Raw genomic sequence first — 41280 nt, 5'->3', positions numbered from 1 at the left:
GGGGCGCGATCAGCCCCCACACCCCGAGCGCCCCCGCGGCGATCGCGACCGTGAGCCCTCCGACAAGCCAGGGCGCCGGGTGGCGTCCGCTCGGGTGTGCGCGCGGGGACGCCTCGGGCGCGTCACCGCCGTCCGCCAGCCAGTCGGTGCGCGGCAGCCCCAGGTCGCTCTGCAGGGCGCGCAGTTCGGCGCCGAAGGCCCGGGCGGACGCCGGCCGCCGGGACGGATCGGCGTCCAGCGCCCGGCGCAGCAGCCGGGCGAGGCCGTCGGGGACGTCCCCGGGGAGGGCGCCGAGGCGTCCCGCCCGCACCCGGCGCAGCAGCGCGGCGGGCGTGTCGTCGCCGGACGGGTCGGCGTAGGGCGCGCGCCCGGCGAGCAAGGTCCAGAGGGTGGCGGCCAGCGCGTACACCTCGGACGCCTCGGTGGCCGGCTCACCGCCCAGCAGCAGTTCGGGGGCCGTCCAGGGCAGGGACGCCCCGGCCTCGTCGGCGTCCGGGCCGGCGGCGAGCGCGAAGTCGGCGAGAATGGGCGTCCCGTAGGCGCTGACGAGCACGTTCGCCGGCTTGATGTCGCGGTGCAGCAGTCCGGCCGCGTGCAGCGTCGCGACCGCGCCGGACAGCTGGACGCCGAGGCGCAGGGCCTCCTCGACGCCGACCGCGCCCGCCCGGTCGGCGAGCGTCGCCCCGGGGTCGTGGCGCATCACCAGGTAGGGACGCCCGTCGGGCGCGACGCCGACCGCGTACACCTCCGCGATGTGGGGGTGCTCGACGGCGGCCAGCGCGTTCGCCTCGGCCACCAGGGACGCCGCGGCGGCGGGGTCGCGCTCCCGCAGGACCTTCACGGCGACCAGCCGGTGCGGGAGGCGCTGACGGTAGAGGTGGACGTCCGCCTGGCCGCCCGACCCCAGCGGCCGGACGTACTCGAATCCCTCCAGCGCGGGCGCTGGGGAGGTCGCCGGGGTGACGGGCGTCCACCGGGGCCGAGGGGCGCCGGCAGGAGGGGTCGTCATGCTGCCTCCGGTCGTCGCGCGGGCTGGAGCCCGCACGCTAACAACCCTCGTCAGGGCCGGAGCGCGTATCGCCCAACCGGCATTCGACCCCCCACGCCGCGGGCGTCCGTTCCCCGGGCACAGGAGCCGGCTCAGCCCCCCAGTGCGCGGTCGACGCCGATGTCCTTCACGGCGACACCCGAGCGCCCCAACTCGCGCGAGGCCCCGAGCAGCCGGACGGCCGTCGCGGCGGCCTGCCGGTACCCGAGTCCCTCGGGCGGATGGATGTTCGAGATGCAGTTTCTCTCCGAGTCGGCACGCCCAGGCCGGGGGCGATGCGTCAGGTAGAGGCCGAGGCTGTCGGCCACCGACAACCCCGGACGCTCGCCGATCAGCACCAGCAGCGTGCCGAGCCCCAACGCCTCCCCCACGTGGTCGCCGAGCGCGACCCGCGCGTTCGTCGCGATCACGAGCGGCGCGCGGGTCAGGTCGCCCGGGAGGGCGTCCAGCAGGGCGGCGACCATCGCGGGGCCGTGGTCCATGACCGCCCGGGGCGACAGTCCGTCGGCCAGCACGATCCCGACGTCGAACCCGGCGCCGGCCTCCGCCAGGCCGCCCAGGTCGGCGGGGAGGCGTCCGAGATCGGGCCGCCGGACGTATTCGTCGCGGTCCGCCGCCCGGCTGGTCACCTGGTAGGCCTCGGGGACGCCGGCGTCCGCGAGGCCCTCGACGAGCGACGGGACGTCCAGCGGGGTCGTCACCGCGTCCCGCGCCAGCGCGTGCGCCTCGCGCAGGGCGAGGCGGTGCGCCGTCGGGAGCCCGTCGCCCGTGTGCCCCAGGCCGATCCGCGCCTGGGTGGTGCGGCGCAGCGGCGCCCAGAACTCGCTGATCTGCACGTCGTCGCCCACGCCGCTCACCTCCGCACCAGCTCGGCCAGCGGCGACCCGATCGGGTCGCGGGGCACCACATGCCCCGCCCGGTCGGCCATGTCCATGCGCTCGAGCCAGGCCTCGAACTCGGGCGCCGGGCGCAGCCCCAGCGACCGGCGCACGGCCAGCGCGTTGTGGAACGACAGGCTCTGATAGCCCAGCATGACGTCGTCGGTCCCCGGGACGCAGATCACGTAGTTCGTCCCGGCCGCCGCCAGCAGGGTGAGCAGCGCGTCCATGTCGTCGTCGTCGGCCTCGGCGTGGTTCGTGTAGCAGACGTCCACCCCCATCGGGACGCCGAGCAGCTTGCCGCAGAAGTTGTCCTCCAGCCCGGCCCGGATGATCTGCTTGCCGTCGTGGAGGTACTCGGGCCCGATGAACCCGACCACGGTGTTCAGCAGCAGCGGCGAGAAGGCCCGCGCGACGCCGTAGGCGCGGGCCTCCAGCGTCTGCTCGTCGACCGGACGCCCGCCGACGCCGCGATGCGCGTCCGCCGAGAGCGCCGAGCCCTGACCGGTCTCGAAGTACATGACGTTGTCGCCGACGACCCCGCGCCGGAGCGAGCGAGCCGCCTCGTCGGCCTCCCGCAGGATCGCCAGCGTCACGCCGAAGCCGGTGTTCGCCTTCTCGGTGCCCGCGATCGACTGGAACGGCAGATCCACCGGGACGCCGGCCTCGATCAGCCCGATCGTCGTCGTCACGTGCGTCAGGACGCACGACTGGGTGGGGATGTCGAGCCGCTGCCGGACGTCGTCGATCAGGTAGAGCAGGTCGGCGGACGCCTGCGGCGAGTCGGACGCGGGGTTGATGCCGACCACGGCGTCCCCCGACCCCAGCAGGAGGCCGTCGAGGATGGCCGCCGAGACGCCCGCCGGGTCGTCCGTCGGGTGGTTCGGCTGCAGCCGCGTGGCGAGGGTGCCCTTGAGGCCGAGGGTCGTCCGGAAGCCGGACGTCACCTGCACCGCCCCGGAGACCGAGATCAGGTCCTGCAGCGACATGAGCTTGCTCACCGCCGCCGCCATCTCGGGGGTGAGCCCGGGCGCCAGGGCCGTGAGGATCGCCGAGGAGTCGGGCCGCGTCGCGACGTCGAGCAGCCAGTTCCGGAACTCGCCCACCGTCAGGGAGGACACCGGCGCGAAGGCGTCCGGGTCGTGGGAATCCATGATGAGTCGGGTGACCTCATCGGTCTCGTACGGCACGACCTCCTCGTTGAGGAAGGTCGCCAGAGGCTCGTCGGCCAGTGCCCACTGGGCCGCGATCCGCTCGGCGGCCGAGGACGCCGCGCAGCCGGCCAGCTCGTCGCCCGAGCGCTTCGGGGTCGCCTTCGCCAGGAGGTCGACCAGGCCGTCGAAGCGGTAGGTCGTCCCGTTCAGCGCGTGCGTCCGGACGGTCACGCGACCTCCCCCTCCGCCGACGTGAGGGCCGCGAACTCCTCGTCCGGGGAGTTGGCGACGAGGTGGTGGCGGCTGTAGAGGCCGAAGTAGGCCATCATCGCGGCGAAGGCCGCGAACGTCAGGCCGGCCGCCCGCACGTCCACGAGGAAGGTCGCGATGACGGACGCCGCCGCGATGACCAGGGCGACCGCGGTCGTCGCGATGCCGCCCGGGGTCTTGTAGGGCCGCACGAGCGCGGGCTGCTTCACGCGCAGGACGATGTGGCTCACCATGATGAGAACGTAGCTGACGGCCGCGCCGAACACCGCCATGTTGAGCAGCATCGCCCCTTGTCCGGTGAGGGAGAGCACGAACCCGATCACACCCGGCACGACGATCGCCAACACGGGGGCCTTGCGCGAGTTCGTCACCGACAGGCGCGTCGGCAGGTAGCCCGCCCGCGAGAGGGCGAACGTCTGCCGCGAGTAGGCGTACATGATCGAGAAGAAGCTCGCGACCAGGCCCGCGAGGCCGATGTAGTTCACGACCCGAGCCCAGACGGAATCGCCGAGCGCGAGCACCAGCGGGTTGCCGGACTCGGCGATCTGCTGCGCGCCGCCGGCCCCGGGGGCCAGCACGAGCACGAGCGCGCCCGTGACGACGAGGGCGCACATGGCGAGGATGATGCCGCGCGGCACGTCCTTGGCCGGGTCGTCCGCCTCCTCGGCCGCCAGCGGGACGCCCTCGACCGCGAGGAAGAACCAGATCGCGAACGGCAGGGCCGCCCAGATGCCGAGCGTCCCGAACGGCAGGAACGGGGACGCCCCGGCCGCCGCCTGGTCCACCGGAATGTTCGTCAGGTTCGCGGGGTGGAACATCCCCAGCGCCGCGACGACGAACACGACCAGGCCCACCAAGGCGATCGCCGTGATGACGAACATGGTCTTGAGCGCCTCGCCCGCCCCGGTCAGGTGGATCGCCATGAAGATCGCGTACACCGCGAGGTACACCCACCAGCCGTCGGTGATGCCGAACAGGTGCAGCGACTCGACGTAGGCCCCGATGAACGTCGCGATGGCGGCCGGGGCGATCGTGTACTCGATCAGCACGGCGGCGCCGGTCGCGAAGCCACCCCAGGGCCCCAGGGCGGCTCGCGCGAACGTGTAGCCGCCGCCGGCCGCCGGGAGCGCCGAGGAGAGCTCGGCCATGCCCAGCACCATGCAGAAGTACATGACGGCGATGATCCCGAAGGCGATCAGCAGGCCGCCGAAGCCGCCCTCGGCCAGGCCGCCGTTCCACCCCGAGAAGTCGCCCGAGATCACGTAGCTGACGCCGAGCCCGGCGAGCAGGATCCACCCAGCGGAGCCGGATTTCAACGACCGCTTCTCCAGGTAGTCGGCGGACTCCGTGCGGGCGTCGGGGGCCCCGCCGCCCGACGGTTGACGCGTATCGATGGACATGGTGCCTCTGCTTCCCGGTGGGTCGAATCGCCAGGCCGACCCCGTCCGAGCAGCCGGCACCAGAGTCGTCGCCGGCGACAGGTCTCGTTCGATTATTCGCCGGGAATGGGCGTCCGCCTCTCGAAAAAGGGGCCTGTCATCGACGCGTAACGAGACCGTTCGCTCCGGCCCCGACGGCGCCACGAGTGCGTAACACGTCCGTCGCTTCGCTGCACGATGGTGCGTTCGATAGTTCAGGACGCGGGCGTCCGTTCTGCTGGCGCCGCGGACCCACAACCGAGCTCAGCCGGTGACGCACGCGATGAGCCGCCGCAGCAGCAGCTCGCGGCCCGGCCACGGGAACAGGGGCTTGGACTCGGGCAGGGTGACGATCCCGTGGAGCCCGCACCACAGCACGGTGCCGACCTCCAGCGGGTCCCCGGTGGCGCCGCAGCGGATCGCCAGCCGCCCGAGCCGCCGCACCATCTCGGCCCCCGGCGCCGCCTCGTCGGGCCGGTCGCCGGACGGGACCGCCGCGAACATCACCCGGTAGTTGCCCGGGTGCTGCTCGGCGTAACCGACGTACGCGGCGCAGCGCTCCCACAACTCCGCCTCCGGCGAGGCGGCTCGGTCGGCGGCGGCCGCCATCGCCCGGTCCAACTCGGCGAACCGGGTCGCGAGCACCGCGCCGACCAATTCGCCCTTGTCGGCGAAGTGCAGGTACACGCTCGGCGCCGAGACCCCGGCCTGTCTGGCCACGGCGCGCAACGACAACGACTCCTCACCCGGCAGCGATTCGAGCAACTGGCTGGCCGCGCGGATCAGTTCCTGCCTCAGGCGCTCGCCCTCGCCGCGGGCGTTGCGCCGCCGTGTCGTCTGCGTCACCTGGCACTCTCCCTTCCCTTGACGAACACCCTAACGCATGTAACCTTACATACGTAAACATACGAGAAAGGTGATCCCCCATGCCCAGTCCGGCGAAGCTCCGCGCGATCGTGCGCTCCGTTCACGTGGCGATCGCGGCGATCGCGGCCCTCGCGATCTACCTCCCCCTGGCGCCCGCCGAGACCGCCCGTCTGGTCCTGGCCGCCGGAGCCCTCCCGCTGATGGCGCTCTCCGGGCTCTTCATGGCCAAGCAGGCCGCCCTGCGCCGGCTGGTCGGACGCCGGACGCGCGCGACCGGAGCGGCCCGATGAGCGCCGCCTACGCCGTCGCGGCCGGTCTGCACCTGTTCAGCGTCGGCTTGGTGGTGGGCTTCATGGCGATCACGCTGTGGGCCCTGATCCCGGCCCAGCACCTGCTCGACGGAGCGGGCTACGCGACGATGGAGGCGGGCATGAACCGGGTCCTGCAACCGCTCATGCCCGTGCTGCTGGTGCTGGCGTTGCTCAGCGGGCTGGCTGCCACCGTGCTCGCCTTCGCCGCCGGACTGCCGGGCGCCTGGTGGCAGCTGGCCGCGGCGGTGGGCGTCGCGGCGATGGCGTCCTCCACGCTGGTCATCAATCACCCCGTGAACAACGCGATCAACGGGTGGGATCCGGCCGATCTTCCGCCCGACTGGCGGCGGAGCCGAGCCCGCTGGGAGCTGGGCCACCGGATCCGGGTCACCGTCGGGCTGCCCGCTTTCGCCTGCGCGATCGTGGCGGTGCTGCTCGTGGCGTCGTGAATCGGCGCGGGCAGCACGCGCGCCGCACGAGTCTCGGGCCGTTTCCCCAGGGCCGCGGCCGTGGCGATCTAGGCTGGTGCGGCCATGAGTACCGCTGACGACGTCCGGGGCTGGCTTGCCGCGCGCTCCGGCACCGATGCGGACGACTGGTTCCTCGTCTCGAAGGCGCGGCACGGCCTGGAGGTGCTCCTCTCCGCCGTCGCCGCGTGCCGGGGACCGGGCACCGTGGTCACGCAGCCGTTCACGTGCATCACCGCGGTGAACCCGATCCTCGCGGCGGGCCTGACCCCGGCGTGGGCGGAAACGTCGCCCGCCACGCTCTCCCTGGACGTCCGTTCCCTTCCACGGGCGCTCTCCCCCGCCACCCGCGCCGTGGTCGTGCAGCACACGTTCGGCCCGGTGGCCGACGTCTCCTCGGCCCGCGCAGCCGTCCCCGCCGGCGTGGTCATCGTGGAGGATTCCGCCCACGCGCTCGGGACCGTGAGCCCGGCCGCCGACGTCTCCGTCCACAGCTTCGGCCTCGACAAGATGCTGCCGACCCGCGCCGGCGGCGCCGTCTGGGTCAACCCCGCGATCGAGCCCGCGCTCGGAGGCGAGTTGATCGCGCGCCTGTCGACGCTGCCCGCCCCGACGGCTCTCGCGAGGGTCGCCTTTCGCGCCACCCCGCCGATTCGCCGCGCCGCGGGACGCCTCGGCGTCGCGGGGCACGCGGCGTTCGATCTGCTCGCGCGCGCCGGCCTCGTGGACCCGTCGATCCACCCGGCCGAGGAGCGCGGCGTCAACGTCGGCCCCGCCACCGCGCTGGGCGGGCCGGCCCTCGCGGCCGTCGCCGCGTCCCTCCCCCGCTACGACAGCATCCGCGCGCACCGGCGCACCATCGCCGCCTCCTACCGGGAGGCGTTGGCCCGCGCGGCACGCGTCGAGATTCCTGCCGCGTTCGCCCGCGACGTGCCCCTCGTGCGGTTCCCCGTGCTGCTCCGCGACGCGGAGTCCGCCTCGGCGGCCTTCACGCTGCTCGATGCAGCCGGGGTCGAGCCGGGCGACTGGTACCGGCCCACGCTGTGCCCGGGACCCAAGGACCCCGGCAGGTACGGGTACGACCCCGCGGCGACGCCGGTGGCCACCGATCTCTCGCAGCGCGTGCTCAACCTGCCCACGGCTCCGTTCGTCACCCAGGAACTCGCGCGCTCGGCGGTCGCCGCCCTCCAGGCGGCCGCCTGACCTCAGTCCCCGATCTGCAGGACGACCACCGTCACGTTGTCGTGCCCGCCGGCATCGAGAGCGGCGGCCACGAGGGCGTCCGCCGTGGACTGGGGGTCGGCGTCCTGCGCCATGATCGCGGCGATCTGGACGTCGGTGAGCTCGGAGTTCAGCCCGTCGGAGCAGACGACGAACCGCTCGCCGGGCACCTGCGGCCGCTCGACGTAGTCGGGCTCGGGCACCAGCCGCGAACCAAGGCTGCGGGTGATCACGTTGCGCAGCGGGTGGACGCGGCCCTCGTCGGGCGTGAGGGCACCGGCCGCGATGAGTTCCTCCACCTCGGAATGGTCGACGGTGACGCGCGTCAGCTCGCCGCCGAGCCACGAGTAGACGCGCGAGTCGCCGACGTTGAAGACGAGCCACCGCTCGCCGGCGTCCGTCGAGATGCCGGCCAGCCCGGTGACCGTGCTGCCGAGCCCCTGCGCCACCGGGTGCGAGATGCCGTAGCCGACCACCGCGGTGTTGGCCTCGCGCAGCGCCGTCTCGATGTCGCCCCGCCGAAGCGCCGGAGCGTCGCGGAGGCGGTCGAACCGCTCGGCGATGAGATGGCTCGCGACGTCGCCGGCCGCGTGGCCCCCCATGCCGTCCGCCACCATCCAGAGGCGCCGACCGATGACGTAGGAGTCCTCGTTCAGGCGGCGCACTCGCCCCACGTCGGTGCGCGCGCCGGTGGAAACGGTCAGCATGGTCCCTCTTCTTCCCCGTTGTCCGCTGGGCTTCGCACCCTGAACACTAGCAACGTCGACCCAGGCCAGACGAGGTTTTCTCGTCGGGGGCGGGGAAATCTCCCCTCCCCCGTCGGGCGGGCATTCGGGACGCGCTGTCGCGGGCGTCCGCGTCTCGCGCGAGGAGAACCGACGCGGGTGCGCTGGCGGCCTTACCGCCTCTTCCTTGGCCCTGCCCGGCGCGCTGCGGCCACCCCGCGCGCGACCAGGGCGCGCAGGCTCTCGTCGGACGCCGTGGCCGCGGCGTCCGCCAGCATCCAGCCGCGGATCGGGCCGCCGCGCATCTCCATGGGGGCCAGGCCCCGGACTCCGGCGAGTTCGGCGGCGTCGGAGGGGGTCACGCGCAGCATCAGGCTGCCGCCGCTGCCGGCGGCGACGGCCATCGCGCCGTCGATCATGAAGCCGAGCCCGCCGAACATCGCACGCTCGCTCACCGCGGACTCCTCCGCCAGCGCGACGCGGATGCGGTCGGCCAGTTCCGGGTCGTATGCCATGCCCGACGATCTCACGGCCGGGACGCCGCCGTCGACCGGGGCGGCCCGGTTCAGCGAGCCGTGCGGGCGTGAAAGCGACCGAGGAACTCGTCGCGGAAGGCGTCCAGCTCACCGCGCTCCATCGCGGCCCTGATGTCGTCGACCAGCCGGACGGTGAACCGCTCGTTGTGGATCGTCGCCAACGTCGACGACAGCATCTCCTTCGCCTTGAACAGGTGGAACACGTACGCGCGGCTGTAGTGCGCGCACGTGTAGCAGTCGCAGCCGTCCTCCAACGGGCCGAAGGCCCAGCGATTCCGGGCGGTGTTGACGTTGTAGCGCCCGTCGGCGGTGTAGATCGCGCCGTTGCGGGCCACGCGCGAGGGGTTCACGCAGTCGAACGTGTCGGCGCCCGCGGCGACGGCCGCGAAGAAGTCCTCCGGTTCGGAGATGCCCAGCAGGTGCCGCGGCTTGTCAAAGGGCAGTTCCTCCGAGCACCAGCCGACGATCGTGCCGAGGTTCTCCTTCTCGAGGGCGCCGCCGATGCCGTAGCCGTCGAACCCGCGACCGTCGGCGTCCAGGCCGGCGAGCCCGGCCGCGGCCTTCCGGCGCAGGTCCTCGTACTGCGCGCCCTGCACCACCCCGAACAGCGCCTGGTAGGGCTTCCCCACCCGGGACGCCGTCAGCTCGGCGTGGGCGCGCAGGCAGCGCTCGGCCCAGCGGTGCGTCCGGTCGACGGACGCCTCCTGATAGCCTCGCGTGTTCATCAGGGTGGTCAGCTCGTCGAACGCGAACATGACGTCGGCGCCCAACTCGTGCTGGACGCGCATGCTGACCTCGGGCGTGAACCGGTGCCGGTCGCCGTTGAGGTGCGACTTGAACGTCACCCCGTCCTCGTCGACCTGCGCGAGGCGCTCCTTGCCGGCGGCGATCACGTCGTCGTTCGCGACGCCCGCCGTGTCCATCGCGAGCACCTTCTTGAAGCCGGCGCCCAGGCTCATCACCTGGAAGCCGCCCGAGTCGGTGAACGTCGGCCCCTGCCAGTTCATGAACCGCCCGAGCCCGCCCGCGGCGTCGACCAGGTCGGAGCCGGGCTGCAGGTACAGGTGGTACGCGTTGGCGAGGACGGCCTGCGCGCCGAGGCGCGCGACGTCCTCGGGGAGGACGGCCTTCACGGTCGCCTTCGTGCCGACGACGACGAACGCAGGCGTCCGGATCGTGCCGTGCGGCGTGGTGATGACGCCCGTGCGCCCCAGCCCGTTGTCGAGGACGACCCCCGGGGAGAACGAGAAGGACGCCGGGTCGCCCGGCCGGTCGCTCACCGCTCGGCCAGCACCTGCACCTGGGCGAGCGCGACGACGCCGGCGGTGGAGGTGCGCAGGACGCCGTCCGACAGCCGCACCGGACGCCCGCCGGCCGCGACGAAGGCGTCCAACTCCTCGGGGGCGATGCCGCCCTCGGGGCCGACGATCATCATGATCTCGCCCGAGCCGGGCAGCTCGATGTCGCCCAGGGACGCCTCGGCGTCCTCGTGCAGCACGAGCGTCAGCGCGGTCTGGCCGATGCGCTCGGCAAGTTCGCCCGTGCCCATCGGGAACCCGACCACCGGCACCCGGAAGCGCCGCGACTGCTTGGTGGCCTCGCGGGCGGTCGACCGCCAGCGGGTGAGGCCGCGTTGCGCGCGTTCCGGATCCCACTTCACGACCGACCGGGACGCCGGCCACGGCACGATCTCGTCGACGCCCAGCTCCGTCATGGTCTCGACCGCCAGCTCCTGCCGGTCGCCCTTCGCCAGCCCCTGCGCGACGACGTAGCGCCGCGGCTTGTCGGCGGTGTGCAGCACCTCGCTCACGCGCATGCGCAGGTCGGCGCGGCCGACCTCCGTCACCTCTCCCCGGACGGCGGTACCCGCACCGTCGGCGACCAGGATCGTCTCCCCGACGCGGATGCGCCGCACCGAGACGGCGTGCCGCCCCTCGTCGCCCATCACCTGGATGTCGGCGCCCACGGACGGGTCGTGGAGGTCGCCTAGGAAGAGTGCCTCGGTCATCAGCTCAGCGCGTCCTTCAAACGGTCGAACATGCCCTTGCGGGCCTTGTCCACCGAAGCCTCGGGACGGGTCTCGTTGCGCAACGTCGCGAACTGCCGCAGCAGCTCCCGCTGAGAGTCGTCGAGGTTCTTCGGCGTCTGCACCAACAGCGTAACGCCGAGGTCGCCGCGCCCGGGCCCGCGGAGACGCGGCACGCCGCGCCCCTCGACGGTCAGCCGGGTGCCCGATTGGGTGCCAGCCGGGACGCTCACCTTCACCTCGCGGTCTTCGGGCTTGCAATCCTCCCGCTCGGACTCGAGCGTCTTCAGGGTGAACTCCGTACCGAGCGCCGCGGCGACCATCGGGATCTTCGCCACGATCTCCAGGTTGTCGCCGTCGCGCTTGAACTCGTTGTGGGGGGCGACCGAGATCTCCACGTACAGGTCGCCCGCCGGGCCGCCGCCGGGGCCGACCTCGCCCTGGCTGTCGAGGTGGACGCGGTTGCCGGTGGTGACGCCCGCCGGGATCTTCACGTTGATGGTGCGCTGGCTACGCACCCGGCCCTCGCCGCTGCACTCGCCGCAGGCGTGCTCGATGACCGTGCCGTAGCCGCGGCAGGTCGGGCACGGCTGCACGGTGCGAATGTCACCCAGGAACGACCGCTGCACGGTCGTCACGTCGCCCTGCCCGTGGCAGGTGCCGCACTGGGTGGGCTCGGACCCGTCGGCGGACCCCTTGCCGTGACAGTTCGGGCACACGACGGCCGTGTCGACCTTGAGCGGCTTGGTCGTCCCGAAGGACGCCTCGGCGAGCGTCAGCGACAGGCGCACCAAGGCGTCCTGGCCGCGCCGCACGCGCGAGCGCGGCCCGCGGGACGCCTGCTGGCCGAACATCGCGCCGAGCAGGTCGCCCATGTCGAAGCCCGCCGCGCCGGCCCCGCCCGGGAAGCCGAAACCGCCCATGCCCGGCCCGCCCGGGCCACCGGCGCCGTGACCGAGCGGATCGCCGCCGCGGTCGTAGATCGCCTTCTTCTGCGGGTCGCGCAACACCTCGTATGCCTCGCCGATCGCCTTGAACTTCTCGGCGGCGTCGGGGGCGTCGTTGACGTCCGGATGGTACTTCATGGCCCACTTGCGGTAGGCCTTCCTGATGTCTTCTGCCGAGGCGTCCCGGGACACCCCGAGCAGCTCGTAGTAGTCAGCGCTCACGCATCATCCTTCTGCCAAGATCCGACCCACGTACCGGGCGACGGCGCGCACCGATGCGATGGTCGACGGATAGTCCATTCGGGTGGGGCCCACGATGCCCATCGTGGCCCACACATCGCGGTCGTGACCGTACGCGCTCGCGACCACCGAGGTGGCCTGCAGCGGCTCGTACGGGTTCTCCTGGCCGATACGCACGGTGACGCCGTCGGCCGTACCCGCCTCCCCCAGGAGGCGCAGCAGGATCACCTGCTCCTCCAGCGCCTCGAGCACCGGCTTCACGGTGGTCTCGAAGTCGTCGCCGAAGCGGGTCAAGTTCTGGACGCCGCCCACGACCACCCGGGTCGACGGGTCGACGGCCGCCATCTCCAGCAGCGTGGCGATCACCGTGGACGCCAGCGGCCGCTGGTCGGGCGGGAACTCCTCCAACACCGTGCCGAGCCGGTCGATCGAGGCGCTGGGCTGCAGCCCCACGAGGGCCCCCGCGAGGCGCGCGCGAACCTCGGCGAGGTCGTCGTCGCTCGCCACGCCGAGCTCGACCATGCGCTGCTCGACGCGGCCCAGGCTGTTCACGACGATGACGAGCGCCCGCTCGTCGCTCAGTCGGACGACCTCGACGTGCCGGATCGTCGCGCTGGAGAGCACCGGGTACTGCACGATCGCGACCTGATGGGTCAACTGGGCGAGCAGCCGGACGGTGCGCAGCACCACGTCCTCCACGTCCAACGCCCCGGCCATGAACGCCGAGATCGCGCGCCTCTCGGCCAGGCTCAGGGGCTTGACGGCGGCGAGGCGATCGACGAAGAGCCGATACCCCTTGTCGGTCGGGATACGCCCCGCGGAGGTGTGGGGCTGCATGATGTACCCCTCGTCCTCCAGCACCGCCATGTCGTTGCGCACGGTCGCCGGGGAGACCTTGAGGTTGTGCCGCTCGACGAGGGCGCGCGAACCCACGGGCTCCTGACTGGAGACGTAGTCGGTGACGATCGCCCTGAGGATCTCGAGCTTCCGGTCGTCCATGTCTCACCTCTTCCCGCGCGTGCTGGCACTCTTGGGCTCAGAGTGCCAGCCTACCGCGCGAACCCGCGCGCCGCGATCCGGCGCGTCGGCGTCCTACTGCGGGTAACGGTCCACCTCGGGCCGGTTGGCCCCCAGAACGCCGCTCACCAGCCAGCTCACCAGGCTGATGATGATCGACCCGATGAGTGCCGCCACGAAGCCGTTGACGTGGAAGCCGAGCCCGAGCACGCCGCAGAGCCACGACGTCAGCATGAGCATCAGCGCGTTGATGACGAACAGGAACAGGCCGAACGTCAGGACGATCAGGCACCCCGACAGCACTTGGGCGAACGGCTTGACGAGCGCGTTCACGAGCCCCAGGACGACGGCGACGCCCAGCAGCGTCAGCACCTGGGTCGTCGTGTTGTGCCCGGTGACCGTGATGCCCGGCACCAGCCAGGCGGCCACGCCCGTGGCGACGGCCGTGGCGATCAGACGAAGAAGCATCCTCATGCCACCGATGCTGCCAGGCCCGCGCAAGCGCGGGGGAGGCGTCCGGGTTCCGGCGTTCGGCGCCGGACCGCGGGACCGGGGGTCAGGCGCCGCGCACCGCCTGGACCTCCGCCAAGGCCGCCGACACGTGCTCGTAGCTCGGCTCGATCTCGAACGCGGACGCCAGCCGCTCCAGCGGGAAGTTCCCGATCAGGGTCATCAGGTCGGCGTCAGCGAAGAGTCCCGGCTCCACGTCGTCGGGGACGCCGCAGTGGCGGCGAAGGATCGCCATCGCCTCGGCGTCCGCGGCCCACTCCTGCGCCGTGGAGTTGAAGTCGATCGGGGCGGCGACGCGGGGGGCGTCCACGGCGATGGTCTCGGTGAGCTGCAGGTCGCGGCTGTGCGGACCCACCTCGATGACGAAGTCGCCCCCTTCGACGACCCAGGTGCGCGTCAACGCGGACCAGAACGAGAACGCGCGCTGGTCGAGCGTCACCTCGACACGGCGGGTCTCCCCCGGCTCGAGGAACACCTTCGCGAAACCCCTCAGCTCGCGCTTGGGCCGCAGCACGGACGCCTCCGGATCGGCCACGTACACCTGGACGACCTCGGCGCCCGCACGTTCGCCGACGTTCGTGACGTCGACGCCGACGCTCACCGCCAGATCCCCGGACGCCGCCGACCCCGACGGTTCCACGCTCAGGCCCCCCAGCTCGAACGTCGTGTAGGACAGGCCGTAGCCGAACGGGTAGGCCACCTCCTTGCTCGCGTAGTCGAAGCCGCGATAGCCGACCAACAGCCCCTCGCCGTAGCGCACCGAGCCCGAATCGCCCGGGAAGTTGCCGTACGCCGGGGAGTCCTCGAGGCGCAGCGGCAAGGTCTCGCAGAGGCGTCCGGCGGGGTTGACCTTGCCGGTCAGGACGTCCACCACGGCCCCGCCCACCGCCTGCCCGCCCAGCCACGCCTCGACGACGGCGGCCGGGTCGGCGTCCCAGGGGCGCATCGTCACCGCGGACCCGTTCGAGAGCACGACCACGGTGGCCGGGTTCGCCCGGACGACGGCGTACAGCAGCGCGAGCTGGTGCGCGGGCAACTCCATGTGGGACCGGTCGAAGCCCTCGGACTCCTCGGCGTCCGTCAGCCCCAGGAACACGACCGCGACGTCGGCGTTCCGGGCGGCCGCGACGGCCTCGTCGAGCAGTCCGTCATCGGGGCCGTCCAGCAGGAAGCCGGGCGCGAAATCGACGTCGGGGTACGCGTCGGCGAAGGCGTCCAGGGCGCTCTCGACGCGCGTCGCGTTGACCTGCGACGAGCCGCCGCCCTGGAAGCGGGTCGTGCGGGCGAACTCGCCGATGACGGCCACGCGGGCGTCCGGACGCAGGGGCAGCACCGGCTCGCCGCCGACCTGGGCGTTCTTCAGCAGCACGATGCCCTGCGCCGCCGCCTCGCGGGCGAGGGCGTGGTGGGCGTCCAGGTCGATCGAGTCCGGCTGGCGCCGGACGTGGCCGCCCCGCTCGACGAGTTCGAGGACGCGGCGGACGCAGGCGTCCACAGCCTCGATCGGGAGGTCGCCGGACTCCACCGCCGCGACCACCGCGGCGTCCGAGAGGCCCTTGGCGGGCGGCATCTCGAGGTCCAGGCCCGCGGCGACGGCCGCGGGCCGGTCGCCCACCGCGCCCCAGTCGCTGACGACCAGCCCCTCGAAGCCCCACTCGTCGCGCAGGACCTCGGTGAGCAGCCAATGGTTCTCGGACACGCGGACGCCGTTCAGCGTGTTGTAGGAGCACATGACGGTCCACGGCTGCGCGGTCTTGACGACGCGCTCGAAGGCCGGCAGGTAGATCTCGCGCAGCGTGCGCTCGTCGACGATCGCGTTGACACGCAGCCGGTCGGTCTCCTGGTTGTTCGCCGCGAAGTGCTTCACCGACGTCCCGATGCCGCCGCTCTGGACGCCCTCCACCATCGCCGCGCCGAGGACGCCGGCGAGGTACGGATCCTCGGAGATGTACTCGAAATTGCGCCCGCACAAGGGCGACCGCTTGATATTGACGCCCGGACCGAGCACGACCGCGACGCCGAGGGCGTCCGCCTCGGCCGCCAACGCGGCCCCGACCCGCCGGTTCAACTCGGGATCCCACGCCGCGTGCAGGTTGCTCGCCGTCGGGAAGCACGTCGCCGGCTCGGAGCCGCCGGTGCCGACGTGATCGCCCTGGCTCAGTTGCGTCCGCATGCCGTGCGGGCCGTCGGACATCATGATCGCCGGGACGCCGAGACGTTCGATCGCCGCGGTGTGCCAGAAATCACCCCCGATCAGCAAGCTCGCCTTCTCCGGAAGGGTGAGTTCGGAGACGATCTTATCGATGTCCATGAAGGGCCTCCTCGCCTGGGGTGTCCGCCCCAGTATGGTCCGCGTGGCGCTCCCTGCGAACACCCCGAGGCCGGTGTCCGCCCTCTCGCCTAAGGTGTCGGGCATGGAGTTCAGCCTGACGCCCTTCACCGAGATCGCCCCCGGCATCCACCGCGCCGTCGCGGAGCCTGCCTCGGTGAACATCGGCCTCGTCGTCGGCGACACCGGTGCGCTCGTCGTCGATACCGGCTCGTCGCCCGCGCAGGGCCGAGCGATCAGAGAGGCGGTGGCGCACGTCACCGACCGGCCGATCGTCGGGGCCGTCGCGACCCATCATCACTACGATCACCTCTTCGGCCTGGGCGCGTTCGCCGACGTCGTGACCTACGGGCACACGTCGCTGCAGGCGTCCGTCGAGGCGAACGCCGACCTGGACGCCGAGCTCGCCCGGCTCGGAGTGCGGCGCGACGAACTGGCGTTCCCCACGCGCACGTTCAACCTCGCCGCGACCGCCGACGTCGGCGGCCGCCACATCGAGATCGTCCACTTCGGCACGGCCCACACACCCGGGGACGCCGCGGTGCTCGTGCCTGACGCGAACGTCATCTTCACCGGCGACCTCTTCGAGGAGTCCGGCCCGCCTTCCGCCGGCCCGGACTCCGACCTCAAGGGCTGGCCCCGCGCGCTCGACGGCATCCTCGGCACCCTGCGCGCGGAGTCGCTGCTGGTCCCCGGCCACGGGGAGCCGTTCGACCGCGACTTCGCGTTCACCCAGCGCGGGGAGCTGGCCGGCACCTGGGCGCAGGCCGACTACCTCGTGCAGCGCGGCGTCAAAGAAGAGGACGCCTACGAGGCCGGCGAATGGAACTTCCCTGAAGAAACCATCCGCGCCTGGCTGCCGATGATCTACGCTGCCCTCGCGGCCGAGGGCAAACGGCCTCGCACGCGCCTGCCGCTGGCGTAGCCGCCCGACAGGAACGGAGCCCGGTGACCACCCCCACCCCCGCCCCACCACGGGCCCTTGCGCCCGACCTCGCCCGCGGCACGATGCTGCTCTTCATCGCGTTGGCGAACACGCCCTACCACCTGTGGGGCGGCGGGCACGACACCCTGAGCGCCCACCCCACGGGAGGCACGCACGCCGACCAGATCACCCGCGCCGCCATCGCCATCGCCGTCGACCTGCGGGTCTACCCCATGTTCGCGTTTCTGTTCGGCTACGGCATGATGCAATTCGCGCGGAGCCGCGCTGCCCGCGGGTTCGACGAGCGCGGCGTGCGGACCATGCTGCGGCGCCGCCACTGGGCGATGATCGGATTCGGCTTCGTCCACGCCGCGCTGCTGTTCGCCGGCGACGTCTTGGGGGCCTACGGGCTGGCGGGCCTCGTGCTCGTCGCCCTGTTCTTCCGACGGCGGGACAAGACCGTGGCCATCTGGGCCGGGGTCTTCGCGCTGGTGCTCGCCGGGTTCGCCGCCTCCATGGTGGCGGGCGGCCTCTTCCTCGCCGGCAGCGGCGACGCGACGGCGAGCGCGGATTGGGGCGCGGCCGCGGTCGGGGGCTCCCCCGACTACCTCGCGACGATCCCCGCCCGGCTGGCGTTCTGGGCGTTCATCACGCCAGGTCAGGGCCTGGTCGGCATGGCCGTCCCGGTCGCGATCCTGCTCGGATGGCTGGCCGCGCGGCACCGCGTCCTCGAGGAGCCGCGCCGACACCGACGCCTGCTGTGGCCCACCGCCGTCCTCGGCATCGCCGTCGCGTGGCTCGGCGCCTTGCCCGACGGGCTGCATCAGGTGGGCGTCCGGGTGGCCCCGCCAGAAGCACCCTGGATGTTCGTGGGCGTCGCCATGCTCACCGGCGTCGCCGGCGGGCTGGGCTACGCCGCAGCGATCGGGCTCATCGCCGCGCACGTCGGCGAGGTGCTCGGCTGGTTCGGCCGGGCCGTCGAGGCCGTCGGACGCCGCTCGCTCACCTTCTACCTGCTGCAGTCGATCGTGCTCGCTCCGCTGATGTCGGCCTGGGGCCTCGGCGTCGGAGCCCACGTGAACTCGCTCGCAGCCGCGCTCATCGCCACCGCTGTCTGGTGCGGGTCGCTGCCGCTCGCGCTCGCCTTGGCTCGGCGCGGCGCGCGCGGGCCGTTCGAGGCGGTCTTGAGGCGCCTCACCTACGGGCGCGTCACACCCGTCGCGGGTGCCCGTTCAGCCAGTCCGGCGTAACCAGGGCGTCGTCGGCCGCCTGCCAGGCATCCGGGCTGCCCGCCACCAGCAGCAGGACGCCGTGCCGACCGGCGCGATAGGCGTCCCCGCCGTGCAGGGCGGCGCGCCCACCGAGCTCGGAGACCAGGAGCGCGCCGGGCAGATGATCCCACGGGTTCTGGCTGCGGTAGCAGAGCACATCCAGCTCGCCGAGCGCGACGTGTGGGTAGTCGATCGCACACGAGCGAGCCGTGGGGCGCAGGAGAAATCCCGACAGATCGTTGTGCCGCAGGCTCTTGGGCGCGGCCGCACGAAGCGGACGCCCCGGCTCCGGCAAGGGAGCCAACGCCTCCCCGTTGAGCGTGACGCCCCCGCCGGCCTCCGCAATGAACATGCGATCGTGGATGGGCTGCCAGATCCACGAGCGGACCGGATCGCCTCGCCGGCACTCCACCACCATCACCCCGAAGTCGGCCGACCCTCGGGCGAAGTTGTTCGTGCCGTCGACGGGGTCGATCACCCAGGCGTGCTCAGCCGTCGGCAATCCGTCGAGCAGCGACGGGTCGGCGAACACCGCCTCCTCGCCGAGGACGAGGGCGTCGGGATCGCCCGCACGGAAGATCTCCGTGAGCTCGGCTTCGGCCTCCTTGTCGGCGACGGTGACCAGGTCGCCCGGGTGCTTCTGTTCGATCTGGTCGACCTTGAGCGTGCGGAACCGCGGGACAACGAGGCGGGCAGAAACGTCGACGATCGCATCAGTGACGCTGGCGGTGAGCATCAGCCCTCCCGGTCGAGGTGGTCTTCGGTCACGAAGTCAATCAGTTTCTCGACCTCGGTCAACAGCCCCGGCTCCAGATCCTTCCACGACGTGACCCTCCCCAAAATCTGGCGCCAGGCCCGCGCGATGTCGGACTGGTTCGCGTGCGGCCAGCCCAGCGCGGCGCAGATGCCCGACTTCCAATCTTGCCCGCGAGGGACGACTGGCCAGGAGCGAAGCCCCAGTCGCTCGGGCTTCACGGCCGACCAGATGTCGATGAACTCGTGGCCCGTGACGAAGACATAGTCGCCGGTCACCTTCTGCGCGATGCGCGACTCTTTGGACCCAGGCACGAGGTGGTCGACCAGGACCCCGAGGCGTCGCCCACGCTCGGGCGCGAACTCGTCGACGATGGCGGGCAGGTCGTCGATACCGCCCAGGTACTCCACGACGACGCCCACGTGCCGCAGGTCGGAACCCCAGACCTTCTCGACGAGCTCCGCGTCGTGGCGGCCCTCGACGTAGATCCGACTGGGCAACGCGACCTTCGCCTGCTCGGCCGGCCCGGCCAGCGATCCGGACGCCGTGTGCGTGCGGTTGTACCGCTGGGCTTCGTCGCGCTCGGTGGCTGCGCGCCGCGCGGGCGGGGTGAGGTCGATCGGCTGACCGTCGAGCCAGAAGTTCGGCCCGAAGGGAAAGCTGCGGCGCTTCCCGCGCCGGTCTTCCAACACCACGAGCCCGTTCTCCCACGCCACGACCGCACCGACGAACCCCGAGGTGGGCTCTTCCAGCACCATGTCGCGCCCCACCGGCGTGGGCGTCGCAGCCCGCCGATTGGCTCGCTGCCAGCCCTTGGCCAGCACGTCTCCCGAATAGCGATTCACGGTCACCCACCCTAGGACGCCCGTCCGACAGCTTTCCGACGCCGTTCCGGGGAGCGCGGAGGGAAAGCCCGCCCAGAAATATGCGGATGTATCGATGGGTGACAGAAATGGGGGCTGGATGCCCATGGTGGTGGGCGTGGAGGGGTACGGGCAGCTTCCTGACGACCAGGTGGTCGAGGTCATCGAGGCGGCGTTGGGGGCCCTCGCGGAGCGGTCACCGAGCGGCTCCGACGAGGAGCTCTTGGCGCTGCTCGACGTCTCGCTGCGCGCGCAGGCGCGGTTGCATGCCTGGGTCGCGCGGTTGGCCGAACGAGTCGATGCCAGTGATGCGGCCTGGCGGGCGCACGGCACCTCGCTGTCGACGTGGCTGGCGGAGGTCGTCCGGCTCACACATCGTGAGGCGTCGCGCCTCGTCTCGACAGGGCGTCAGCTCCAGCGCTTCGATGTCGTGGGCGCGGCGGCGGCGTCCGGGGAGGTGATCCCGGCGCAGGCGGACGCGATCACCGGCGTCCTCGCCAAGCTGCCGGAGACCCTGTCGGCAGAGCGCGTCCGGCAGGCCGAGAGCCTGATGGTGGAGTTCGCCGCCGACCACAACTCCACCGAGCTGCGCCGGTTGAACGGCCGGCTCCTGGAACTGGTGGCGCCCGAGGTGGCGGAAGAGTCGGAAGCCGTTCGGCTCGAACGCGAACGGCAACTCGCGCTGCGCACGCGGTACTTGGCCTTCGTGCCCGATCACCAAGGCTCGATCTTGATCCGAGGAAGCCTCCCGGTCGCGGAGGCGGCCCCCTTCATGAAGATCGTGGACGCCTACGCCGCGGCCGAGCCACGCGGCGAGGTTCGAGCCCCCGATGCACCTCGGGTCACCCCGGGCATGCGCCGGGCCGACGGCCTGATGGCCATGGTGGACGCCCACCAGCAGGACCAACGCGCCCCCAGGCACGGCGGCGACCGGCCGCGGGCGGTGGTGATGGTGCAACACGAGGCGATGCTGGCCTCCGCCCGCGACGTGGCGCCATTGCGGGGCATGTTGGACACCGGTGACGAGATCGCCCCCTCCGCGCTTCGGCAGGTGCTGTGCGACTGTGAGGTGCTGCCCGTCGTGATGCGTGGCGAGTCTGAGGTGCTCGACCAGGGGCGCGCCGAGCGGCTGGTCTCGCCCGAGATCCGGGTGGCACTCGCCGCCCGCGACCGAGGCTGCGTGTTTCCCGGCTGCGAGAAGGCGCCGGCCGCCTGCCAGGCCCACCACATCGTTCCGTGGTGGGCCCACGGGCCGACGTCGCTCGACAACCTCGTGCTGCTGTGCCCCCACCACCACGGCATCGTCGAGCCGAGCCACGACCCGTGGGCCGATCGATGGCGCGTCCGGCTGCCGCGCGGGCGGCCGGCCGAGATCCTGCCGCCGCGCTCGGTGGACGCCGCGCAGCGTCCGCGCGTGCACGTGCGGTTCCGGAGGGCTCGCTGACGACGGTTCCGCCCGACGGCTCAGCAGCAGCGCGTCGAGGGCGCTGCTCAATCCAGGAGATCGCGAATGACGGCGTCCGCGAGGAGGCGCCCACGCTGAGTCAGCCGGAGGCGTCCGGCTGACTCGACGGCGAGACCGCTCGTGACGACGTCCGGGATGCGTGCCCGCTCGGTCGGCCGAAGCACGTCGACGGGCAGCCCGTCGGCGAGGCGTAGCTCCAGCAACACGCGCTCCTCACGTCGCTCGGCGTCGGTCAGGACTTCGCGCGCCGCAGCAGGCGAGCCGGGAGCAGACGCATCCGTGAGGAGACGAGCGGCGTAGGCGCGAGGACGCTTCACGTTCCACCAGCGGACGCCGCCGACATGGCTGTGCGCCCCGGGGCCGAACCCCCACCAGTTCTCGCTGGTCCAGTAGGCCATGTTGTGCCGGCACTCCCGGCCGGGACGCGCCCAGTTGCTGACCTCGTACCAATCCAGGCCCGCCGCGGAGAGTTTCTGGTCGGCGATGACGTACTTGTCGGCGAGGTCGTCCTCGTCGGGCATGGGGAGGACGCCACGGCGAACCTGGGCTGCCAGCCGCGTCCCGTCCTCCACGATGAGCGAATACGCGCTCACATGGTCAGGGTTGACGGACAGCGCGTCATCAAGCGATCGGCGCCAGTCATCGAGCGATTCGCCGGGCGTCCCGTAGATGAGATCCAGCGAAACGGAGTCGAAGCCCGCCGCGCGCGCCCATCGGACGGCCTGCAACGCCCGCCCCGGGGTGTGGGTGCGTTCAAGCGTCGCCAGCACATGCGGCGCCGAGCTCTGCATCCCGAAAGAAATGCGGTTCACGCCCGCCTCGCGCAGGCCGACGAGTGACTGTTCGGTCACGGAGTCGGGATTCGCCTCGGTCGTGACCTCGGCGTCATCGGCCATCCCCAGCCTCGCTCGGAGCCGACCCAGGACGGACGCGAAGTCGTCCACGGCCAACGTCGTGGGCGTCCCGCCACCGAAGAAGACGGTGCTGAGCGGAGGAGCGCCGGTCAGCGTCCGAGCCGCCACGTCGATCTCCGTAGCGAGTGCGCGGAGATACGAGGTCCGGGCGTCGCCCGGTTCGGCGCCCAACTCGGCCGCCGTGTACGTGTTGAAGTCGCAGTAGCCACACCGCGTGGCGCAGAACGGCACATGCACGTAGGCCCCGAGCGCGCGGCGGTGCAGCTCCGCGGCTGCGGACGCCGGCAACGCACCGTCCTCGGGGGCGGCCTCGCCGTCGGGCAGGGCCGACGGGCTCACGGCAGCGGGAAGGGCAACTTCATGCCGTCCAGCACGTGCTGACACGCGCAGTCGCCGGTCGGCATGGCGGCAATCGTCCGAAGAAGCATCGCCTTCAGGCGCTCGATGTTGTTCTCGAACACGGCGAGGACGTCGGCGTGAGTGACGCCCTCTTCGCCTTCGAGGCCGGCATCCGCATCAGTGACCATGCACACCGTCGCGAAGCACAGGGCCAACTCGCGCGCGACGGACGCCTCCGGCATGCCGGTCATGCCCACGACCGACCACCCCGCTGCGGCATGCCACTGCGACTCCGCCCGGCTGCTGAACCGCGGGCCGTTGATGACGACCAGGGTCCCGCCATCGACCAGGGGCGTCTCCTCGGATGCGGACCCCAACAGCGCCTCGCGTCCGCGCGGGCAATAGGGGTCGGCGAAGGGCACATGCACGACCGGCCCCTCCGCCTCCCAGACGGTGTGGCCCGCGCGATAGGTGCGGTCAACGACCTGGTCCGGCACGACGAACGTGCCCGGCTCCAACTCCCGGCGCAGGCCACCCACCGCGCACGGTGCGAGCACCTGCCGCACCCCCACCGAGCGGAGGGCCCACAGGTTCGCCCGGTAGTTCACCTTGTGCGGCGCGAACTGGTGCCGTTCGCCGTGGCGCGGCAGAAACGCGACGCGGCGACCCGCGACCTCCCCCACCGACAGCGGAGCGGACGGGGCGCCGAACGGCGTGTCGACCTCCACCTTCTCCGCCTGATCGAAGAACGAATAGAAGCCTGAGCCGCCGATGATGCCGATGTCTGCCTGCATAGGTTTCACCCTAGCGGCGGCCTCGGGCCCCATTCAGGTCCGACCCGTCGCCGGCCCACCCACCGAGAGCGAGGCGTCCGGGGCGACAGACCCGTCATGCTGGCACGGGACACACGCCCAGTCCTTCCCCGCCGGTTGCCTCCGCCAGGCAGACTGGACGTCATGAGCTCGCTGTACCCAGCCCGCCCCGTCCCGCCGTCGCCACCGGCTCGCCGTCTTCGCACCGTGAAGGGGGCGTCCCAGTTCATGGGCTTGGGGCTCGCGCTGCTGTGGGTGATCGAGATCCTCGACCTCTTCACCGGCGGCGCGCTCGACCGGCTGGGCGTCAGCCCGCGCGATGTCTCCGACCTTCCGAACATCCTCACCGCTCCGCTGATCCATTTCGGCTTCGGCCATCTGATCGCCAACACGGTTCCGTTCTTCGTCCTGGGCGTCGTCGTGCTGCTCGGCGGCCTTCGCCGCTGGCTCATCTCGACCGGCAGTTCGGTGGTGGGCTCGGGCCTGCTCGCGTGGCTCATCAGCCCGCCTGGAAGCGTGACCGCGGGGGCGTCCGGCCTGATCTTCGGCTGGCTGGTCTACCTGCTCGCCCGCGGCATCTTCTCCAAGGACGCCCGCCAGATCCTGCTCTCCTTGGTGATCTTCGCGCTGTGGGGCGGCGTCCTGTGGGGTCTGCTGCCCGGCGTGCCGGGCGTCTCCTGGCAAGCGCATCTCGGCGGCGCGCTCGGCGGTCTGGCCGCCGCCTGGTGGCTCGATTCCACGTCGGAGCGTCGCACACGTCTCTCCGTGCAGTCGTGGCGTCGCATGTGAACGGATGTCCACCTGATTTGGGGGTCGTCCCCCTGCCCCCCACACCGGGTGATAACTAGAGTCACGCCTTTAGAGGGCACTGGTTCGTGGTGTCCGCAATCCTCAAGGAAGAGGGAGAAGGACGTGACCGAACTCGCGTTGGTGGGCATCGACATGGGCACCGGCGGCGCCCGCGTCGGCATTTTCGATCCGCACGGCAAGCTCCTCGGCACCCATGCGGTCCTGTGGGACACCCAGTACCCTCGTGCGGGCCGCGCCGAGCAGGATCCCGACGAATGGTGGCGGTGTATCAAAGAATCTGTGTCAAAGGCGATGCAGGCGTCCGGACTGCCGCCTGAGGCGATCGCCGGCATCTCCCTCGACTCCACGAGCGCGACCGTCGTCGCGATGGACGCCGACGGCCAGCACCTGCGCCCCGCGATCCTCTGGATGGACGTCCGGGCGTCCGCGCAGGCCACCAAGTTGGCCCGCACGATGGATCCGGCGCTGAAGTACTCCGGCATGGGCGCTGTCTCCGCCGAGTGGGGGCTGCCGAAGGTCATGTGGCTGAAGGACAACGAGCCCGACGTCTGGGAGAAGGCCGCGTACGTCGCCGACTGCACCGACTGGCTCACCAAGAAGCTCACCGGCGAGTGGACGATGTCGATCAATCACGCCGCTGGCAAGTACTTCTACGACCGCGGCTGGCCCACCAGCTTGTACGAGAAGGCGGACGCCTCCGACGTGCTCGAGAAGTTCCCCTCACGCTTGCTGCCGGTCGGCGACGTCGTCGGTGGACTGTCGAAGCAGGCCGCCGAAGAGTTGGGCCTCAAGGAGGGCACTCCGGTCGCCGAGGGCATCATCGACGCCTACGCGGGCCAGGTCGGCCTCGGCGTCGTCGCACCGGGCAAGCTGGCGCTCATCACCGGCTCGTCCCACGTGATGCTGGCCCAGTCGGCCACGCCCGTGTACGCGCCGGGCCTGTGGGGCTCCTACACCGACGCCGTGATCGAGGGCGAGTACACGCTGGAGGCCGGGCAGGCGTCCACCGGTTCGGTCGTCTCGTGGTTCAAGAACACCCTCGCGCTCAAGGCGACGCAGGCCGCCCAGGCCAACGGCACCGACGTGTACGACGAGCTCAACAAGCTCGCCGAGGAGGTGCCGATCGGCAGCGACGGGCTGATCCTGCTCGACCATTTCCAAGGCAACCGCTCCCCCTACGTTGATCCCCACAGCCGTGGCGTCTTCGCCGGCCTCACGCTCGGCAAGACCGAAGGCCACTTGTACCGGTCCATCATCGAAGGCATCTGCTTCGGCACCGAGAACATCTTCCGGCTCATGCGCCAGTACGGGTTCGCGCCCGAGGAGATCGTGGTCTCGGGCGGCCCGGTCAAGAGCTCCCTGTGGATGCAGATGCATGCCGACGTGTGCAACCTGCCGTTGACGATCACCGACGTCACCGAGGGGCCGATTCTCGGGTCCGCCATGATCGCGGCCGTCGGCGCCGGCATCTACGACAGCCTGCCGCAGGCCGCCGACGAGATGGTGCGTGTCGTCAGGACCATCGAGCCGAGCCAGTCCGCCCACGACGAGTACCGCTTCTACCTGCAGAAGTACATCGACAGCTACCCGGTGATGAAGGGCCTCCTGCACGACATCGCCCTGCACGAGGAGCAGAAAGCCTGATGACGGCCGCCACGATGAAGGCGGCCGTGCTGCACGCGGTGGGGGACGTCCGCTTCGAGGACGTCCCCCGTCCCGTCCCCGCCGCCGGCGAGGTGCTGCTTCGGGTGGCGGCCTGCGGCGTGTGCGGCTCTGATCTCGACCGCATGTTCGTCAAGGGCACCTACGCTTTCCCGACGATCTGCGGCCACGAGTTCTCCGCGTGGGTCGCCGAGATCCCCGAGGGCACCGCCACCGACCTCCGGGTGGGCGACCTCGTCACCGTGCCGCCGATGCTGCCGTGCTTCCGCTGCGACCCCTGCCACCAGGGTGAGTTCTCCCTGTGCGAGGACTACGACTATTACGGTTCGCGGCGGGACGGCGCCTACGCCGACTACGTGGCGGGCCCGGCCAACCTGCTGTTGAGGGTTCCCCAGCAGCTCGATCCGCGAGCCGCCGCCATGGTCGACCCGGCCGCGATCGCCCTGCACGCCCTTTGGCGCACCAAGCTCCGCACCGGCCACCGCGTCGCGGTGCTGGGCGGGGGCGGCCCGATCGGGCTGTTCGCCGTTCAGTGGGCGCGCATCGCGGGGGCGTCGGAGATCCTCGCGGTCGACGTCAACGACGAGAAGTGTGCGCTGGCGGCGTCCGTGGGCGCGACGAGCACCGCCACCTCCGTCGAGCGGGCGCTCGAGGTGGCCGGGCGGGGCTTCGACGTGGTCGTGGACACGACGGGCGTCCCGACGATCGAGGACGCCGGCGTGGCGCTGACCGCTCGCCATGGCGATTACGTGTTCATCGGCATCCCTAATCGGCCGGTCGAGTTCGGGAAGGACAACTTCGCGCGCTTCATGCGCCTCGAGATCAACCTGATCGGGGCGTGGAACTCGTTCTCCGCCCCCTTCCCAGGCGCAGAATGGACCACGACGGTCGAGAAGCTGGCGTCCGGGGAGCTTCAGTGGGAGTTCATGATCACGCACGAGTTGCCCATCGAGCAGGTGGGTCCGTTCGTGAAGCAGATGAAGGAGCGCACGGTCGTGAGCTCCAAGGTGCTGTTCCTGCCCCAGTGGCCGGCCGGCGCCGGAAAGGAGAGTTGAATGCCCAGCCGTACTGACGTTGCCCGCATGGTCGACCACACCCTGCTCAAGCCGGAGTCGACGCCCGCGCAGGTCGCCGCCCTCCTCGACGAGGCGGTCACCCTGGGCACCTATTCGATCTGTATCTCCCCGAGCCTGCTGCCAGTGCAGCCGCGGGGCGGGGTGAAGATCGCGACCGTGTGCGGGTTCCCGTCGGGTGCGGTCTCCAGCGAGGCCAAGGCCGTGGACGCCGAGCAGTCGGTCGCCCGCGGGGCGGACGAGGTCGACATGGTCATCAACCTGGGGCTGGCGAAGGCGGGCGACTGGGCGGGCGTCGCGCACGACATCGCGGCCGTCCGGCTGGCGGCGCCGAAACCGACCATCCTGAAGGTGATCATCGAATCCGCTGCCCTCACCGACGACGAGATCGTCGCCGCCTGTGAGGCCGCCGAGAGCGCCGGCGCCGACTTCGTGAAGACCTCCACGGGTTTCCACCCGTCGGGCGGGGCCAGCTTCCATGCGGTGAAGCTCATGGCCGACACCGTGGGCGGGCGGCTGGGCGTGAAGGCGTCCGGCGGCATCAGGGACGCCGAAACCGCCCTGGCCATGATCGACGCGGGCGCCACCCGGCTGGGGCTGTCAGGCACGAAGGCCGTCCTCGACGGCCTGCCGGGCTAGGGACGCCGCCGGCCGCGGCGTCCTACTTCTTCTCCCGCGACTCCCCCGTGGAGAGCGCGGCGACGAACGCCTCCTGGGGGACTTCGACGCGCCCGACCATCTTCATGCGCTTCTTGCCCTCCTTCTGCTTCTCCAGCAGCTTCCGCTTGCGGGTGATGTCACCGCCGTAGCACTTGGCCAGCACGTCTTTGCGCATGGCCCGGACGGTCTCGCGCGCGATGACGCGCGCTCCGATCGCGGCCTGGATGGGCACCTCGAACTGCTGACGCGGGATCAGTTCCTTGAGCTTCTTCGCCATGGCCAGGCCGTAGCTGTAGGCGGCGTCGGTGTGGACGATCGCGCTGAAGGCGTCCACGGGGTCGCCGTGCAGCAGGATGTCGACCTTCACCAGGTTCGCCGACTGCTCCCCCGACTCTTCGTAGTCGAGCGACGCGTAGCCCTTGGTGCGCGATTTCAGGGCGTCGAAGAAGTCGAACACGATCTCGGCGAGCGGCAACGTGTACCGGATCTCGACGCGGTCCTCCGACAGGTAGTCCATGCCCGTCTGGACGCCTCGCCGCGCCTGACAGAGTTCGAGCACGGTGCCGATGTAGTCCGACGGCGTCAGGACGGTCGCCTTCACGACCGGCTCGTACACCTCGGCGACCTTGCCCTCGGGGTACTCGGACGGATTGGTCACGACGTGCTCCGTCCCGTCCTCCATGACGACGCGGTACACGACGTTCGGCGCCGTGGAGATGAGGTCGAGGTTGAACTCGCGCTCCAGCCGCTCCCGGACGATCTCCATGTGCAGCAGCCCGAGGAAGCCCACGCGGAACCCGAACCCCAGCGCCCCGGACGTCTCCGGCTCGTACGTCAGCGCCGCGTCGTTCAACTGCAGCTTCTCCAGCGCCTCCCGCAGCTCGGGGAAGTCGGCCCCGTCGATCGGGTAGATGCCGGCGTACACCATCGGCTTGGGGTGCTGATAGCCGCTGAGGGCCTCGTCGGCCGGCTTGGACGCCGACGTCACGGTGTCGCCGACCCGCGACTGCCGGACGTCTTTCACCCCGGTGATCAGGTAGCCGACCTCGCCGACGCCGAGGGCGTCCGTGCGCGTCGGCTCGGGGCTGATGACGCCGACCTCGAGCACCTCATGGGTCACCTTGGTCGACATCATGAGGATGCGCTCGCGGTGCGACAGTTCCCCGTCGACGACGCGCACGTACGTCACGACGCCGCGGTAGACGTCGTAGACGGAGTCGAAGATGAGAGCGCGGGCGGCGGCGTCCTTCACCCCGGTGGGCGGCTGGACGGCCCGCACGATCTCGTCCAGCAGTTCCCGGACGCCCTCGCCTGTCTTGGCCGACACGCGAAACACGTCCTCGGGTTCGCAACCCACGAGGCCGGCGAGTTCGGCGGCGTACTTCTCGGGCTGGGCGCTCGGCAGGTCGATCTTGTTGAGCACCGGGATGATCTGCAGGTCGGCGGCCATCGCCAGGTAGAGGTTCGCCAGCGTCTGGGCCTCGATGCCCTGCGCGGCGTCCACGAGCAAGATCGCGCCCTCGCACGCCTCGAGAGACCGCGACACCTCGTACGTGAAGTCGACGTGCCCGGGCGTATCGATCATGTTGAGCACATAGTCGGAGCTGTTCACCTGCCACGGCATGCGCACCGCCTGGCTCTTGATCGTGATGCCGCGCTCGCGCTCGATGTCCATCCGGTCGAGGTATTGGGCGCGCATCATGCGCTCGTCGACGACCCCGGTGAGCTGCAGCATGCGATCGGCCAACGTCGACTTGCCATGGTCGATATGGGCGATGATGCAGAAGTTCCGGATGCTCTGCGGGGGCGTGCTGCCGGGCCTGGGTGCGCTCATTCACTCTCTTCCGCCGCTGCGGGGACGTGCCCTCGGTGAGGGACGCCCATCGTCTCACGCCCGGGTCCGGGCACAACTAAACGTCGCCTCGACCCGGGCGGGCGAGACGACGTTGCGGTCGGTCAGAGAGCGGCAGCCCGGGTCGCGATCGCAGACTTGCGGTTCGCGGCCTGGTTCTTGTGGATGACGCCCTTGCTGGCCGCCTTGTCGAGGGCACGGCATGCGACGCGGGACAGCTCCTGAGCCTTGTCGACGTCGCCGGCCGCAGCCGCCTCCCGGAACTTACGCACGTGGGTGCGCAGAGCGGACTTCACGGCCTTGTTGCGCTGCCGCGCCTTCTCGTTGGTGAGAATCCGCTTCTTCTGGGACTTGATGTTCGCCACGGGCAAGCCTTCGTGTTTGAGGTGGAAACGGGTACGCGCCCACTGCGGGCGCGATTGCTCACTCTAGCATCCGCCCGGGGGCCGCCCAAATCCGCGGGGCCCCGGCGCAGGCGCACGCCAGGACCCCGCGGGAGCGATGCTCCCGCGGGGGCGGCGTCCGGACGGCTACTTCGTGCGCGTCGGCGAGGGGCTCGCGGACGCCTGCAGCTGCCCGGCCTGCGCGTTCAGGACGCAGCGGTCTGCCTGGTCGACGACCTTCGCCTTGACGCTCCAGTCGACGGTCTTGCCGGCGGGGACGCCCTTCAGCACCGCGATGCCCGACCCCAGCGGGTCGCCGGAGTTGTTCTTCAGCCAGATCACGATGACGGAGAGGTCACGGGCCTCCTTGGCGCTGTTCTTCGCCTTGCCCTTGGCGGTGACCTCACCCTTGGTGGTCGGGCACTCGGTGATCTGGACGTCCTTCACGACGCCCTGGACCGTCTTCCCCAGGTTCGGGACCGTCGGCAGCGGCGTCGATTTCACCGTGGACGCCGCCGTCGGTGTGGCCGTCGGCTGGGTCGGGGCGGGTGAGCCCGAACAGGCTCCCAGGCTCAGCGCGAGCCCGGTGACGCCGAGGGATGCGATCAGCCGTTTCGTGTTCATCAATCTCCTTCATCTTCATCGTTCCGCCTGCGGCGGGCGAACAGGACGACCAGGCCCGCGAGGAGCGCGATCGCCGCGATCGTGAGCGGGATCGTGGGATCCCCCGCTCCGGTATGGGGCAGGATGGGCGGCCGCGGTCGGCGGGTCGGCCCGGGGGTCGGGGTGGGGGTCGGCTGCGCCGGGGCCGCGGCGATCGCGGTGATGGCGCTGGCCGTCCGGGCGTCCAGTTGGTCGGACTGCATCGTCGCCAGGTTCGTGACGAGCCCGTTCTGCTGGTCGGCGGTCGTCACCCGGTAGGACGCCGTGCAGGTCAGGACGTCCCCTGGCGCGATGCGCGCCGGCTGCCCGCCGGGGCAGTTGACGGCGGTGAGGCCCGGCAGCGAGTCGGTCACCCGGACGCCCGTGAGCGTCCGGGAGCCTGTGTTCTCGACCGTGAGCGTGTACTGGATCGTCTCCCCCGGGTCTGCCAGGCCGTTGCCGTTGCTGTCCGCCACGGCGGCGCGCTTGCCGAAGGTGGCGTCGGCGGGCGCGATCGCGCTGATCGCGCCCGAGTCGGTGTCGGCGGTGACGGGCATGCCGTCCGGGCCCCCGGCCCGCGCGGTCGCGGTGTTCACGAGCGATCCGGCGTCGAGGTCGTCCTGGGTCACGGTGTACGTCGCGGTGCACGTCCGGACGCCGCCCACCGCGAGGTCGCCCTCCCCGTCGCACGTGGGTTCCGGCAGGCCCGGGAGCGCGTCGGCCAGCGTGACGTCGCTCAGGGTCACGTTGCCGGTGTTCGTGATGACGAACGCGTACGGGACCTCCTGGCCGACCTCCGTGATCTGGCTCGTGGGGCTCGTCTTGTCCAGCGTCAGGGCGGCCTGTCGTTCGGCCGTGACGGTGGCGCTCCGGCTCAACGTGATCGTGTCGCCGTCGGGGCCGCCCTCCGGATCGGCCGTCACGGTGGCGGTGTTGAGGACCGAGCCCGCGTCGATGTCGTCCTGCGTGACCTGGTAGGTCGCGGTGCACGTCGCCGTGTCCCCCGGCCGCAGCGTCGCCGCGGGCGCCGTCGCGGCGTCCCCGCAGTCAAGAGCGGAGAGCCCCGGGAGCCGGTCAGTGAGGGTCACCGCGTTCAACGTCGTGTTGCCGCTGTTGCGCAGGACGAACGTGTACCTCGCCTCGCCGGGCGCGGAGACCGAGGTGGGATCGACGGCCTTGTCGAACGTGAGCCCGGGCGTCCTGGTCACGCCCAGCGTGGCCTCGGCGTTCACCGCGGCCATGGCCACCTGCCCCGGGTTCGTCGGGTCCACCGGGTTCTGCTCGGTGTAGGTGGCGCTCAGCGTCGCCCGGTTCACCAGGGGGACGCCACGGTCGATGTCGCCCTGCGTGACCTCGTACGCCGCCCAGCACGTCGCGGACGCCTCCGGAGCCAGCGTCGCCGGCAGCGCCGCTGCCGTCGGAACGGACGCCGGCCGCCCGGCCTGGCAGACGATCGGGCTCGTCATCCCGTCCGTGATCGTGGGTGCGTGGGCGGTCACGTTGCCGGTGTTCGTCATCGTGAAGCGGTACCAGACCGTCCCCGGGCCCGAGACCGTCGTCGGCCCATCGATCTCCTTGGTGAGCGTCACCGACGGGTCGACCGGCATCACCACGGTCGCCGTGGCGTCGTCGGCGGCCGCGCGTTCGGTCGTCCCGGGCGGCAACCCGGACGCCGACGCGGTGTTGGTCACGAAGCCGGCGTCCACGTTCGCCTGGGTGGCCTGGTAGTCGAACTGGCACACCATCGCCTGGCCGGGCTCCAGCCGGGCGCCGTTCGTCGGCGTGCAATTCAGTGCGGCCCCCGCCCCCTCGGCCAGTGGATCGGAGATCCTCACGTCGGTGAGATTCTGGTTGCCGCGGTTGGTGGCCTTCAGCACGTAGTGGATCGGGTCGCCGGCCTTCGCGACGGTCGTCGTGTCGGCGTTCTTCTCCAAGACGAGCTGGTTGTTCGCCGACACCGACACGACCTCGCTCGCGGACGCCGGCGCAATCGGGTTCCCGGCCGGGTCCTGACCGGTGATCGTCGCGGTGTTGGCGATCGAACCGGCGTCCAGATCGGACTGCTGGAAGGTGTACGTCGCGGAGCAGATGATGTTCGCCCCCGGCGCCAGCACGGCGGGCAGGCTGGGTGAGCAGTCGAGCGGGCTGAGGCCGGGCTTCGGGTCGGTGACCGTCACGACGTTCGCGGTGACGTTGCCCAGGTTCGTCCCGATGAAGGTGTACTTGACCTGCTCGCCGAGTTGGGTCACGCCCTGGTGGTCGGCGGTCTTCTTGAGGTCGAGCTTGGGGCTCCACGGGGCGGTGACGGTGGCGCTGGCGGTGGCCGGAGCCGTCCGGACGCCTGCCGGCGTCGTCGCCACGACCGTCGCCGTGTTCGTGAACGAGCCGCGGTCGATGTCGGCCTGCAGGGCCGCGTACGTCGAGGTGCACGTCGTGGACGCCCCCGGCGCGATCGTGTCGGCGTCGCACTGGTAGGGCGACAGGCCGGCCAACCGGTCCTCGAGCGTGATGTCGTGCAGCGTCACGTTGCCGGTGTTCGCCACGACGAACGTGTACGTGACGGGGTCGCCGGCCTTCTGGACCACCGTCGGGCTGACCGTCTTGCTGAGCGTCTGGGACCCGCGCGGCGTGGTGTCGAGCGTCACGGTGGCGCGGGCGGTCACGTCGTCGGCGGGGGACGCCGGGTCCCCGCCCGGCGCCTCAGCGCTCACCGTGGCCGCGTTCGCGATGGTCCCGGTGTCGAACTCCGCCTGCGGAACCGTGTACCGCGCCGTGCACGTCAGGGACGCCCCCGGCGCCAGGACCGCCGGCTGCGCGCAGTCGAGCGCGGACAGGCCCGCCTTCGGGTCGACGACGGTCACGCCGCTGAGAGTCACGTTGCCGGTGTTGCGCGCGACGAAGGTGTAGGTCACCTCGTCGCCCGGGTTCGCCACGGTCGCGGTGCTCGCGGTCTTGTCGAGCGTGATCGCCGGGTTGGCCTCGACGCCCACGCTGCTGGACGCCTCCGGCGACGTCACCGGCCCGGCCGGAGACCCCGCGGACGCCGTCGCCGCGTTGCGGATCGTCCCGGCGTCCATGTCGGCCTGCGTGACCGTGTACGTGCCGGTGCACGAGAACGTCTCGTTCGGCGCGATGGACGCCGCCGTGCAGCCGGTCAGCGTGACGCCGGCGACGGCGTCCGTGATCCGCGCGTCCGTCACGGTCACGTTGCCGGTGTTCGTGATGACGAACGTGTAGCCGACCCGCTCACCCACGCCGTCCACCGACGTGACGTTCGGCGTCTTCGTCAGCGCGAGCGCGGGCGCCTGCGCGGCCGCGGCCACCGCACCATCGGTCGCGTCCGGAACGCGGTTGCCGTGGGCGTCCACCGCCCGCGCGGTCGCCTGGTTGGCGACCGAGCCGGCGTCCAGGTCGGCCTGGGTGACCGTGTAGCTGGCGGTGCAGGTCATCGTCGCGCCGGGAAGCAGCCCCCCGCCGTCGGGGCAGCTCACCGCCGACATGCCCGGCAGCGGGTCGCTCACCGCCAGGCCCGACAGCGAGACCGGGCCCGTGTTCCGGACGACGAAGGTGTAGTGCAGCACGTCACCGACCGCGGCGTAGCTGTTCTCGGCGACGGTCTTGTCGAGCGTCATCGAGCCCTGCAGCGTCGTCGTCGTCGCGGCGGACGCCGACACGGGCCGGTACGGCTGCCCGGTCACCTCGGACGCTGTCGCGGTTGCCGTGTTGTCGACGCGGCCGCGGTCGACGTCGGCCTGCGTCGTGACGTAGGACGCCGTGCAGGTCGTCGACTCCCCCGGCTCGAGCGTGGTCGCCTGGCAGGTCGGCGTCGTCATGCCGGGCAGCGGGTCGGCCACGGCGACGGCCGTCGCCGTCATCGTGCCGACGTTGGTCACGGTGAACGAGTACTCGAGCGTGGCCCCGGCCACCCAGTTCGTGGGCGCGCTCACCGACTTCGTCAGGGAGATCGCGGGCGCGTAGATCGCGGTGACGTTCGCGGCGTCCGTGTCGGTGACGAGGCCGGTCGGTGAGTCGGCGCGGACGGCCGCGGTGTTGCGGACGGCCCCGGCCTCCAGGTCGGCGTGCGTCGTCAGGTAGGTCGCGGTGCACGTCATGGTCTCTCCCGGCGCGAGCGCCGAGCCCGGCGCCGGGGTGCAGCCGTTCGGGACGATGCCGGGCATCGGGTCGTCGGGCCAGACGTTCGTGAGCGTCGTGTTGCCGGTGTTCGTGATGCTGAGCGTGTAGTTGATCGGGTCGCCGACGGCGTCCACGGTCGTGACGTCGGCGGTCTTCACCAGGTCGATCCCGGACGACTGCTGCGCTTGCACCACCTCGGACGCCGTCGTCGCGGGCAGAGGCTCCGGCCCGGCCGGGTCGCCGGCGACGGACGCGGTGTTCATGATCGTGCCGGCGTCCAGGTCGGCCTGGGTGACGCTGTACGAGCCGGTGCACGTCACGGTCTCCCCGACGGCCAGCGTGGCGGGCATCGGGCGGGTGCAGCCGAGCTGGGTCAGCCCCGGCAGCGTGTCGAGGATGTTGAAGTCCGTGACCGACACGTTGCCGGTGTTCGTGGCGACGACCGTGTAGGTGATGGTGTCGCCGACCCGCGAGACGGTCGTCCGGTCGGCCTGCTTCACCAGCGACACCTGCGGGGACTGATCGGTCGTCACCGTGAACGAGGCGGACGCCGGCACCCGCTGCCCGAGCGCCGTCGCCCCGTCCACCGAGGCCGTGTTCGTGATCGCGCCCGCGTCGAAGTCGGCCGTGGTGGCCGTGTAGCTCGCCTGGCAGGTCAGGACGTCGCCGGGCTGCAACGCGGCGGGCAGCGTCCGGTCGCAGCTCGTGATCGTGACGCCGGGCTTGGCGTCCGTCGGGCTGACCTGGGTGACGGTCTCGTTGCCGCTGTTCCGGACGACGAGCGTGTAGCCGATCACCTCGCCGATGTTCGACACCTGGGTCTTGTCGCCCGTCTTCGTCAGCGTCAGTTCGGCCCGGCTGTCCGTCGGGATCGTCAGTTCGTCGCGCCCCTGCTGCGCGGGTGTGAGGGCCGTCCCGTTGGGCTGGGTGCCCCCGACGGTCGCGGTGTTGACGACACGGTGGGCGTTCATGTCGTCCTGGGAGACCGTGTAGTCGGCCCAGCAATGGACGGCCGCGCCGGGCGCCAACGAGATCGGGGACGCCGCGTCGCACGTGATCGCGCCGAGGCCCGCGACCGGGTCGTCGACGGCGATGTTGCCGACCGCCACGTTGCCGGTGTTCCGGACGGCGAAGTCGAAGCGGACCTGCTCGCCGACCGCCGCGACCAGCGCCGTCGGGGACGTCTTGTTGAGCGTGAGCTGAGGGCTCGCCTCGGCCGGCACCGTCGCCGAGCCGGGCTCGAGCGTGACCGGGTCACCGTTCGGATCGGTGCCGGCGGGCGTCGCGGTGTTCACGACCGAGCCGGCGTCCAGGTCGGCCTGCGTCGTGGAATAGGTGGCCGTGCACGTCATCGACTGGCCGACGTCGAGCGTCACGGGCGCCTGACGGTCGCAGCTGAGGGCGGAGAGCCCCGGCAGCGAGTCGGCGACCGACACGTCGTTGACCAGGGCGTTGCCCGTGTTCGCGACGACGATCGTGTAGGTCAGGGGGTCGCCGACCGCCGAGACGGACGCCGCCGACGCCGTCTTCGTCACCGTCAGCTTGGGCTGGTGCACCGGGATCACGGTCGCGGAGGCCTCCGCGGACAGGGCCGCGCCGTTGGCCCCGGTCGCGGTGACCGTCGCGTGATTGTCGATCGTCGGGGCGTCCATCTCGGCGGGCGTGACGGTCTTGGTCGCCGTGCAGTGCATCGCGGCGCCGGGGGCGACCGAGCCGCCGAGCTGCGGGCTGCAGGTGAGCTCGGAGAGCCCGGCCAGCGGGTCGGTGATCCGGACGTCGTTGATCGTCACCGTGCCCGTGTTGTGGGCGTCGAAGGTGTAGGTGATCGTGTCGCCCGCCGCGGCGACGCGCGTGCGGTCGGCGGTCTTGGAGAGCGTCAGGCCGGTCGTCACCTCCGCCAAGACGACGGCGGGGGCCGTCACGACCGGCATGGCCGAACCGTCCGGACGCTGGCTGGTCACCCGGGCCGTGTTCATGATCGAGCCGGCGTCCAGGTCGGCCTGCGTGGCGGTCTTCGTGCCGGTGCACGTCTTGGCCTCGCCGGGCGCGAGCGAGATCGGCCCGGAGCGGTCGCACGTCCAGTTCGTCATGCCGGGCAGCGGGTCGGACGCGAACACGTTGCCGAGCGTCACGTTGCCGGTGTTCGTCGCGACGATCGTGTACGTGATCTGGTCGCCGACGGCGTCGAACGTGCTCACCGACGGCGTCTTGGTGAGCGTGATCGCCGGGTTCTGCTCGACGGTGATGCGGGCGCTGTCGCTGGCCGGCGCAACGGCGTTGCCGGCCGGATCGGTGCCCGTCACGGTCGCCGTGTTGTCGATGTGGCCGTTGTCGATCCCGTACTGTCGGGCCGCCCGCTCGGCCGTGCACGTCATCGTCGCGCCGGGCGCGAGCGTCCCGCCGAGTGCGGGCGCGCAGTCGAACGCCGATATGCCCTCCAGGCTGTCGGCCAGCTGGACGTTCGACACCGACACGTTGCCGTCGTTCGTCACCACGAACTGGTAGCGGGTGAGTTCCCCGGCCCGCGAGACCGTCGGCGTGAGCGCGGTCTTGTCGAAGGACAGGCTGGGGTTCGTGAGGGCGGTCAGCGACGTCGTCCCGTCGGCGGACGCCGCCCGGCCGTCCGGGTCGGTGGCGGTCGCCGTGGCGGCGTTGTCGAGGACGCCGGCGTCCAGGTCGACCTGCGTGACGACGTAGCTCGCCGTGCACGTCACGGACGCCCCCGGCGCGAGCGTCGTCTCCGGGCAGCTCGGCGCGCTGACGCCGGCGAGGGCGTCCGTGAGCGCCAGGCCGATCAGCGTCACGTTGCCGGTGTTGGTCGCGACGAACTCGAACGCGATCGTCTCCCCCACGCGCGAGTACGTGTGCGCACCCGACCGCTTCTCCAGCGTGAGCCCCGGCTGATGCGACGACGGGATCGTCAGGTCCGTGGACGCCGTCGGCGCGGCGCCGGCGGGCGGCGTCCCGGTGACGCTGACGGTGTTGACGAGGCTCACGGCGTCCACGTCGCCCTGCGTGACCCGGTGCGCACCGGTGCACGTCATGCGCGCCCCGGCTTCGAGCCGGCTGCCGATCGCCGGGGTGCAGGTGAGGGCGCCGGCGAGCATCGGGTCGTCCACCTGCACGTTGTCGAGCCCGACGTTGCCGGTGTTGTCGACGGTGACCGTGTAGTTGATGACCTGCCCGTCCTGGCTGTACACCGACTGGTCGGCGACCTTCGTCACGGCGATGGCGGGCGTCTGCGTCACGCCGACGGTCGCCGTCGCGGTCTGCTGCGGCAGCGCCTGGCCGTTCGGTCCGGTGCTGGTGTCGCGAGCGGTGTTGACGATCGAGCCCGCGTTCAGGTCGCCCTGGGTCACAGTGTAGGTCGAGGTGCACGTCTTGGTCTCGGTGGGGGCCAGGGAGACGGGTCCGGGCTTGTCGCACGTCCAGTTGGTGAGGCCGGCCTTCGGGTCCTGGATGAAGACGTTGCCGAGCGACACGTTGCCGTCGTTGGTCGCGACCACGGTGTAGGTGATGACCTGCCCGACCGCGGAGACGGTGTCGACGGACGCCGTCTTCGTCATCGTCAGGTGCGGGGTCTGGACGGCGGGGATCGTCAGGCTGTCCTCGTCGACCACGCTGGCCCCGTCCGGGTCGAGGGCCGCGGCGTGGGCCTGGTTACGGATCGAGCCGGCGTCCAGGTCGGCCTGGCTGGTCACGTACCGGCCGCGGCACTGGGTGACCTGACCGGGTAGCAGCGTCGTGGTGTCGCAGCCGAGCTGGGTGAGGCCGACGAGCGGGTCGGTGATGGTGAGGTCGTGCAGCGTCACGTTGCCGGTGTTCGTGACCGTCTTGGTGAACAGGACCTCGACGCCGATCTGCGCGAACGAGTCGATGTTCGCAGTCTTCACGATCTGGATCGCCGCGTTCTTCACGACCCCCACGTTCACGCTGTCGGACGCCTCCGTCGCGTTCCCGCGCGTGTCGGTCGCCGTGGCGGTGGCCGTGTTGCCGATGCGTCCGGCGTCCACGTCGGCCTGCGTGGCCTGGTAGGTCGCGGTGCACGTGATGTACTCGCCGGGGGCAAGCGAGCGCGGGGACGCCGTCGGGCAGTCGATGGCCGACAGGCCGGGCAGGGGGTCGGTCACGGCCACGTCGTTCAGGCTGATGTTGCCGGTGTTGGTCAGGTGGAAGCTGTAGGTGACGACGTCGCCGGCGGCGCTCACCGACGTCACGTCGGCCGACTTGTCCAGGGCCAGCCGCGGGAACGCCTGCCCCGACAGCGTGACCGAGTCCGTCCCCGAGACCGCCGCGCCCGTCGGCGGCTGCCCGGACGCCGACGCCGTATTCGTCAGCGTCCCGGCGTCGATGTCGGCCTGCGTCACCGCGGACGAGCCGGTGCACGTCATGGACGCCCCCGCCTCCAGCCGGCTTCCGGCGGCCGGCGTGCAGGAGAGGTTGTCGTTGCCGACCCGCGGGTCGTCCGGGGTGACGTTCGTGAGCGCCACGTTGCCCGTGTTCGCGACGGTGATCGTGTAGTTGATGACCTGGTCGACCGTCGAGTAGGTCTGCTGGTCGGCGAGTTTGGTGACGCTCATGCTGGGCGTCTGCGTGACGGTCGCGACCGAGGACGCCGTCTGCTGCGGCAACGCCTGCCCGTTCGGCCCGGTGCTCGTCTCGGACGCGGTGTTCGTGATCGAGCCGGCGTTCAGGTCGGCCTGCGTGACGGTGTACGTCGAGGTGCAGGTCTTGGTCTCGGTGGGCCCGAGCGAGACGGGGCCGTTCTTGTCGCAGGTCCAGTTGCTGAGGCCGGGCTTCGGGTCGGTGATGACGACGTTGCCCAACGTGACGTTGCCGTTGTTGGTCGCGACCACCGTGTAGGTGAGTGTCTGCCCGACGGCGCTGACGACGTCCGGCGACACCGACTTCGTCAGCGACAGCGACGGGTTCTGCACCGCCGGGATGCGCAGGCTGTTCTCGTCGACGATGGTCGCCCCGGTCGGGTCGAGCGCCGACGCGTGGGCCTGGTTGGCGACCGCGCCGGTGTCGAGGTCGGACTGCCGGGTCTCGTAGCGGCCGCGGCACACCGTCACCGCGCCCGGCGCGAGCGTCGTGTCGTCGCAGCCGAGCTGGGTGAGCCCGACGAGCGGGTCGGTGATCGTGAGGTCGTGCAGCGTGACGTTGCCGGTGTTCGTCACCGTCTTCGTGAAGGTGATCGGCACCCCGACCGTCGAGAACGTCGAGACGTCGGCGGTCTTGACGATGTCGATGGACGGCGATCGGTCCGCGGTCAGCGTGGTCGCCGCCGTGTCCTGAGCGGCCTGCCCCGCCGTGTCGGTCCCGGTCGCCGTCGCCGAGTTCGGGATCGAGCCGTTGTCCACGTCGGCCTGCGTGGTCGTGTAGGTGGCCCGGCAGGCCATGGTGGCCCCGGGGGCCAGCGTGAACGGCGCCGGGGAGTCGCAGCTGATCGCCGAGAGGCCGGCGAGGGTGTCGACGACCGAGACGTTCTCGATCGTGATGTTGCCGGTGTTCGTGGTGTCGAAGTGGTAGTCGATGACCTGGCCGGCCGCGTCGTAGCTCTGCTGGTCGGTGTACTTCACCAGGTCGAGCGCGGGCGCGGTCTCGGCGTTCGCGAGGAAGGAGGCGGTCGCCGACGCCGGCGTCCCGCTCGGCGGGGTGGCCGTCGCGGTGGCCGTGTTGGCGATGGAGCCGGCGTCCAGGTCGTCCTGCGTCACGGTGTAGGTGCCGGTGCAGCTCATGGACGCCGTCGGCACGAGCGTCGCGCCGAGGGCGGGGGCGCAGGTGAGGGCGGACAGGTTGGGCAGCGGGTCGGCGATGCGGGCGTCGCTCATCGTCACGTTGCCCGTGTTGGTGAGGGTGAACGTGTACCGGATGCGCTGGCCGACCGCCGTGAAGCTCGTCGTATCGCCGGTCTTGGCGAGGCTGAGTTGCGGGTTCTGGGCCGCGTTCACGGTGACAGCCGCCGTCCGGACGAGGTCGTCCGACGGGTCGGCCGTGTTGCCGCCCGGGCGCTCGGCCGTGACCCGGGCCGCGTTCGTCACCGACCCGTAGTTGAGGTCGGCCAGGGTCGTCGCGCGGGTCGCCGTGCAGGTCTTCGTCTCCCCCGGCGCCAGCGCGACGGGCCCGCTGAGGGCGCCGCACGACAGCGTCGAGACGCCCGCCAGCCCGTCGGAGACGAACATGTTCGCCAGCGTCACGTTGCCGGTGTTCGTGGCCGTGAACGTGTAGGTGACGAGCTCGCCGACGCGCGAGACCGTCATCGGGGACGCCGTCTTCGTGAACGAGAGGTCGGGGTTCTGCTCGGCGGTCACGGAGGCAGCGTCGTGCACGGGTGCGAGCGTCGTCCCCGACGGGCTCGTGCCGGTGACCTGCGCGTCGTTGGCGACCGAGCCGGCGTCCAGGTCGGCGAGGGTGACCTTGCGGGTCGCGGTGCAGGTGAGGCGTCCACCGGGGTCGAGGGACGCCGGCGTCGGCGCGTCGCACGCCAGCGCCGAGAGCCCGGCGAGCGTGTCGGTGATCGCGACGCCGGTCAGCGACACGTTGCCGGAGTTCGTCGCGACGAACGTGTACGTGATCTCTTCGCCGACGCTGTTGTAGGTGGCCGGGGACGCCGTCTTGTCCAGCGTCAGGGCCGGGCTCTGGGTCGCCCGGACGGGCGCCGTCGACGGGTCGGTCACGGACGCCCCGCGCGGGTTCGTCGCCGTCACGGTGGCGGTGTTCGTCACCGAGCCGGCATTCATGTCGGCCTGGGTCG

31 protein-coding genes are annotated in these 41280 nt (G+C 71.4%); 10 read left to right on the top strand and 21 right to left on the bottom strand.

Features of this window, described 5'->3' with window-relative positions; genetic code table 11:
• From WMJ97_RS05610 to WMJ97_RS05590, 5 genes are all read right to left on the bottom strand, one after another.
• The coding region (locus WMJ97_RS05610) for a serine/threonine-protein kinase (protein WP_347347992.1) at positions 1-1009 on the bottom strand (1009 nt) is incomplete at its 3' end.
• 131 nt (positions 1010-1140) lie between these two features.
• A complete protein-coding gene (eutC, locus tag WMJ97_RS05605) occupies positions 1141-1896 on the bottom strand; it encodes an ethanolamine ammonia-lyase subunit EutC (RefSeq protein ID WP_347347991.1) in 756 nt (251 codons plus the stop codon).
• 5 nt (positions 1897-1901) lie between these two features.
• Positions 1902-3311 (bottom strand): ethanolamine ammonia-lyase subunit EutB, encoded by a 1410-nt coding sequence (locus WMJ97_RS05600; protein WP_347347990.1) that lies wholly within the window; start codon positions 3309-3311, stop codon positions 1902-1904.
• Positions 3308-4750: an ethanolamine permease gene (gene eat / locus WMJ97_RS05595; protein WP_347347989.1), complete on the bottom strand. Its 1443-nt coding sequence runs from the start codon at positions 4748-4750 to the stop codon at positions 3308-3310. Before eat ends, WMJ97_RS05600 begins: the two co-directional genes overlap by 4 nt.
• A gap of 282 nt (positions 4751-5032) precedes the next feature.
• Positions 5033-5614, bottom strand: coding sequence for a TetR/AcrR family transcriptional regulator (locus WMJ97_RS05590; RefSeq protein ID WP_347347988.1), 582 nt, complete (start codon positions 5612-5614; stop codon positions 5033-5035).
• Positions 5615-5694: 80 nt separating this feature from the next.
• Here WMJ97_RS05590 and WMJ97_RS05585 point away from each other — a divergent pair, with 80 nt between their 5' ends.
• The 3 genes from WMJ97_RS05585 (at position 5695) to WMJ97_RS05575 (ending at position 7616) form a co-directional block, all read left to right on the top strand.
• Complete coding sequence (locus tag WMJ97_RS05585) at positions 5695-5925, top strand: hypothetical protein (protein WP_347347987.1); 231 nt, start codon at positions 5695-5697, stop codon at positions 5923-5925.
• Entirely contained in the window at positions 5922-6395 is a 474-nt protein-coding gene (locus WMJ97_RS05580) for an anthrone oxygenase family protein (protein ID WP_347347986.1), read from the top strand. The genes WMJ97_RS05585 and WMJ97_RS05580 overlap by 4 nt, the downstream gene beginning before the upstream one ends.
• 84 nt (positions 6396-6479) lie before the next feature.
• Positions 6480-7616: a DegT/DnrJ/EryC1/StrS family aminotransferase gene (locus WMJ97_RS05575; RefSeq protein ID WP_347347985.1), complete on the top strand. Its 1137-nt coding sequence runs from the start codon at positions 6480-6482 to the stop codon at positions 7614-7616.
• A gap of 2 nt (positions 7617-7618) precedes the next feature.
• Here WMJ97_RS05575 and WMJ97_RS05570 read toward each other — a convergent pair whose 3' ends face one another.
• The 8 genes from WMJ97_RS05570 to WMJ97_RS05535 form a co-directional block, all read right to left on the bottom strand.
• Positions 7619-8341: a protein phosphatase 2C domain-containing protein gene (locus WMJ97_RS05570; RefSeq protein WP_347347984.1), complete on the bottom strand. Its 723-nt coding sequence runs from the start codon at positions 8339-8341 to the stop codon at positions 7619-7621.
• A 191-nt stretch (positions 8342-8532) separates the two neighbouring features.
• A complete protein-coding gene (locus tag WMJ97_RS05565) occupies positions 8533-8874 on the bottom strand; it encodes a TfoX/Sxy family protein (protein ID WP_347347983.1) in 342 nt (113 codons plus the stop codon).
• A 50-nt stretch (positions 8875-8924) separates the two neighbouring features.
• Positions 8925-10175, bottom strand: coding sequence for a tRNA guanosine(34) transglycosylase Tgt (tgt, locus tag WMJ97_RS05560; protein WP_347347982.1), 1251 nt, complete (start codon positions 10173-10175; stop codon positions 8925-8927).
• Complete coding sequence (locus tag WMJ97_RS05555) at positions 10172-10903, bottom strand: 16S rRNA (uracil(1498)-N(3))-methyltransferase (protein ID WP_347347981.1); 732 nt, start codon at positions 10901-10903, stop codon at positions 10172-10174. Before WMJ97_RS05555 ends, tgt begins: the two co-directional genes overlap by 4 nt.
• On the bottom strand, positions 10903-12090 hold the full coding sequence (gene dnaJ / locus WMJ97_RS05550; protein ID WP_347347980.1) for a molecular chaperone DnaJ: 1188 nt from the start codon (positions 12088-12090) through the stop codon (positions 10903-10905). The genes WMJ97_RS05555 and dnaJ overlap by 1 nt, the downstream gene beginning before the upstream one ends.
• A 3-nt stretch (positions 12091-12093) precedes the next feature.
• Entirely contained in the window at positions 12094-13107 is a 1014-nt protein-coding gene (hrcA, locus tag WMJ97_RS05545; protein WP_347347979.1) for a heat-inducible transcriptional repressor HrcA, read from the bottom strand.
• A 93-nt stretch (positions 13108-13200) separates the two neighbouring features.
• A complete protein-coding gene (locus WMJ97_RS05540) occupies positions 13201-13599 on the bottom strand; it encodes a phage holin family protein (RefSeq protein WP_347347978.1) in 399 nt (132 codons plus the stop codon).
• 82 nt (positions 13600-13681) lie between these two features.
• A complete protein-coding gene (locus WMJ97_RS05535; protein ID WP_347347977.1) occupies positions 13682-15946 on the bottom strand; it encodes a glycoside hydrolase family 3 C-terminal domain-containing protein in 2265 nt (754 codons plus the stop codon).
• Positions 15947-16049: 103 nt separating this feature from the next.
• On the opposite strand from WMJ97_RS05535, the gene WMJ97_RS05530 reads away from it, so the two are divergent.
• Complete coding sequence (locus tag WMJ97_RS05530; RefSeq protein WP_347347976.1) at positions 16050-16889, top strand: MBL fold metallo-hydrolase; 840 nt, start codon at positions 16050-16052, stop codon at positions 16887-16889.
• 23 nt (positions 16890-16912) lie between these two features.
• Positions 16913-18139, top strand: a complete 1227-nt coding sequence (locus WMJ97_RS05525; RefSeq protein ID WP_347347975.1) for a DUF418 domain-containing protein — start codon at positions 16913-16915, stop codon at positions 18137-18139.
• Here the strand turns inward: WMJ97_RS05525 and WMJ97_RS05520 are convergent.
• Both WMJ97_RS05520 and WMJ97_RS05515 read right to left on the bottom strand, forming a co-directional pair.
• Positions 18099-18896: an inositol monophosphatase gene (locus WMJ97_RS05520; protein ID WP_347347974.1), complete on the bottom strand. Its 798-nt coding sequence runs from the start codon at positions 18894-18896 to the stop codon at positions 18099-18101. The two genes, WMJ97_RS05525 and WMJ97_RS05520, sit on opposite strands and share 41 nt — an antisense overlap.
• Positions 18896-19765, bottom strand: a complete 870-nt coding sequence (locus WMJ97_RS05515) for a DUF3097 domain-containing protein (protein WP_347347973.1) — start codon at positions 19763-19765, stop codon at positions 18896-18898. Before WMJ97_RS05515 ends, WMJ97_RS05520 begins: the two co-directional genes overlap by 1 nt.
• Positions 19766-19877: 112 nt before the next feature.
• On the opposite strand from WMJ97_RS05515, the gene WMJ97_RS05510 reads away from it, so the two are divergent.
• Positions 19878-21221 carry a DUF222 domain-containing protein gene (locus tag WMJ97_RS05510; RefSeq protein WP_347347972.1) on the top strand — a complete coding sequence of 448 codons (1344 nt, stop codon included), beginning with the start codon at positions 19878-19880 and terminating at the stop codon, positions 21219-21221.
• Between the two features lie 47 nt (positions 21222-21268).
• Here WMJ97_RS05510 and hemW read toward each other — a convergent pair whose 3' ends face one another.
• Positions 21269-22495: a radical SAM family heme chaperone HemW gene (gene hemW, locus WMJ97_RS05505; protein ID WP_347347971.1), complete on the bottom strand. Its 1227-nt coding sequence runs from the start codon at positions 22493-22495 to the stop codon at positions 21269-21271.
• Positions 22492-23289 (bottom strand): S-methyl-5'-thioadenosine phosphorylase, encoded by a 798-nt coding sequence (locus tag WMJ97_RS05500; RefSeq protein WP_347347970.1) that lies wholly within the window; start codon positions 23287-23289, stop codon positions 22492-22494. The genes hemW and WMJ97_RS05500 overlap by 4 nt, the downstream gene beginning before the upstream one ends.
• Before the next feature lie 162 nt (positions 23290-23451).
• Between WMJ97_RS05500 and WMJ97_RS05495 the strand changes: the two genes are divergently transcribed.
• The 4 genes from WMJ97_RS05495 (at position 23452) to deoC (ending at position 27491) form a co-directional block, all read left to right on the top strand.
• A complete protein-coding gene (locus WMJ97_RS05495; protein ID WP_347347969.1) occupies positions 23452-24096 on the top strand; it encodes a rhomboid family intramembrane serine protease in 645 nt (214 codons plus the stop codon).
• Between the two features lie 123 nt (positions 24097-24219).
• Positions 24220-25761 (top strand): FGGY-family carbohydrate kinase, encoded by a 1542-nt coding sequence (locus WMJ97_RS05490; protein ID WP_347347968.1) that lies wholly within the window; start codon positions 24220-24222, stop codon positions 25759-25761.
• Positions 25761-26834, top strand: coding sequence for a galactitol-1-phosphate 5-dehydrogenase (locus WMJ97_RS05485; RefSeq protein WP_347347967.1), 1074 nt, complete (start codon positions 25761-25763; stop codon positions 26832-26834). Before WMJ97_RS05490 ends, WMJ97_RS05485 begins: the two co-directional genes overlap by 1 nt.
• Positions 26835-27491 (top strand): deoxyribose-phosphate aldolase, encoded by a 657-nt coding sequence (deoC, locus tag WMJ97_RS05480; RefSeq protein ID WP_347347966.1) that lies wholly within the window; start codon positions 26835-26837, stop codon positions 27489-27491.
• Positions 27492-27513: 22 nt separating this feature from the next.
• Here the strand turns inward: deoC and lepA are convergent, their stop codons facing one another.
• The 4 genes from lepA to WMJ97_RS05460 all read right to left on the bottom strand — a co-directional run bounded on the left by lepA (position 27514) and on the right by WMJ97_RS05460 (position 41251).
• Positions 27514-29346 carry a translation elongation factor 4 gene (lepA, locus tag WMJ97_RS05475; protein WP_347347965.1) on the bottom strand — a complete coding sequence of 611 codons (1833 nt, stop codon included), beginning with the start codon at positions 29344-29346 and terminating at the stop codon, positions 27514-27516.
• 122 nt (positions 29347-29468) lie between these two features.
• Positions 29469-29729 carry a 30S ribosomal protein S20 gene (rpsT, locus tag WMJ97_RS05470; protein WP_347347964.1) on the bottom strand — a complete coding sequence of 87 codons (261 nt, stop codon included), beginning with the start codon at positions 29727-29729 and terminating at the stop codon, positions 29469-29471.
• A gap of 165 nt (positions 29730-29894) precedes the next feature.
• A complete protein-coding gene (locus WMJ97_RS05465) occupies positions 29895-30371 on the bottom strand; it encodes a hypothetical protein (protein WP_347347963.1) in 477 nt (158 codons plus the stop codon).
• The gene (locus tag WMJ97_RS05460) at positions 30371-41251 is read right to left on the bottom strand and encodes an LPXTG cell wall anchor domain-containing protein (protein ID WP_347347962.1); all 10881 of its coding nucleotides are present in this window, start codon (positions 41249-41251) and stop codon (positions 30371-30373) included. Before WMJ97_RS05460 ends, WMJ97_RS05465 begins: the two co-directional genes overlap by 1 nt.
• Positions 41252-41280 lie beyond the last annotated feature (29 nt).

The organism is Nigerium sp., from assembly GCF_039811905.1.
Lineage (GTDB): Bacteria > Actinomycetota > Actinomycetes > Propionibacteriales > Propionibacteriaceae > Propioniciclava.
This window is presented reverse-complemented; position numbering and strand designations above follow the sequence as displayed.

Coding starts and splice junctions, on each gene's coding strand:
- WMJ97_RS05495 (WP_347347969.1), top strand. CDS start 23,452: ATGAGCTCGCTGTACCCAGCCCGCCCCGTCCCGCCGTCGCCACCGGCT.
- WMJ97_RS05580 (WP_347347986.1), top strand. CDS start 5,922: ATGAGCGCCGCCTACGCCGTCGCGGCCGGTCTGCACCTGTTCAGCGTC.
- WMJ97_RS05485 (WP_347347967.1), top strand. CDS start 25,761: ATGACGGCCGCCACGATGAAGGCGGCCGTGCTGCACGCGGTGGGGGAC.
- WMJ97_RS05465 (WP_347347963.1), bottom strand. CDS start 30,371: ATGAACACGAAACGGCTGATCGCATCCCTCGGCGTCACCGGGCTCGCG.
- eat (WP_347347989.1), bottom strand. CDS start 4,750: ATGTCCATCGATACGCGTCAACCGTCGGGCGGCGGGGCCCCCGACGCC.
- WMJ97_RS05535 (WP_347347977.1), bottom strand. CDS start 15,946: ATGGACATCGATAAGATCGTCTCCGAACTCACCCTTCCGGAGAAGGCG.
- WMJ97_RS05540 (WP_347347978.1), bottom strand. CDS start 13,599: ATGAGGATGCTTCTTCGTCTGATCGCCACGGCCGTCGCCACGGGCGTG.
- deoC (WP_347347966.1), top strand. CDS start 26,835: ATGCCCAGCCGTACTGACGTTGCCCGCATGGTCGACCACACCCTGCTC.
- WMJ97_RS05585 (WP_347347987.1), top strand. CDS start 5,695: ATGCCCAGTCCGGCGAAGCTCCGCGCGATCGTGCGCTCCGTTCACGTG.
- WMJ97_RS05575 (WP_347347985.1), top strand. CDS start 6,480: ATGAGTACCGCTGACGACGTCCGGGGCTGGCTTGCCGCGCGCTCCGGC.
- WMJ97_RS05565 (WP_347347983.1), bottom strand. CDS start 8,874: ATGGCATACGACCCGGAACTGGCCGACCGCATCCGCGTCGCGCTGGCG.
- WMJ97_RS05570 (WP_347347984.1), bottom strand. CDS start 8,341: ATGCTGACCGTTTCCACCGGCGCGCGCACCGACGTGGGGCGAGTGCGC.
- WMJ97_RS05530 (WP_347347976.1), top strand. CDS start 16,050: ATGGAGTTCAGCCTGACGCCCTTCACCGAGATCGCCCCCGGCATCCAC.
- WMJ97_RS05520 (WP_347347974.1), bottom strand. CDS start 18,896: ATGCTCACCGCCAGCGTCACTGATGCGATCGTCGACGTTTCTGCCCGC.
- WMJ97_RS05500 (WP_347347970.1), bottom strand. CDS start 23,289: ATGCAGGCAGACATCGGCATCATCGGCGGCTCAGGCTTCTATTCGTTC.
- hrcA (WP_347347979.1), bottom strand. CDS start 13,107: ATGGACGACCGGAAGCTCGAGATCCTCAGGGCGATCGTCACCGACTAC.
- lepA (WP_347347965.1), bottom strand. CDS start 29,346: ATGAGCGCACCCAGGCCCGGCAGCACGCCCCCGCAGAGCATCCGGAAC.
- WMJ97_RS05510 (WP_347347972.1), top strand. CDS start 19,878: ATGCCCATGGTGGTGGGCGTGGAGGGGTACGGGCAGCTTCCTGACGAC.
- WMJ97_RS05555 (WP_347347981.1), bottom strand. CDS start 10,903: ATGACCGAGGCACTCTTCCTAGGCGACCTCCACGACCCGTCCGTGGGC.